The 43,737-nt window shown below is 63.3% G+C and carries 37 protein-coding genes and 2 pseudogenes (1 of these 39 only partly in view); 23 read left to right on the top strand and 16 right to left on the bottom strand.

The genetic code is table 11. The annotated features are described in order from the left end of the window. From AC1D1L_RS19725 to AC1D1L_RS19715, 3 genes and pseudogenes are all read right to left on the bottom strand, one after another. Positions 1–173 (bottom strand): annotated as a pseudogene (locus tag AC1D1L_RS19725) (IS5/IS1182 family transposase); the annotation flags it as partial. A 133-nt stretch (positions 174–306) separates the two neighbouring features. Beyond that, positions 307–1,200, bottom strand: coding sequence for an NmrA family NAD(P)-binding protein (locus AC1D1L_RS19720; protein WP_477343113.1), 894 nt, complete (start codon positions 1,198–1,200; stop codon positions 307–309). 69 nt (positions 1,201–1,269) lie between these two features. Further along, entirely contained in the window at positions 1,270–1,695 is a 426-nt protein-coding gene (locus tag AC1D1L_RS19715; protein WP_023725055.1) for a MarR family winged helix-turn-helix transcriptional regulator, read from the bottom strand. Between the two features lie 200 nt (positions 1,696–1,895). On the opposite strand from AC1D1L_RS19715, the gene AC1D1L_RS19710 reads away from it, so the two are divergent. Then, positions 1,896–2,300 (top strand): hypothetical protein, encoded by a 405-nt coding sequence (locus AC1D1L_RS19710; RefSeq protein ID WP_023725054.1) that lies wholly within the window; start codon positions 1,896–1,898, stop codon positions 2,298–2,300. A gap of 78 nt (positions 2,301–2,378) precedes the next feature. Here AC1D1L_RS19710 and AC1D1L_RS19705 read toward each other — a convergent pair whose 3' ends face one another. Continuing rightward, positions 2,379–3,347, bottom strand: coding sequence for an alpha/beta fold hydrolase (locus tag AC1D1L_RS19705; RefSeq protein ID WP_477343111.1), 969 nt, complete (start codon positions 3,345–3,347; stop codon positions 2,379–2,381). An 89-nt stretch (positions 3,348–3,436) separates the two neighbouring features. Next, positions 3,437–4,123 (bottom strand): annotated as a pseudogene (locus AC1D1L_RS19700) (glutathione S-transferase family protein). Between the two features lie 109 nt (positions 4,124–4,232). Here AC1D1L_RS19700 and AC1D1L_RS19695 point away from each other — a divergent pair. Continuing rightward, positions 4,233–4,805, top strand: coding sequence for a TetR/AcrR family transcriptional regulator (locus AC1D1L_RS19695; RefSeq protein ID WP_477343110.1), 573 nt, complete (start codon positions 4,233–4,235; stop codon positions 4,803–4,805). Between the two features lie 356 nt (positions 4,806–5,161). On the opposite strand, the gene AC1D1L_RS19690 is transcribed toward AC1D1L_RS19695, so the two are convergent. After that, positions 5,162–5,806 (bottom strand): GntR family transcriptional regulator, encoded by a 645-nt coding sequence (locus tag AC1D1L_RS19690; protein ID WP_477343128.1) that lies wholly within the window; start codon positions 5,804–5,806, stop codon positions 5,162–5,164. Positions 5,807–6,128: 322 nt separating this feature from the next. On the opposite strand from AC1D1L_RS19690, the gene AC1D1L_RS19685 reads away from it, so the two are divergent. The 16 genes from AC1D1L_RS19685 to AC1D1L_RS19610 all read left to right on the top strand — a co-directional run bounded on the left by AC1D1L_RS19685 (position 6,129) and on the right by AC1D1L_RS19610 (position 25,344). Beyond that, positions 6,129–7,256 carry a BMP family ABC transporter substrate-binding protein gene (locus AC1D1L_RS19685; RefSeq protein ID WP_477343109.1) on the top strand — a complete coding sequence of 376 codons (1,128 nt, stop codon included), beginning with the start codon at positions 6,129–6,131 and terminating at the stop codon, positions 7,254–7,256. A gap of 23 nt (positions 7,257–7,279) precedes the next feature. Continuing rightward, complete coding sequence (locus AC1D1L_RS19680; RefSeq protein ID WP_477343108.1) at positions 7,280–8,404, top strand: ABC transporter permease; 1,125 nt, start codon at positions 7,280–7,282, stop codon at positions 8,402–8,404. Beyond that, a complete protein-coding gene (locus AC1D1L_RS19675; protein ID WP_477343107.1) occupies positions 8,404–9,330 on the top strand; it encodes an ABC transporter permease in 927 nt (308 codons plus the stop codon). The genes AC1D1L_RS19680 and AC1D1L_RS19675 overlap by 1 nt, the downstream gene beginning before the upstream one ends. A gap of 14 nt (positions 9,331–9,344) precedes the next feature. Beyond that, positions 9,345–10,046, top strand: coding sequence for a biuret amidohydrolase (gene biuH, locus AC1D1L_RS19670; protein WP_477343106.1), 702 nt, complete (start codon positions 9,345–9,347; stop codon positions 10,044–10,046). A 10-nt stretch (positions 10,047–10,056) separates the two neighbouring features. Next, positions 10,057–11,586 carry an ABC transporter ATP-binding protein gene (locus tag AC1D1L_RS19665; RefSeq protein ID WP_477343105.1) on the top strand — a complete coding sequence of 510 codons (1,530 nt, stop codon included), beginning with the start codon at positions 10,057–10,059 and terminating at the stop codon, positions 11,584–11,586. After that, on the top strand, positions 11,586–12,254 hold the full coding sequence (locus tag AC1D1L_RS19660) for a cysteine hydrolase family protein (protein ID WP_477343103.1): 669 nt from the start codon (positions 11,586–11,588) through the stop codon (positions 12,252–12,254). Before AC1D1L_RS19665 ends, AC1D1L_RS19660 begins: the two co-directional genes overlap by 1 nt. Further along, the gene (locus AC1D1L_RS19655; protein WP_477343101.1) at positions 12,247–12,597 is read left to right on the top strand and encodes a cupin domain-containing protein; all 351 of its coding nucleotides are present in this window, start codon (positions 12,247–12,249) and stop codon (positions 12,595–12,597) included. Before AC1D1L_RS19660 ends, AC1D1L_RS19655 begins: the two co-directional genes overlap by 8 nt. Next, entirely contained in the window at positions 12,594–14,396 is a 1,803-nt protein-coding gene (gene atzF, locus AC1D1L_RS19650; RefSeq protein WP_477343100.1) for an allophanate hydrolase, read from the top strand. The genes AC1D1L_RS19655 and atzF overlap by 4 nt, the downstream gene beginning before the upstream one ends. 230 nt (positions 14,397–14,626) lie before the next feature. Next, complete coding sequence (locus AC1D1L_RS19645; RefSeq protein ID WP_477231737.1) at positions 14,627–15,229, top strand: ANTAR domain-containing response regulator; 603 nt, start codon at positions 14,627–14,629, stop codon at positions 15,227–15,229. A 2-nt stretch (positions 15,230–15,231) separates the two neighbouring features. Next, positions 15,232–16,470, top strand: coding sequence for a CmpA/NrtA family ABC transporter substrate-binding protein (locus tag AC1D1L_RS19640; RefSeq protein ID WP_477343127.1), 1,239 nt, complete (start codon positions 15,232–15,234; stop codon positions 16,468–16,470). Between the two features lie 334 nt (positions 16,471–16,804). Beyond that, entirely contained in the window at positions 16,805–18,133 is a 1,329-nt protein-coding gene (locus AC1D1L_RS19635; protein ID WP_435053220.1) for a CmpA/NrtA family ABC transporter substrate-binding protein, read from the top strand. A 37-nt stretch (positions 18,134–18,170) separates the two neighbouring features. Continuing rightward, on the top strand, positions 18,171–19,061 hold the full coding sequence (gene ntrB, locus AC1D1L_RS19630; protein WP_352583552.1) for a nitrate ABC transporter permease: 891 nt from the start codon (positions 18,171–18,173) through the stop codon (positions 19,059–19,061). 10 nt (positions 19,062–19,071) lie between these two features. Further along, the gene (locus tag AC1D1L_RS19625) at positions 19,072–19,869 is read left to right on the top strand and encodes an ABC transporter ATP-binding protein (RefSeq protein WP_477343099.1); all 798 of its coding nucleotides are present in this window, start codon (positions 19,072–19,074) and stop codon (positions 19,867–19,869) included. 4 nt (positions 19,870–19,873) lie between these two features. Then, positions 19,874–22,324, top strand: a complete 2,451-nt coding sequence (gene nirB, locus AC1D1L_RS19620) for a nitrite reductase large subunit NirB (RefSeq protein ID WP_352561457.1) — start codon at positions 19,874–19,876, stop codon at positions 22,322–22,324. Positions 22,325–22,329: 5 nt separating this feature from the next. Continuing rightward, the gene (gene nirD, locus AC1D1L_RS19615; RefSeq protein WP_112562149.1) at positions 22,330–22,659 is read left to right on the top strand and encodes a nitrite reductase small subunit NirD; all 330 of its coding nucleotides are present in this window, start codon (positions 22,330–22,332) and stop codon (positions 22,657–22,659) included. Positions 22,660–22,662: 3 nt separating this feature from the next. Next, positions 22,663–25,344, top strand: coding sequence for a nitrate reductase (locus AC1D1L_RS19610; protein ID WP_477343098.1), 2,682 nt, complete (start codon positions 22,663–22,665; stop codon positions 25,342–25,344). Positions 25,345–25,660: 316 nt separating this feature from the next. On the opposite strand, the gene AC1D1L_RS19605 is transcribed toward AC1D1L_RS19610, so the two are convergent. After that, complete coding sequence (locus tag AC1D1L_RS19605; RefSeq protein WP_352583558.1) at positions 25,661–26,530, bottom strand: LysR family transcriptional regulator; 870 nt, start codon at positions 26,528–26,530, stop codon at positions 25,661–25,663. Between the two features lie 232 nt (positions 26,531–26,762). Here AC1D1L_RS19605 and AC1D1L_RS19600 point away from each other — a divergent pair, with 232 nt between their 5' ends. Further along, positions 26,763–27,008: a DUF1127 domain-containing protein gene (locus AC1D1L_RS19600; RefSeq protein WP_477343097.1), complete on the top strand. Its 246-nt coding sequence runs from the start codon at positions 26,763–26,765 to the stop codon at positions 27,006–27,008. 29 nt (positions 27,009–27,037) lie between these two features. On the opposite strand, the gene AC1D1L_RS19595 is transcribed toward AC1D1L_RS19600, so the two are convergent. From AC1D1L_RS19595 to ftsZ, 3 genes are all read right to left on the bottom strand, one after another. Further along, positions 27,038–30,241, bottom strand: a complete 3,204-nt coding sequence (locus AC1D1L_RS19595) for an efflux RND transporter permease subunit (RefSeq protein WP_477343096.1) — start codon at positions 30,239–30,241, stop codon at positions 27,038–27,040. After that, the gene (locus tag AC1D1L_RS19590; RefSeq protein ID WP_352584315.1) at positions 30,238–31,344 is read right to left on the bottom strand and encodes an efflux RND transporter periplasmic adaptor subunit; all 1,107 of its coding nucleotides are present in this window, start codon (positions 31,342–31,344) and stop codon (positions 30,238–30,240) included. The genes AC1D1L_RS19595 and AC1D1L_RS19590 overlap by 4 nt, the downstream gene beginning before the upstream one ends. A 280-nt stretch (positions 31,345–31,624) precedes the next feature. Then, positions 31,625–32,605 carry a cell division protein FtsZ gene (gene ftsZ / locus AC1D1L_RS19585; RefSeq protein ID WP_112562102.1) on the bottom strand — a complete coding sequence of 327 codons (981 nt, stop codon included), beginning with the start codon at positions 32,603–32,605 and terminating at the stop codon, positions 31,625–31,627. A gap of 435 nt (positions 32,606–33,040) precedes the next feature. Between ftsZ and AC1D1L_RS19580 the strand changes: the two genes are divergently transcribed. Then, positions 33,041–34,138: a DUF930 domain-containing protein gene (locus tag AC1D1L_RS19580; protein ID WP_477343095.1), complete on the top strand. Its 1,098-nt coding sequence runs from the start codon at positions 33,041–33,043 to the stop codon at positions 34,136–34,138. A 153-nt stretch (positions 34,139–34,291) separates the two neighbouring features. On the opposite strand, the gene AC1D1L_RS19575 is transcribed toward AC1D1L_RS19580, so the two are convergent. The 6 genes from AC1D1L_RS19575 to AC1D1L_RS19550 all read right to left on the bottom strand — a co-directional run bounded on the left by AC1D1L_RS19575 (position 34,292) and on the right by AC1D1L_RS19550 (position 40,824). Next, positions 34,292–35,038, bottom strand: a complete 747-nt coding sequence (locus AC1D1L_RS19575) for a ribonuclease activity regulator RraA (RefSeq protein WP_477343094.1) — start codon at positions 35,036–35,038, stop codon at positions 34,292–34,294. Between the two features lie 22 nt (positions 35,039–35,060). Further along, positions 35,061–36,224, bottom strand: a complete 1,164-nt coding sequence (locus AC1D1L_RS19570) for a mandelate racemase/muconate lactonizing enzyme family protein (RefSeq protein WP_477343093.1) — start codon at positions 36,222–36,224, stop codon at positions 35,061–35,063. Between the two features lie 31 nt (positions 36,225–36,255). Continuing rightward, positions 36,256–37,353 carry an ABC transporter ATP-binding protein gene (locus tag AC1D1L_RS19565; protein ID WP_477343091.1) on the bottom strand — a complete coding sequence of 366 codons (1,098 nt, stop codon included), beginning with the start codon at positions 37,351–37,353 and terminating at the stop codon, positions 36,256–36,258. A 10-nt stretch (positions 37,354–37,363) separates the two neighbouring features. Beyond that, positions 37,364–38,254 carry a carbohydrate ABC transporter permease gene (locus AC1D1L_RS19560; protein ID WP_477343090.1) on the bottom strand — a complete coding sequence of 297 codons (891 nt, stop codon included), beginning with the start codon at positions 38,252–38,254 and terminating at the stop codon, positions 37,364–37,366. After that, on the bottom strand, positions 38,251–39,210 hold the full coding sequence (locus AC1D1L_RS19555) for a carbohydrate ABC transporter permease (RefSeq protein WP_192259568.1): 960 nt from the start codon (positions 39,208–39,210) through the stop codon (positions 38,251–38,253). The genes AC1D1L_RS19560 and AC1D1L_RS19555 overlap by 4 nt, the downstream gene beginning before the upstream one ends. A gap of 135 nt (positions 39,211–39,345) precedes the next feature. Next, positions 39,346–40,824 carry an ABC transporter substrate-binding protein gene (locus tag AC1D1L_RS19550; protein WP_477343089.1) on the bottom strand — a complete coding sequence of 493 codons (1,479 nt, stop codon included), beginning with the start codon at positions 40,822–40,824 and terminating at the stop codon, positions 39,346–39,348. Positions 40,825–41,033: 209 nt separating this feature from the next. Between AC1D1L_RS19550 and AC1D1L_RS19545 the strand changes: the two genes are divergently transcribed. From AC1D1L_RS19545 to AC1D1L_RS19535, 3 genes are all read left to right on the top strand, one after another. Then, positions 41,034–41,744 (top strand): GntR family transcriptional regulator, encoded by a 711-nt coding sequence (locus tag AC1D1L_RS19545; RefSeq protein WP_112562095.1) that lies wholly within the window; start codon positions 41,034–41,036, stop codon positions 41,742–41,744. Positions 41,745–41,798: 54 nt separating this feature from the next. Next, positions 41,799–42,965: a mandelate racemase/muconate lactonizing enzyme family protein gene (locus AC1D1L_RS19540; protein WP_477231720.1), complete on the top strand. Its 1,167-nt coding sequence runs from the start codon at positions 41,799–41,801 to the stop codon at positions 42,963–42,965. A 65-nt stretch (positions 42,966–43,030) separates the two neighbouring features. Next, positions 43,031–43,737 carry the 5' portion of a mandelate racemase/muconate lactonizing enzyme family protein gene (locus tag AC1D1L_RS19535; protein WP_477343088.1) on the top strand. It continues 652 nt past the right edge of the window, so the window shows 707 of its 1,359 coding nt (coding positions 1–707); it begins with the start codon at positions 43,031–43,033; its stop codon lies beyond the right edge, outside the window.

The following is a 43,737-nucleotide window of genomic DNA, read 5'->3' as shown; positions in this document are numbered from 1 at the left end:
ATCGACGGGCGGCCGAGCCCCGGCCGATAGAGCCCAGCAAAATCTCGGTCCATCGCAACGAGAGCCGCGTTCACGATCTCCTGTATCACTCGCAACGGATGGTCGCGGCGAACCCGCGCCTCAAGGTCGACATACGAAAACAGCGAACCTGTCCGTTCGTCTGAGCCGCGCATCCAAAAATCCCCAAATCATCTCGGGATCAGTGAATCACGACCCAAACACCCGCGCCAGCACTTCTTCAACAGCCTGTTAGAGGTGCTTCCGACCCAGTGATTCCGATGTTCCGTCGGGCGACGCCGGAGTGGCTTACGCCGCCGCGTCGAGCGTATTGAAGGCGGCCCGGTGCGACGTGACGAAGTCCTGAACGGTCATCGGCGGCACGCCCGTCACTTCGGCGATGATCTTGTCAGCGCCCGAGAAGATGCCGTTCTCGTAATCGAGGGCGATGGCACAAAAATGCTGGATCAAAAATTCCGGCAGGCCGAATTTTTCCAGGCGATCGCGATAGGCGGGGATGGTCAGCGGCTGATAGCTGATCTTGCGGCCGAGCACCTCGCTGATGGCTGCGGCGATGCCCGGCTGGTCAAGCTCGGTCGGCCCATGAAGCGTGTAGGTCTTGCCGACATGGGCGGCCGGATCGGCCAGCAGCACTGCGATCAGGCGGGCCTGGTCCTCGGCAGCGATGGGAGCATGACGGCCAGCGCCATAGGGCAAGTCGATAATGCTCTGTTCGACGATCGTCTTGCGCGCAAACGGATAGAGCAGCCATTGCGAGAAGAAGGTCGGCCGCAGATGGATGGTGGGAACGCCCGACCAGTCGAAGATCCGCTCGGCGATCCAGTGATCGCGCGCCGCATGACTCTCGGAGTCCTCGCGCGCGGAGATCTGCGACATGTTGATCACGGCCTTGAGGCCGGCGCGCCTGGCCGCATCGGCGAAATATGCCGTCGTCTGGATGATGCCCGGACGGACGGGGTAGCAGAAATAGGCGGCGGTGGTGCCGGCGGCGGCCCGGATGACGTCCTCATGCTCGAAGAGGTCGCCGACCACGACCTCGGCGCCTGCGCTGCGAAGTGCGTCGGCCCGCTGGTCCTCCTTGTGGACCATGGCGCGGACAGTGTGGCCCTTCTCGATCAGCCGCTGGACGGTGTAGCGGCCGGTCTCACCGGTCGCGCCGGTAACGAGGAACTTGTCAGTCATTTCTATCTCCTTGTGTTTGGTCGCGTCAGTATGTGTGTAATTACACACTTATGGGTAAAAAAAGGGGAGTTACCCGCCGAGGTTCAGTTCCAGGATTTCATCGCGCATGCGTACGGCACGGTCTTGTCCGACCTCCCGCTCAAACGCGGCCTGGGCGTCTTCCCAGAGAGGAATGGCCTTCGCCACCTTTGCAACGCCCGAGGGGGAGAGCGTGACATCGAAGGCCCGGCCGCTATCGGCTCTTCCGGCGACAACCCATCCGGCCGCCTGCAGCGGCTTCAGCGCGCGGACAAGAGTGGTGCGCTCCATGCTCAGCATTTCGGCGAGACGGGTGATCTTGAGGCTTTGGTAGGCTTCCAGCAGAGATAAAATCGAGAATTGCGAGACCGACAGTCCGGCAGGCACCAGATGACTGTCGTAAAGACGGCTCAGATGCCGCGCGTTCTGGCGGGCGGCAAGGGCGTAACAGAGATGAGGACCAGTAGGTGTCGGCATGGGGCATATCTAAATGTGCAATTGCACAGTGTCAAGTCCGAACCTCGGCGCTCTACCTGCAATTGCCAGAGTCGGCACAACCCGGCTCCTCGGCTCATTGCTTGAAGTGCAATTACACACTAAGTTCGGGGAACGTCGCAGTTGAGTCTGGATCGCGCTCACGCGGCCATCCCAGAAATCACGCCATCCGGAGAAACGACATGTCGAGCAGCAACGGAGAAAAGCATCCATTCCTCGATGATCTTGCCGATAACGCCGAACTGAGAGGGACGGTCCTGCGCCGTCCGGTTTCGGGTCGAGACAAGATCAAGCACCTGGTCGAGGCCGTCGGCACGCTCTACGCCTCGCAGACGCCCATCTTCTATGGGGCGATCGATCAGCGCCATTTCCTGCAATACAAGGCAACACTTCGCACCGGCCTCGATCTGGAAGCGGTAGGCGTCATCGAGCGTGACGGGACCGGGCTCGTCCGGCGCGTGATGATGACATTTGCGCCTCTGGACGCTGCGCTGTCACTGTCGGCAGGACTGGGCGGCATCATCGGGGAGAAGTTTGGTGACGATCTCTTTTACAACGCGCCGGTGAACGAGGTCGCCGGGTCCTGATTGCCAGATCAGCATACGATCACACGCAAAGGCGCCGGGGGGCCGGGCTACCGCCACCCCCCGGCCTTTCGCTCGCCATTAGCCGCGAAGGAACGCCAGCAGGTCGGCGTTCAAGCGGTCCTTGTCGACATGCAGCAGCCCATGGGAGCCGCCTTCGTAGACAGTGAGCTTGGCATGTGGAACGAGCCCGGCGGTCAGTTTCGCGGAGATTTCCAGCGGGACGATCTGGTCGTCACTGCCGTGGACCACCAGCGCGGGAACGGTGATCTTCTTGAGGTCCTCGCGGAAATCGGTTTCCGAGAAGGCGCCAAGCGCATGATAGGCGGCGAGAAACCCGGTTGCCTGTCCCTGACGCCAGTAACTCTCCCGCAGGCCTTCCGACACATGCGCGCCCGGACGGTTGAAGCTGTAGTACGGCATGGTGACGTCGAGATTCCACTGCGACCGGTTTGCCTGCACGGCGGCGCGGAACGCATCGAACAGCTCCTTGGGAGCACCGTTCGGATTGGTCGCGGTCTTGAGCAGGAAGGGTGTCACCGAGGAAACGAAGCCGACCTTGGCGACGCGGCTCTGGCCATGGCGCGAGATATAGCGTGCGACCTCGCCACCGCCCATCGAATGACCGACAAAGGTCGCCTCGCGCAGATCGAGCGCCTCGACCAGTTGCGCCAGATCATCGGCGAAGGTGTCGTAGTCGTAACCGCCGGACGGCTGGCTCGATCGGCCAAAACCCCGACGGTCATGGGCGATGACGCGGTAGCCATTCTGCAACAGGAAGAACATCTGGTCCTCCCAGGCGTCCGACGAGAGCGGATAGCCATGGCTGAACACCACGGCCGGACCGGTGCCCCAGTCCTTGAAGTAGAGGCTGGTGCCGTCTTTCGCGACGAGGCGATCGCCTGTGGCCTTGCCGGCGCGGGCAGGCGCGGGGGTCTTTGCATCGGCGGGGGATGCGCCGGCACCAACTGCTGCAAGCCCGACGCTGGCGATGGCGACCCCTTTCAGCAGGTTGCGCCGGGAAGCGCGGTCGGTTGAGATCGTGGACATGAGGGAACTCCGTGAGGTTATGCCGCCTGGCGGCACGAGTGGCGAATGTGGTTGGACGTGTCGGCGCGATGTTCAGGTCGCGTGCGAGATTAGAAGCCGAGCCTGCGCAGATCCTCGGCGACGAACATATGGCCGCTACGGTTCTTGACGCTCGGCAGCTCGGAGACCTTCGCGCGCCAGGAGTTGAGCGCGGAATGATCGTTAGGGATGGCAATGCCGGCGGCGTCGGCGAACATCAGCCCGGCAAAGACTGTAATGTCGGCCATCGAGAACACATCGCCGGCGACGAACGACTGGTCCTGCAATACTCTGTCGAAATACTTCATCCCCGCGAGCGCCTTGTCGCGCTGACGATTGCCCCACTCCTGACGGCCGGCCCATTCCGGGCTCTTGAAGGCCTGCAGCTCGTCGCCCAGGCCCGGCGTCGCATGATGGAAGTAGTTGCCGACCGCATCGAGCAGCTCGGTCTCGGCCCGCTTCTGCATCATGTGGATGACGGCCTTTTCCTTCGGCGTCTTGCCGGTGAGCCGCGGATCGCCATCGAGGTTGTCGAGGTATTCGGTGATGGCGGTGGCCTCCGCGATCTAGGTGCCGTCCTCGAGCTGGAGAACCGGCAGCACGCCCGAGGGGTTCTTTTCGAGGAAGGCCGGTTGTTTGTGCTCGGCGCCGATGAGATCGACGGAGACGAACTCGACCTGCGGTTCGAGACCCTTCTCGGCGAGCACGATGCGGATACGGGCTGGATTGGGAAAGCCCGGGCGATCGAAGATTTTCATGGGAGGTTTCCTTCTGTCTGTCTATCGATAGATAGATTGCAGTCGTCGTTTATCCCTTCCCTTTTGTCGCGTCAACAACTATCTATCGAGTGATAGGTATGGATCGACGATGGCTAAAACCAAAACGGATATGCGCGAGGCGGTCATGACCGCCGCAAGAGCGACGGTGCAGTCGCATGGCTACAATGCGCTCAGCTTTCGCGAACTCGCGAAAGAGGTGGGGATCAAAAGCGCCAGCGTGCACTACCACTTCCCGACCAAGGGCGTCCTCGGCGCGGCGTTGGCGCGTCGCTACACCGAGGAGGGGGCAGCATATCTCGCTGAGCTCCTGGCGACGTCCGAGGACGTGACCTGGTGCATGGACAAATATACCGAGATATTTCGCTCGGCTCTGGCCAACGACAATCGCATGTGCCTGTGCGGGATCATGAGTGCGGAACTTGACAACCTTCCCACGGAGGTTCGGACCGAGGTCGACAAATTCGCCGCTATGAACGTCGGTTGGCTAGCCAAGGTGCTCTCGCGGGCCAAGCCTTCCGCCACCGACCAAGACCTGCAGGAGCACGCGATGGCGATCTTCGCAGCCATCGAGGGGGCCCAGTTGGTCGCGCGTGGCTGCCGGGACATCGGCATTTATGACCGGACGATCCGAGCCTACCGAGCGACAGGTCTTGTCCCGTAACGGTCGATGCGCCAACTGCACGGCCAAACGCACCTGCGACGCCTCCCAAGATAGAGCTCCGCATGGTCGATGTCGTTGTGGCCGAGAACGTCCATCATCTGCCTAGGGTTGGCGAACCAGCCGCTAGCATATTGATCTTGTGTAGAAAACGAGGACCCTCCGCGGCTAAATAATCGTTATCCGCCAATAGGTACGAAGCGGTTCGCCAAGGTCGACAAGAAACTGGTTCAGCCATTCGCCGATAAGGGGTCACCTTATACCGGATGGCAGCTTTGGGTCGCATCACGGTCGTTGGAGTGAAACTTTGCGCTGCCTGGAAGCGACATCGTGCGGGCACTCGGGCTGTCCGGAAATTTTCAGGCCACGTCCCGCCGAATTGGCTTGCGATCGTCAGTCGCGAACACCGCGCTCGCTTCGCTGACGATCGAGACATGGTCCCTGGCGGCCATGCCCGCAGCAACGCTGTCTCCGCGCATGATTGCGGTGACAATTAGGTCGTGTTCCTGCCAGGATTTGGCCAGCCGTCCGGGTAGCATGAACTGCGCGCGGCGGAAGGGTGCCAACCGGCTGCGGGTCATCACGGTGAGATCGTGGATATGCGTATTGTGGGCGCCACGATAAAGCCGGCTATGGAACTCGGTGTTGAAATACTCGTAGTCCTCCTCGGCACCCAGCTGAACCATCCGCGCTGAAGCCTGGTGCTCGATCTCGAGCCCGCGGCGCTCGCTGCTGGTCATGCGCTCGGCCGAGAAGCGCGCGCAGATCGCCTCCAGTTCGGCCATGCTCTCGAACATCGAGGCGAGATGCTCCTGCGTCACGACGGCGACGATAGCGCCCCTGTTGGGTCGCCTCTCGACCAGGCCCATGGCGCTGAGCTGGCCGAGCGCCTCCCTGACCGGGGTGCGCGATACGTCGAAGCGGGCGGCGAGCGAGGCCTCGTCCAGCTTTTCGCCGGGGCGCAGGTAGCCGGTGACGATCCGGTCGCCGATCGCCCGCACCATCTGATCCACGGTCGTGCCCGACCTGATCAAGCTGCGCTTCCCCGACAAGTTTCCTCCGTCGCGTCTTCTCGTGGAGTCGGCCGACTCGTTGGTCCTTCGACTCGATATGCCCTCTATGCCTCTATTTTAATCTGCCTGTCAAACTGGCTATTTTCAAGGCAAAAAGTGCATGCAATTGCCTCTGCTGTGAGCACGAGCTTTCGATACGATAACTGATTTTATTAGATAAATTTCAATTCTAAAACTGGCACGGTGATTGCATGCACTTTGTTGACGGCATGTTAACCGACCCGGAAAAGGGTCCCAAAGGGGAGCATTCACTATGACCGACAGATTCATGCTTAACCGCCGCCAACTGCTCAAGACCTCCGCCGCGGGAGCCGCACTCGGCCTGGCCTCGGCATCCTTTCCGATCAGCCGTGCCTTCGCCGCCGCCGCCACCGTCGGCTTCGTCTATGTCGGCCCGAAGGACGACTACGGCTACAACCAGGCGCATGCCGAGGGGGCGGCGTCGCTGAAGGGCATCGAAGGCATCTCCGTCGTCGAGGAGGAAAACGTTCCCGAGACGGTCGACGTCCAGAAGACGATGGAATCGATGATCAATCTCGATGGTGCCTCGCTGATCTTCCCGACCTCCTTCGGCTATTTCGACCCGCACATGCTGGCCATGTGCGCGAAATTCCCCGACGTGCAGTTCCGCCATTGCGGCGGCATGTGGAGCAAGGACAAGCATCCGATGAATGCCGGTTCCTATTTCGGCTATATCGGCATGGGCCAGTATCTCAACGGCGTCGTCGCCGGCCACACCTCGAAGAGCAAGAAGCTCGGCTTCGTCGCCGCCAAGCCGATCCCGCAGGTGCTGCTCAACATCAATTCCTTCCTGCTCGGCGCGCGCTCGGTCGACCCGACCATCACCTGCCAGGTCATCTTCACCGGCGAGTGGTCGCTGGCGGTCAAGGAGGCGGAAGCCACCAACGCCCTGGTCGACCAGGGCGCCGACGTCATCACCTGCCATGTCGACAGCCCGAAAGTGGTGGTCGAGACGGCCGCCGGCCGCGGCGCCTTCGTCTGCGGCTATCACGCCAACCAGAGCCCGCTGGCGCCGGAAAAATACCTCACCGGTGCCGAGTGGAACTGGGCCAAGGTCTACAAGATGTTCGTCGACGACCTCATCGCCGGCACGCCACTTCCCAATTTCACCCGCGGCGGACTGGCCGACGGCTTCGTCAAGATGAGCCCGCTCGGTCCCGCCGTCGGCGAGGCGGCCCGCAAGCAATTCGACGCCACCCTGGCCGAAATGATGAAAGGCGGCTTCTCCGTCATCAAGGGTCCGCTGAAGAGCAACAAGGGCGCCGTCGTGGCGACGGAAGGCCAGGCCTTCGCCGAGACCGCCATCGAGCTCGAAAGCATGGACTATCTCGTCGAGGGCGTCGTCGGCTCGACCGCCTGAAGCTGAGCGCGGAGACGGGGCCCATGACGGATACGACCAGCAGTGCGGAGGCGCCGGCACTGTTCGGCGCCAGGGGATATCCGGCGGCGCTCGAATGGATCGCCAGGCGGGCGGAAGCCTTCGTTATTCCGCTCGCGGCGCTGGTCGTCGGCATGGTCCTGTTCAGCCTGTTTATTGCGCTGGTCGGCAAGTCGCCGGTCCAGCTCTATGAAACCATGTGGCGCGGCGGCTTCGGCTCGTGGTTCTCCATCCAGAACTCGCTGTCGCGCGGAGCGCCCCTGCTGCTCGCGGCGCTCTGCGTGGCGCTGCCGGCGCGGCTCGGCCTCGTGGTCATCGGCGGCGAGGGCGCCATCGTTCTCGGCGGCGTCGCCGCCGCTGCCATCGGCGTGGCGCTGGGCGGCGCGCCATCCTCAATCGTCATTCTTGCCATGGGCGTGGCGGGCATGGCCGCCGGCGGCATCTGGATAGGTGCCGTCGGCGCGCTCCGCCATTACCGGGCCGTAAACGAAACCATCTCCAGCCTGCTGATGGCCTACATCGCCATCGCCCTGATGAACCAGCTGGTGGAAGGGCCGCTGCGCGACCCGGCCTCGCTCAACAAGCCCTCGACTCAGCCGCTCGCCGACATCTACCGCATCGGCAACATTCCGGGCATGGAGGTGCATTGGGGGCTTGCCGTCGGCGTCGTCGCCTGCGTGCTCTCCTGGGTGCTGATCGAAAAGACCCGCTGGGGGTTCGCCGCCCGTATCGCCGGCGGCAATGTCAGGGCAGCGCAGGTGCAGGGGCTGGCCGTCGGACCGCTCATCGTCGGCTTTACCGCGCTTGCCGGCGGCTTTGCCGGCCTTGCCGGCATGCTGGAAGTCGCGGCCGTGCAAGGCAGCGCCAACGGCTCGCTCGCCGCCGGCTATGGTTACACCGGCATACTCGTCGCCTTCCTCGCTCGCCACAACCCGCTGGCCATCATCCCGGTCGCCATCCTGCTTGGCGGCATCGACGCGTCCGGCGGGCTGATCCAGCGCCGCATGGACCTGCCCGACGCCACCGTGCTGGTGCTGCAAGGCATGCTGTTCATCGTCATCCTGTTCAGCGAGACCTTGTACGGCCGCTTCAAGGCCTTCAATCCCGACCTGTGGCAGAGGGCCGCCTGATGGACGCAACCGAGATCGGTCTCTGGGGCGTGCCGCTCGCCATCCTCGGCGGTGCCATCCGCGTGTCGACGCCCTTCATCTTCGTCTCGCTGGGCGAGGCCATCACCGAGCGCTCCGGTCGCATCAACCTTGGCCTCGAAGGCACGCTCGTCTTCGGCGCCATGACTGCCTATGCGGTCGCGGTGATGACCGACTCGCCATGGCTCGGCCTGCTGGCCGCCGCGGCCGCCGGCCTTTGCTTCGGCCTGTTCCATGGCTGGATCTGCAAATTCCCGAAAGTCAATGACATCGCAATCGGCATCGCGCTGATGCTGTTCGGCTCGGGGCTCGCCTTCTTCTTCGGCAAGCCGTTCATCAAGCCGAAGGCGTCCAACCTTCCGGCCATTCCGTTCGGCGCATGGTCCGACATTCCGCAGGTGCAGGCGGCGCTCGACGTCAACGTCCTGTTCCTGATCGGGGCGGCACTTTCGCTCGTCCTGTGGTGGGCCTTCCGCAACACTCGCGCCGGCCTCATCGTGCGCGTCGTCGGCGACAGTTCCGACGCCGCGCGCGCCATGGGCCTCAACCCGAACACGGTGCGCCTCGTCGCCACCGGTGTCGGCGGCGCGCTGGCCGGTATCGGCGGCGCCTATCTGTCGCTCTACTATCCCGGCAGCTGGACGGAGCGCATCTCGTCTGGCCAGGGGCTGATGGCGGTGGCACTGGTCATTTTCGCGCGCTGGAATCCGCTCGGCTGCTTTGCCGCTGCCCTTCTGTTCGGCGGCGCGGGCGCACTAGGCCCGGCGCTGCAGTCGGTCGGCGTCACGCAAGGCTACTACCTGTTCTACGCCGCGCCTTACATCCTCACTCTGATCATCATGATCGCCACCTCGTCGCCGAGCCGTTCGCTTGCCGGCGCGCCGGGCGAATTGTCGATCACCAAATAACTGGAGTTTTTGCCATGAACGCCAGAGCCGAGATCACCCAGCGCTACATCGACGCCGACCCCTATCCATGGCCCTACAATGGCGAACTTCGCCCCGACAACACGGCGCTGATCATCATCGACATGCAGACCGATTTCTGCGGGCCGGGCGGCTATGTCGACCATATGGGCTACGACCTGTCGCTGGTGCGGGCGCCGATCGAGCCGATCAAGTCGGTGCTGTCGGCGATGCGGGCGAAGGGCTACACCATCATCCACACGCGCGAGGGTCACCGGCCCGACCTCGCCGACCTGCCGGCCAACAAGCGCTGGCGCTCGCGCCGCATCAATGCCGGCATCGGCGATCCCGGTCCTTGCGGGCGCATCCTGGTGCGCGGCGAGCCGGGTTGGGACATCATTCCCGACCTTTACCCGATCGAGGGCGAGCCGATCATCGACAAGCCGGGCAAGGGCTCGTTCTGCGCCACCGACCTGGAACTGATCCTGAACCAGCGCGGCATCGAAAACATCGTGCTCACCGGCATCACCACCGATGTCTGCGTCCACACCACCATGCGCGAGGCCAACGACCGCGGCTTCGAATGCGTCATGCTGGAGGATTGTTGCGGGGCGACCGACTACGGCAATCATCTCGCCGCCATCAAGATGATCAAGATGCAGGGCGGCGTCTTCGGCGCGGTGTCGAACGCGGTGTCCTTTGTCGCCCAACTGCCGTGAGGAAGCCAGGATGAGCGCGATCACCGGCAAGGCCGTCGGCGTCGAGACCATCGGCATGACCATGCGTTTCGGCGCCTTCACGGCGCTGGGCGATGTCTCGATCAAGGTGCCGGCCGGCTCTTTCCACGCCCTGCTCGGCGAAAACGGCGCCGGCAAGTCGACGCTGGTCAAATGCATGATGGGTTTCTATCACCCGACCGCCGGCGGCATTCTGGTCGACGGCCGCGAGGTGGCGATCGCCAGCCCCAGGGACGCATCGGCGCTCGGCCTCGGCATGGTCTACCAGCATTTTACCCTTGTCCCGTCGCTGACCGGCGCCGAAAACCTGGTCATTTCGCGTGAGAAGGTTCCCGGCGTGATCGACTGGCGCAAGGAGCGCGGCGACCTTGCCGTGTTCATGGATCGCATGCCGTTCAAGCTGCCGCTCGACGTCAAGGTGGCCGAACTGGCGGCCGGCGAGAAGCAGAAGCTGGAGATCATCAAGCAGCTCTATCTTGGCCGGTCCTTCCTGGTGCTGGACGAGCCGACCTCCGTGCTCACCCCCGGCGAGGCGCAGGAAGTGCTGGGCCTTGTGCGCGACATGACAAAAGCCGGCGACCTCACCGTGCTGATGATCTCGCACAAATTCCACGAGGTGACGGCGTTCGCCGACGACGTCAGTGTGCTGCGCAAGGGTCGGCTGACCGGCACCGGCCGCGTCGTCGATCTAGACCGCAAAGCCATGGCGGCGATGATGATCGGCGACCAGCCGATCGCCGCGCTCGACAGCCGCGCCGAGCCCATGCCGGACGCCGAGATCGTGCTCAAGGTCACGGCGCTGAAGGCGCCTGACCGCACCGGGCTGAAGTCGATCCGGATCGAGGATCTCGGCGTGCGCTCCGGCGAGATCGTCGGCATCGCCGGCATTTCCGGCAACGGCCAGAAGGAATTCCTCGAAGTGCTGGCCGGGCAGCGCCCCCGCGATGCCGGCGAAGTCATGGTGCGCGGTACCGCCTACGCGGCGACGCGCGCCGAGGCGCGTGCGCTCAACGTCCGGCTCATCCCGGAAGAGCCGCTGAAAAACGCCTGCGCGCCGAAGATGACGGTGGCCGAGAACATTTCCTTCCGCACCTTCGACATCGACAGCAACGGCAAGCCAGTGAGCTGGATCAGCGCCGGCGCCATCAAGGCATTCAGCGCCAGGCTGGTCGAGCAGTTCAAGGTCAAGACCGCCTCGCTTGCCTCGCCAATCGCTTCGCTGTCGGGAGGCAATGTGCAGCGTGCCGTGCTCGCGAGGGAACTGACCGGCGAAGTCGACCTTCTGATCGTCTCCAACCCGTGCTTCGGCCTCGACTTCTCGGCGGTGGCCGAAATCCGCGCCCGCATCATGAAGGCGCGCAATGCGGGGGCCGCCGTGCTTCTGATGTCGGAAGACCTCGACGAACTGCTCGAACTGTCCGACCGCATCTTCGTCATGTCGGACGGCGCGCTGGTCTATGAGACGCCGATTGCGCAGGCCAGCGTGCAGACCATCGGCGAACACATGGCGGGACATCACTGATGGCGGAAATCGATGCGCTGCCGTTTTCCTTCACCTTCAAGCCGCAGACCATGGCGCTGGTGGTCATCGACATGCAGCGAGACTTCGCCGAGCCCGGCGGCTTCGGCGCCAGTCTCGGCAACGACGTCGGCCGCGTGACCGCGATCGTGCCGACAGTGAAGCGGCTGATCGAAGGCTTTCGCGCCGCCGGCCTGCCGGTGATCCACACCATGGAGTGCCACAGGCCCGACCTTTCGGACCTGCCGCCGGCCAAGCGCGACCGCGGCAATCCGTCGATCCGCATCGGCGATATGGGCCCGATGGGACGTCTACTGGTCGCGGGCGAACCCGGCACCGCGATCCTCGACGAGCTTGCGCCCTTGCCCGGCGAGATCGTCATCGAGAAGCCCGGCAAGGGCGCCTTCTATGCGACCAGCCTTGGCAACGACCTCAAGTGGATCGGCGCCCGCCAACTCGTCTTTGCCGGCGTGACGACCGAAGTTTGCGTACAGACGACGATGCGCGAGGCCAACGATCGCGGCTATGAGTGTCTGCTCGCCGAGGACGCGACGGAAAGTTATTTTCCCGAGTTCAAGGCGGCAGCAATCGCCATGATCAGGGCGCAGGGCGCCATCGTTGGCTGGACGGCAACGACCGACCAGGTGCTCGAGGGAATTGCCAATGCCTAATCTTGCCTTTGCCGGCCTGCTCGACGGCGGCTGGCGCGATCTGGCGCTCGAGCATTTCCGCGACGGCATAAGGGTGCACTGGCTGCTCAAGGGCGGACCGGTCGAACCCTCGGTCGCCATCCTCAGCTACCAGCCTGGCGCCGGCGTGCCGCGCCACCGCCATGTCGGGCTGGAGACCATCGTCGTGCTGGAAGGCATCCAGAGCGACGAGAACGGTGACTATCCTGCCGGCAGCGTGATCCTCAATCCGGTCGGGACCGAGCATTCGGTGTGGACGAAGGGCGGCTGCGTCGTGCTGATCCAGTGGGACCTGCCGGTGATCATTCTGGGGGAAACGAGATGAGTGATGTCCACTTCGACATAGCGAGCCTGCACGCGGCCTATCGGGACGGCGTCAGCGTTGGCGATGTGATCGCGACGATTTATGCCCGCATCGAGACGGCTGACGATCCGGGCATCTTCATCCATCTCGCCGCCCGGGCGGATCTGCTTGCGGCGGCCGAAGCGCTCGGCCCGTTCGACCCGCTGGGAAAACCGCTCTGGGGCATTCCCTTCGCCGTCAAGGACAACATCGACGTCGCCGGCATGCCGACGACGGCGGCCTGCGCCGAATACACCTACTGGCCCGACAGTGACGCCACCGTAGTGGCGCGGCTCAGGGCCGTCGGCGCGCTCGTCGTCGGCAAGACCAATCTCGACCAGTTCGCCACCGGCCTCGTCGGCGTCCGCACGCCCTGGCCGATCCCGCGCAACGCCATCGACGCGGAGCTCGTGCCGGGCGGCTCCTCCTCGGGGTCGGCGGTGGCGACGGCGCGCGGCATCGTCTCCTTCGCACTCGGCACCGACACGGCCGGCTCCGGCCGCATCCCGGCCGGCCTCAACAACATCGTCGGGCTGAAGCCGACCGTCGGTGCGCTGTCGACGGCCGGCGTCGTGCCGGCCTGCCGCACGCTCGACTGCGTCTCGGTGTTCGCGCTGACCGTCGACGACGCCTATCTGGTGTTCTCGATCGCAGCCGCGCGCGATGCGGCCGATGCCTATTCGCGCGACATCGCCGTCCAGCCGCTCGCCGCCCGCCCGCCGGTGCTGAACGTCGGCATCCCGGCAAAAGCCGACCTGAAATTCTTCGGCGATGCGGCGATGCAGGATGGCTTCGAGGCCTCGCTTGCCATGCTGTCGCGGCTCGGCTGCCGGCTGGTCGAAATCCCGTTCGGCGATTTCTACGCCACCGCCAACCTCCTCTATGAGGGCGCCTGGGTGGCCGAACGTTATGCGGCGATCCGCGATTTCATGGAAGCCAACGAAGCCGCCATGCATCCGGCGACGCGCAAGATCATCGGCGGCGCCAGAAGTCTGTCGGCGGCGGACGCCTTTCGCGGCCTCTATGCCTTGCAGGCCTACAAGGCGAAGCTCGCCCCGGTCATCGCCTCGGTCGACCTATTCTGCGTGCCGACCGCGCCGACGCATTACACCACTGCCGGCGTGCTCGCCGATCCGGTCGAGACCAACAGCCGGCTCGGCACCTACACCAATTTCGTCAACCTGCTCGATATGTGCGGCATTGCCGTACCGACCTGCACGCGCGATGACGGCCTGCCGATGAGTGTGACGCTGCTTGCGGCCGCCGGACTGGACGGCCTTGTGGCGTCCGTCGCGCGCGATCTCCATGCCGCGAGCGGCCTCACCCTCGGCGCGACTGGCTGGCGGCAGCCGGGCGCGCAGCCTGTCGGCGCATCGGCCGAAGACGGTACGATCGAATTGGTGGTGGTCGGCGCTCACCTCTCGGGAATGCCGCTCAATGGCCAGCTCAGGGAGGCTGGTGCCCGGTTCTGCCGGGCGATGAGGACGGCCTCTTCATACAAGCTTTATGAGCTCGCGGGCCAAGCCACGCCCAAGCCGGGACTGGTCCGTGTCGGCAACGACGGCACTGCGATCGAGGTGGAGGTCTGGCGGCTGCCTGCCGACGCTTTCGGCCACTTTGTGGCCGCCATCCCGCCGCCGCTGGGCATTGGCAGTATAGAGCTTGATGACGGCAGCACCGCCAAAGGCTTTCTGGTGGAATCCGTGGGCTTGCTAGGCGCTTCCGACATCTCGTCATTCGGCGGCTGGCGCCGCTTTTTGTCAGATCGCGTTCCCGTTTGAACTTCGTCAACACACTTTGCGAAGGCAAGAAGGGGGGACCCGACCGAGGTAGGTTGAACTTCTGATTATCTTGGTTGCGAAGCCGGAAAGTATCTGGCCCGCAATCAGTGCCCTTCCTCAGATAAATGGGATCGATCGTATAGCGGCAAGCTCGACGCACCAGGGAATCGGCCTGTGACCGGTCGACGATCCCGCATTGCACAATTCTTTCGCTTGGTCACAATGCAGGCATGGTCCGCTCTCCACTCGCCGTCCTGGTGATCGACGAAAACCGCATACGTGCCTCGATCATCGAGGCGGGCTTGCGCGAGGCCGGGCATGAGCGGGTCACTATCATTCATGACGTGATCGGCATCGCACGCCGCATTGCCGAGATCGAGCCGGACGTCATCGTCATCGACCTCGAAAATCCGAATCGCGACATGCTGGAAAGCATGTTCCAGCTGTCGCGCGCGGTGAAGCGGCCGATCGCCATGTTCGTCGACCGCTCGGACCAGGCCTCGATCGAGGCAGCAGTCGATGCCGGCGTCTCGGCCTATGTCGTCGATGGTCTCAGGCAGGAGCGCGTCAAGCCGATCCTCGATATGGCTGTCAGCCGCTTCAACGCCTTCTCGCGCATGGCGCGCGAATTGGAAGAGGTTCGCGGTGAGCTCGAGAACCGCAAGGTGATCGATCGCGCCAAGGGCATATTGATGAAGTCGCGCGGCCTGACGGAAGAGGCCGCCTACACGCTGCTGCGCAAGACGGCGATGAACCAGAACCGCAAGATTAGCGACATCGCCCAGAGTCTGGTGACCGCTGCCGGACTGCTCGGGCCGTCGGAGGACGAATGAGCATGGACGCCGAGCACCAGATCACCGCCGGCTTTATGCCGCTGTTCGACAGTGCCGTGCTGGTTGCGGCCGGCGAGCTTGGCTTCGCTACACGCGAAGGCATCGATCTCACGCTGCACCGCGAGACCTCCTGGGCCAACATCCGCGACCGCATCGCCATCGGCCACTTCCATCTCGCGCATATGCTGGGACCGATGCCGCTCGCCTGCAATCTTGGGCTGACGCCGCTCGCCTCGGAAACCATCGTGCCGTTCTCGCTCGGCCTCGGCGGCAATTGCGTCACCATCTCCAACACTGTGTGGGCCGGGATGGCGGCGCTTGGCGCCAAGGCCGACCTCGACCCAGCGCGCGCCGGTGCCGCACTTAGCGCGCTCATCCGCGAGCGCGCTGCTGCCGGCCACGACCCGCTGCGCTTTGCCGTGGTGCACCCACACTCAGGGCACAATTACGAACTGCGCTACTGGCTCGCCGCCTGTGGCATCGAACCAGGGCGCGAGATCGAGATCGTCATCGTGCCACCGCCCTTCATGGCCGATGCGCTGGCCGCCGGCCGGATCGACGGCTACTGCGTCGGCGAGCCCTGGAACAGCGCTGCGGTTGCCGCCGGCACCGGCCATATCGTCACCGTCAAGGCGTTGTTGTGGCGCAACAGTCCGGAGAAGGTGATCGGCGCGCGCAAGGCCTGGGCAGAGCAGTCCCCCGAGGCGCTGGCGGCGCTGTTGCGCGCACTGCATCACTCGGCGCGCTGGTGCCAGGATCCGGCGAACTACGCCGAATTGGCTGATGTGATGGCTCAAGCTGGCTTCCTCGGCCTGCCACCAGCTGTCCAGATGCCGATCCTGACCGGCCATCTCCAACTGGGCGGCGGCGCCGAACTGGATGTCGACGACTTCTTCCTCCCGTTCGACAAGGCGGCGAACTTTCCGTGGAAGAGCCATGCGCTGTGGTTCTACACGCAGATGGTGCGCTGGGGCGACGTCGCGCACACGCCGGAAAATCTCGCCATCGCCAGGGATTGCTACCGGCCCGACCTCTACCGCGCGGCGCTGAAGCCGCTCGGTGTGGCGCTGCCCGGCGCCAACGCCAAGGTCGAGGGCGCGCTGAAGGCGGCAACCCCTGTCGGTTCGGCGGGTGCCAGCCTTGTGCTCGGCCCGGACGGCTTCTTCGATGGCCAGATATTCGATCCCGACGAGATCGACGCCTATATAGCCAGTCAGAAATCAGGCCTGCTCCGAGCCTGATCGTTTTTGCGCCATTCTTGTGCATTGCACAAAAATTGTGCGTGCAATTGCTCTAATGAACAATCTTTGACCTCCCAGCCTATGCGCCGGCGTAATGGGATTGCTTCGGATTGCTGATTTCATTGATGTTTTTCCTCCAATACAAAACTGGCACGGTTCCTGCTTTGAAATAGTCAGGCCCTTCGCGGGTCACGGAACAGGCGTCCAATGGCGGGCGCCACAGGCAAAGCTGCCGCTCAGGTCAAGATGCGATCCCGGATGTACGGACGCGCGAGGCCTGGACGGTGGCTTTTTTGTTTTGGGCCAACGCCCTCGCGTTCAACCGGAGACGACGATGAAGAAGACGATGAAGCAATGGATCGGGACAGGCACGTCGCTCAAGGATGTGACGCGTCGCGATTTTCTTGTCAGCAGTGCCATGACCGCCGGTCTGTTCATAGCGGCTCGCAAGCTCTTCCCCTCGGGCGCCTATGCCGCCACGACTGCTCCGGAAGTCACCGGCGCCAAGCTCGGCTTCATCGCGCTGACCGATGCGGCACCGCTAATGATCGCCAAGGAGAAGGGGCTGTTCGCTAAACACGGAATGCCCGATGTCGAGGTGCTGAAGCAGGCCTCCTGGGGCGCGACGCGTGACAATCTGATGCTCGGCGGCGAAGCCAACGGCATCGACGGAGCCCACATCCTGACGCCGCTGCCTTACCTGATGCACACCGGCAAGGTGACGCAGAACAACCAGCCGATGCCCATGGCGATCGTGGCGCGGCTCAATTACGACTGCCAGGGCATTTCGGTGGCGCAGGAATATGCCGCCACGGGCGTCGGCCTCGATGCCTCCAAGCTGAAGGACGCCTTTGCCGCCAAGAAGGCAGCCGGCAAGGAGATCAAGGCCGCCATGACTTTCCCGGGCGGCACCCATGACCTCTGGCTGCGCTATTGGCTCGCCGCCGGCGGCATCGATCCCGACAAGGATGTTTCGACCATCGTGGTGCCGCCGCCGCAGATGGTCGCCAACATGAAGGTCGGCAACATGGACGTCTTCTGCGTCGGCGAGCCGTGGAACGAGCAACTCGTCCATCAGGGTGTCGGCTTTACCGCTGCCACGACAGGCGAGTTGTGGAAGGGCCATCCCGAAAAGGCGCTCGGCCTGCGCGCCGAATTCATCGACAAATACCCGAACGCCACCAAGGCGATCCTGATGGCCGTCATGGAAGCGCAGCAATGGTGCGAGGCCATGGAGAACAAGGACGAGATGGCCGCCATCATCGGCAAGCGGCAATGGATGAACGTCCCTGTCGCCGACATCATCGGCCGCCTCAAGGGCGACATCAATTACGGCAATGGCCGCGTCGCCTCCGGCACCGATCTCTACATGAAATTCTGGAACGGCGGCGTCTCCTATCCCTTCAAGAGCCACGACAGCTGGTTCCTCGCAGAAAACATCCGTTGGGGAAAATTCGCGCCGACCACCGACATCAAGGCACTCGTCGATCAGGTCAACCGCGAGGACCTGTGGCGCGAGGCGGCCAAGGATCTCGGCGTTGCCGCGGCCGACATCCCGGCGTCTTCATCGCGCGGCGTCGAGACCTTCTTCGACGGCAAGGTCTTCGATCCCGCCAACCCGTCCGCCTATCTCGACAGCCTGAAGATCAAGGCATCCGCCTAATCGTCGGCGCCAGTGGCCCAAGGAGTTTTTCCCAGACATGTCGATTCAGACTATCGAGGACACAACGGTGAAGGCGTTCCCCGCGAAGCCGGCGGAGGTCATCGCCTTCACCGCCAAGGCGCGGCGCCGCTTTGATCCGATCGTGATCGCCGGCAAACTGGCCAGTGCGCTGGTGCCGCCAGCGATCGTCATCGCCCTGATGCTGGTCGTCTGGCAGATCGCCTGCTCGTCGCCCACCGCCAGCCTGCCGCCGCCGAGCCAGGTCTGGAACGAGGCCTATGACCTGATCGCTCATCCGTTCTTCAACAACGGTCCGCAAGATATCGGGCTGGCGTGGCGGGTGCTGATTTCGCTGCAGCGCGTCGCCATCGGCTTTGGCCTGGCGGCGGTCGTAGGCGTCGCGCTTGGAGCATTGGTCGGCCAGTCGATCTGGGCGATGCGCGGTCTCGATCCGGTGTTCCAGATCCTGCGCACCGTGCCGCCGCTGGCCTGGTTGCCGCTGTCGCTGGCAGCGTTCCGCGATTCCAGCCCGTCGGCGATCTTCGTCATCTTCATCACCTCGATCTGGCCGATCATCATCAACACCGCCGTCGGCGTGCGCAACATCCCCGAGGACTACCGCAACGTCTCGCGCATCCTGCGGCTCAACCAGTTCGAATTCTTCGTCAAGATCATGGTGCCGGCCGCGGCTCCCTACATCTTCACCGGCTTGAGGATCGGCATCGGCTTGTCCTGGCTCGCCATCGTCGCCGCCGAAATGCTGACCGGCGGCGTCGGCATCGGCTTCTTCATCTGGGATGCCTGGAACTCGTCGCGGCTGCCCGACATCATCGTCGCGCTCGCCTATATCGGCGTCACCGGCTTCTGCCTCGACCGTCTGGTCGCGGCGGTCGGTGCCTTCGTCACCCGCGGCACAACGGCAAAGTGAGGAGAGCTTGATGAAAGCCTATCTGAAACTCGATCATATCGACAAATGCTTTGCCCGCGGCAATCAGGTCAGCGAGGTGCTGAAGGACATCAGGCTGACCATCGACAAGGGCGAGTTCGTCTCGATCATCGGTCATTCCGGCTGCGGCAAGTCGACCTTGCTCAACCTGATCGCCGGGCTGACCAAGGTTTCCGCCGGCGCCGTGCTGCTCGAAGACAAGGAAGTCGACAGCCCCGGACCCGAACGCGCGGTGGTGTTCCAAAACCATTCGCTGCTGCCGTGGCTCACCGTCTACGAAAACATCAACCTGGCGGTATCGAAAGTCCTCGGTCGGACCAAGAGCAAAGCCGAGAGGCATGACTGGATCATGCGCAATCTCGATCTCGTCCAGATGGCGCATGCCAAGGACAAGCGGCCAGCCGAAATATCGGGCGGCATGAAGCAGCGCGTCGGCATCGCCAGGGCTCTGGCCATGGAACCGAAGATCCTGCTGCTCGACGAGCCGTTCGGTGCGCTCGACGCGCTGACGCGCGCCCATCTGCAGGATGCGGTGATGGACATCCATTCCAGGCTCGGCTCGACGACGATCATGATCACCCACGATGTCGACGAGGCAGTGCTGTTGTCCGATCGTATCGTCATGATGACCAACGGCCCGGCGGCGACCATCGGCGAGGTGCTTGCGGTGCCGCTGGCGCGTCCGCGCCGGCGCATCGAACTCTCTTCGGACCGCACCTTCCTGCGCTGCCGCGAGGCGGTGCTGAAGTTCCTCTACGAACGCCACCGCTTTGTCGAAGCCGCGGAGTAACGCCATGAGCGAAAAACTCGTCATCATCGGCAATGGCATGGCCCCAGGGCGCATGCTTGAGCATCTGCTTGAGCAAGCTCCCGGTCGCTACACCGTCACCATCTTCAACGCCGAGCCGCGCGTGAACTACGACCGCATCATGCTGTCGCCGGTTCTGTCGGGCGAAAAGGCCTATGAGGAAATAATCATCCACGGCGACGGCTGGTACATCGCCAACAACATCACCCTCTACAAGGGTCACAAGATCATCGCGATCGACCGGACGGCGAAGACCGTCACGTCCGATCATGGCGTCACCGAGCCTTACGACAAGCTCGTCATCGCCACCGGCTCGGTGCCGTTCATCATTCCGGTGCCCGGCCATGATCTGCCGGGCGTGCTGACCTATCGCGACCTCGACGACGTGCAGGCGATGATGCTTGCCGCGCAGTCGCGCGCCAAGGCCGTGGTCATCGGCGGCGGCTTGCTCGGGCTAGAGGCTGCGGCCGGTCTCAACGCCCAAGGCATGGACGTCACCGTGCTGCATGTCATGCCGACGCTGATGGAGCGCCAACTCGATCCGGCCGCCGGCTATCTCCTGCAGCGCGCCGTCGAACAGCGCGGCATCAAGGTCATCACCAAGGCCAACACAAAGGCGATCACAGGCAACGGCAAGGTCGCGCAGGTCGAACTTGCCGACGGCACCGTCATTCCGGCAACGCTGGTGGTGATGGCCGTCGGTATCAGGCCGAATTCGGCGTTGGCCAAAGAGGCTGGCATCGCCGTCAACCGCGGCATCGTCGTTGATGCCGGCATGCGCAGCAACGATCCCGATATCTACGCACTCGGCGAATGCGCCGAGGTCAACGGACAGGTCTACGGCCTGGTGGCGCCGCTCTACGAAATGGCACGCGTTGCGGCACGCCAGCTTGCCGGCGACGAGGCAGCCGCTTTCGTCCATATGGACACCCCGACCAAGCTCAAGGTCACCGGCATCGACCTGTTCTCGCTCGGCGACTTCGCCGAGGGCGAGGACCGCCAGGAGATCGTGCTGCGCGATGCCGCGGCCGGCGTCTACAAGCGCCTGGTGCTGAAGGACGATCGCATCATCGGCACCGTGCTCTATGGCGAGACGGCGGATGGGGCCTGGTTCAACGATCTCAAGAAGAAGCAGACCGACATATCGGAGATGCGCGACACACTGATCTTCGGCCAGTCGTACCAGGGGGGTGCCCCGCTGGACCCTATGGCGGCCGTTGCAGCCTTGCCGGATGATGCGGAAATCTGCGGCTGCAACGGCGTTTGCAAGGGCAAGATCACAGGCGCGATCACGGCCAAGGCCTTGACCTCGCTCGACGACGTGCGCGCCCACACCAAGGCGTCGGCCTCTTGCGGCTCTTGCACCGGGCTGGTCGAGAAGCTGATGGTGCTGACCATCGGCGACAAGTACAACCCGGCAGCAGTACAGCCTATGTGCGGCTGCACCACGCTCGGCCATGACGAGGTGCGCCGGCTGATCATCGCCAAGAGCCTGAAGACCATTCCGGCCGTCATGCAGGAGCTGGAATGGACAACTTCTTGCGGCTGCGCCAAATGCCGGCCGGCGCTCAACTACTATCTCGTCTGCGACTGGCCGGACGACTATGCCGACGACTATCAGTCGCGTTTCATCAACGAGCGCGTTCACGCCAACATCCAGAAGGACGGCACCTATTCGGTGGTGCCGCGCATGTGGGGCGGCGTGACAAACGCCGCGGAACTCCGCGCCATCGCCGATGTCGTCGACAAGTTCGAGATCCCCATGGTCAAGGTCACCGGCGGCCAGCGCATCGATATGCTCGGTATCCGCAAGGAAGACCTGCCGGCGGTGTGGGCCGATCTCGGCCAGGCCGGCTTTGTCTCCGGCCATGCCTACGCCAAGGGGTTGCGCACGGTGAAGACCTGCGTCGGTTCGGACTGGTGCCGTTTCGGCACGCAGGATTCGACGGGCCTCGGCATCCGCATCGAAAAGTTCATGTGGGGCTCGTGGACCCCTGCCAAGGTCAAGATGGCGGTGTCGGGCTGCCCGAGGAACTGCGCCGAGGCAACCTGCAAGGATGTTGGCGTGATCTGCGTCGATAGTGGCTACGAGATCCATTTTGCCGGAGCGGCCGGCCTCGACATCAAGGGCACCGAGGTGCTCGGCCTTGTGAAGACAGAAGACGAGGCGCTCGAACATATCGTGGCGCTGACGCAGATGTATCGCGAGCAGGGCCGCTATCTCGAACGCATCTACAAATGGGCCAAGCGCATCGGCATCCCGGAGATCAAGCGCCAGATCATGGACAACGGCGACAAGCGCAAGGCCTACTACGACCGCTTCGTCTTCAGCCAGAAATTCGCCCAGGTCGACCCGTGGTCGGAGCGCGTCTCCGGCAAGGACAAGCACGAGTTCAGGCCGATGGCTTCGGTCGGGTTTGCGCAGGCGGCGGAGTGAGCATGATGAATTGGATCGCCATTGGCTCGCTCTCGGACATCCCACGCCGTGGGGCGCGCTGCGTCGCCACGCCGGAAGGCAAGGTCGCGGTCTTCCGCACCCAGGACGATCAGGTCTATGCAATCGACGACCACTGCCCGCACAGAGGCGGACCGCTGAGCCAAGGCATTGTCCATGGCACCGCGGTCACCTGTCCCTTGCACAATTGGGTGATCTCGCTGGAGACGGGCAAGGCACTCGGCGCCGATGAGGGTGTGGTGCGCACCATTCCGGTGCGCATCGATGGCGAACATCTGTTCATTGCGCTGGAAGCGCTGGCCAGCCGCGCGGCCTGAATCATGGAAATCGACGCAGCGCGCGAGGTGAGGACCACCTGCCCCTATTGTGGGGTGGGTTGCGGCGTGCTGGCGAAGGTCGCCGCGGACGGGCAAGTGTCGGTCCGCGGCGATCCCGACCATCCTGCCAATTTCGGCCGGCTTTGCTCCAAGGGCTCGGCCCTGGCCGAAACCATCGACCTCGACGGCAGGCTGCTCCACCCCGAAATCGACGGGCGCCGCGCCGGCTGGGACGAAGCGCTCGACCGCGTCGCCACGACCTTTGCGCGGACCATCGCTGAGCACGGTCCGGACTCGGTCGCCTTTTATGTTTCCGGACAGCTGCTGACCGAAGATTACTATGTCGCCAACAAGCTGATGAAAGGTTTTATCGGCTCGGCCAACATCGACACTAATTCCCGCCTCTGCATGGCCTCATCGGTGGCCGGCCACCGACGCGCCTTCGGCTCCGACACCGTGCCGGGCACCTATGAGGATCTCGAGCTCGCCGACTTGATCGTGCTGGTCGGCTCCAACCTCGCCTGGTGCCATCCCGTTCTCTACCAGCGCATCGCAGCAGTGCGGGAAAAGCGGCCCGACATGAAGGTCGTGCTGGTCGACCCGCGGCGTACCATGACTGCTGACATCGCCGACATGCATCTGGCGATCGCGCCGGATGGCGACGTTGCTTTGTTCACGGGGCTGCTCGCTTATCTCGGCCAGCACAACGCGGTCGACCGCGGTTACATCTCTGCGCACACCGCGGGTTTCGGCCAAGCGCTTTTCGCCGCCTCGAAACTCGACCTTGCCGGTGTCGCAGCCGCAACCGACCTCAGCGAGGATGAGCTCACCCGGTTCTACAGTCTGTTCGCGGCCACCGCGAAGACCGTCACTGTCTACAGCCAGGGCGTGAATCAGTCTTCGTCGGGCACCGACAAGGTCAATGCCATCATCAACTGCCATCTCGCCACTGGCCGGATCGGCAAACCCGGGGCAGGGCCGTTTTCGGTGACCGGTCAGCCAAACGCCATGGGTGGCCGCGAGGTCGGCGGCATGGCCAATATGTTGGCCGCCCATATGGAGATCGAAAACCCTGAGCATCGCGACCGCCTGCAGCGCTTCTGGAATGCGCCGACCGTTGCGCAAAAGTCCGGCCTGAAAGCTGTGGAGATGTTTCAGGCGCTCGCCGACGGACGCATCAAGGCGCTGTGGATCATGGCCACCAACCCGGTCGATTCCATGCCGGATGCCGACGCCGTTGAAGCAGCAATCAAGGCCTGCCCCTTCGTCGTGGTGTCGGACGTGTTGGCCAAGACCGACACCGTCCGCCATGCCCATGTCCGGTTGCCCGCCGCCGCATGGGGCGAGAAGGACGGCACCGTCACCAATTCAGAGCGCCGAATCTCGCGCCAGCGCTCCTTTCTGCCAGCACCCGGCGAGGCGCGACCCGACTGGTGGATCGTCGCCGAGGTTGGCAAGCGGATGGGTTTTGGCGAAGCATTTTCCTATTCGTTGCCGGCGAAAATCTTCGCCGAACACGCCGCGCTGTCGGGCTTCGAGAATGACGGCGCGCGCGATTTCGATATCGGTGCCTATTCAGGTGTCGATGAAGAAGACTATCACGCGCTGGCGCCTTTCCAGTGGCCAGCGTCGAGCTCCCAGAAGACCGCAGCTGGTTCCTCCATCACCCGTTTCTTCGCCGACGGCAATTTCTACACAGCCGACCGCAAGGCGCGGTTCGTCGCCATTCGGGCCGCCACGGAAAGCCGCACCAATCAGGACTATCCGCTCATCCTCAACACCGGCCGGGTCCGCGACCACTGGCACACCATGACGCGGACCGGCAAAAGCCCCCGTCTGTCCCAGCACATCGCGGAGCCCTTCGTCGAGATTCACCCTGCGGATGCGCAGCGCTACGGCATCGGCGACGCCGACATCGTGCGTATCTCCAGCCCGCGCGGCGAGGTGCTCGTGCGCGCAATGATCACGTCCCGCCAGCGCCGTGGCAGTCTGTTTGCACCGATGCATTGGACCGACCAGTTCGCCGCCAAGGGCCGGCTCGACGCGTTGACCGCGTCGCTCACCGACCCCGTTTCCGGTCAGCCCGCCTTGAAACACGTCGCGGTTCGGCTTGAGAAATTCGCCGCAAAAGCTTTTGGCTTCGCCGTGACGCGGCGACGTCCCGAGGCGATCGACGCCGACTACTGGGCAGCAGCCCGCTGCAGGGGTGGCTGGCGCATCGAACTCGCTTTCGCCGAGGCGGAGATCGACTGGACAGGCTTTGCCCAGTCCCTGTTCGGCGCGCCGCCGGAAACCGAAATGCTCGCCTATCACGACCGCGACGCGGGCCAGCACCGTATCGCCGCCTTCGATGACAAGCACCTCGCCGGGGCCTTGTTCGTTGCGTCCGGCCCGGTCGCGGTATCACGCGGCTGGGCAGCGCAACAGCTCGAGGAGGTGCACGCCAGCCAGCGCGAACGCTTCCGCATCGTCGCCGGCCGCGCTGGAGCCGAACGGCCAGATGCCGGTGCGATCGTCTGTTCCTGTTTCGGCGTCGGGGTCAACCAGATCGTGGCGGCAGTGACGGCCGGCTGCGCGACCGTCGATGCCATCGGCAGCGCCCTGAAGGCCGGCACCAATTGCGGCTCCTGCCGGGCGGAGATCAGGGCGATCATCCAGGTCAATCGGTTTCAGGCCGCGGAGTAGATGCGGCCGGCTCTTGGATGTGGCGCTCGTTCCAGATCGCCTATCCGAGCCGACACGGGAGAGACGCCACCGCTCGCGGCGCCTATCTATGGACAGCTCGCAACGGAGCAGCGACATTGGCGGCTCACAGCAGGCGCATGGCAGCGGTTTCGGATTTCGAGCAGGAACTTTTCTGTCGGAGCCGGCGGTCAGACGCTAACGTTCCACCGCGGGCTTTGCCGTAACTGTGTCGACAACCGCCTCTTTGTCCCCGGCTTCAGTGGCGGCCAGGAACGAGCGCCAGCATGCGCTCGGCTGGCGGGCGATCGACTGAGGCTTACCGGATAGGCGTCTCGCCGCGAAACAGCGGCTGATGCGCCCGCATCAAGGCCGCGATCCGGTCGGCGACTTTTCGTACCGGCGGGGAGTGACGTTCCTCGTGATGGGTGACGATCCATTGGTCGGTTTCGAGTTCTGGAATGGGCTGAGCAACGCGAACCAGCCGCGGGTCGCTGTCACCGACGAAGCATGGGAAGATCGAAAGGCCGGCACCGGCGGCCACCAGTTCACGCACCGAATGGGCGTTGTTGCCCCGCACCGCGATGCGGTCGCCGTGATGAGCTTGCAGCCAGCGCGCCGAGGCAATGTTTGCGCCTTCGCCAGTGACGCCGACGAACAACCCGGCGGCGATGCCGTTGATCAGGTGGCGTCCGGAATAAATGGCATGTGCAACCTTGCCGCTCTGACGGCCGGCCAGCCACTGTTCGGTCGGGCGCTCGCCGCGAATGCCGATGTCGGCGGCACGGCGGCCGATGTCGACCCGGTCGGTAGTGGTGATCAGTTCTACCCTTATGCCGTCATCGACCGTCCAGATTTCGCCGATATGGGCGGAAACGAAGGCCGAGGTCCATGGCCCGGCCGAGACGCGGACAATGCGGTCGGGCAGGCTGCCCTCGCGCCAGCGGGTCAGCGACTGCATTGCGGCCTCGACATCTTCGGCGCGCCGCAGCAGTTCGTCACCGACCTGCGTCAGCCGGTAGCCTGTCTGCTGACGCACGAACAGCGGTTCGCCGATCTGCTTTTCAAGCGCGGTGACGCGTCGGCCAAGGGTGGCCGCGCTTAGGCGCGTGGTTCCCGTCGCAGCGCTCAAGCCACCCAGCCGCGCAACGTTGAGAAACAACCTCAGATCGTCCCAGTCGATATCCATATTGCAGAAATGAAAAAATCGTTGCGACCGTGGCTGTAGCGCGAAGCGGGCACCACGCGCAAGTATGCGAGCCTTGGAAATGTTGGACAAATCCCGCCTTGCGGGGCGGCGACAAGCGCCTCGGCAGGCTAGGAAGCCGGCGCAATCCCTTCGATCGAGTACACTTTGAACCGATGCTTTGCGCTTTCGATTAATTCAGGCGCGGGCGTTCCGCCCGCCAAAGGAGACGATTATGTTCTATGAACTTCGACAGCGTTTCGCGCGCTGGCTTGCCTATCGCCAGACGCTTGCGAGCTTGAGGCGAGTCCCGGACCGCACACTGGCGGATGCCGGCATTTCTCGCGAAGACATCCGCGAGCGTGCCAGTTATGCCGCAGCCCGGCATCGTCTCGTCGAGCAGGGTCTCCACCGCACCTCGACGCCGAGATCACTCAGATCGTTGCCGTTGCCGCGTCGCGCCGATTTTCTGGAGCGATAAGCCGCGCCCGACGCGGCGAATTCGTAACCCTATTCGGCAGCCGTCTCCGATGGCGCCTCTGCCGGCGCCGAAGGCTCGGCCTCGGCACGCGGCTTGCGCCGTGAAAACAGCGACCTGAGCGTGACGTAGAACACCGGCGTCAGGAACAGGCCGACGAAGGTGACGCCGAGCATGCCGGAGAACACCGCGGTGCCGAGCGACTGGCGCATTTCTGCGCCTGGGCCCGTTGCGATCATCAGCGGCACGACGCCGAGGATGAACGCGAAGGCGGTCATCAGGATCGGTCGCAGCCTGAGCCGGCAGGCTTCGACGGCAGCCTCGGCGACCGACAGGCCGCGTTCCTGTGCCTGCCGCGCGAATTCAACGATCAGGATCGCGTTCTTGGCGGCAAGCCCGATCAGCACGATGAGGCCGATCTGCACGAGGATGTTGTTGTCCAGCCCTCGGAAAGACACGCCGAGCAATGCCGCGAGCACGCCGAGCGGCACCACCAGCACAATGGCGAAGGGCAGCACCCAGCTTTCATATTGCGCCGCCAGCGCCAGGAACACGAACAGCACCGACAGTCCGAAGATATAGACAGCGGCATTGCCGGTGTTGCGCTCCTGATAGGCGAGCTCGGTCCATTCATAGGAGGTACCGGCCGGCAGCGTCTGTGCCGTGATCGCTTCCATCTTGGCCAGCGCATCGCCGGTGGAAACGCCGGGCGCGGCGTTGCCCTGCAGCGGCACCGAGACATACATGTTGTAGCGCTGGACCAGCGCCGGGCCGGTGACGTCGCGGATCTCGATCAACGTGCCGAGCGGAACCAGCGCGCCGGTCGCCGAGCGCACCTTCAGTTTCAAAATGTCGGCGCGATCGAGGCGGAACGCCTGGTCGGCCTGCGCCCGCACCTGGTACACGCGCCCGAAAGCGTTGAAGTCATTGACGTAGGCGGTGCCCAGATTGATCGACAGCGTCTCGAAGATGTTGGGGATCGGCACGTTCAGGATGCGCGCCTTGTCGCGATCGATCGCCAGGAAGAATTGCGGGCTCGACGCGGAGAAGGTAGTGAACACGCCCGTCAGCCCCGGCGTCTTGTTGGCCTTGCCGGCGATTTCGTAGGCAAGCGCCAGGATCTGCCGCATGTCGGCGCTGTTGCGCTCCTGGATCTGCAGCTTGAAGCCGCCGGCATTGCCGACGCCGCGGATCGGCGGCGGCGGCAGTGCGATAATGAAGGCTTCCTTGATGCTTTGCAGGCTGCCGAACAGATTGCCGATGACCTGGGTCGCGGACTGGCCGGCTTTCAGTCGCTCGTCAAACGGCTTGAACCTGGCGAAGATCACGCCCGCGTTGCTGGCGTTGGTGAAGGTTGCGCCGGAGAAGCCGGCGAAGGCGACTGCGTAGTCGACGCCTGGGGTTTTCTGGATGATCTGCGACGCCTGCTGGATGACAGCATCGGTCCTCGACAGTGAGGCGCCGTCCGGCAACTGGACGACGACGATCGCATAGCCCTGGTCGAGCGACGGAATGAAACCGCGCGGCACCGTCTGCGCCATATAGACCGTGGCGGCGATGAGGGCCGCAAAAACGGCCAGCATGGCGCCGATCGCTATCCGCGAGCCGACCAGCACGCGGACGATGTTCGAATACCAATGGGCGAGCCTGTCGAAGCCGCGATTGAAGCCGTCGGCGAGCGCCTGTCCGAACCGCGCCAGGAAAAAGCGCGGCGGCGCCGCAGCAGTGTGGTGCGGCTTGAACAGCAGTGCGGCCAGCGCCGGCGAAAGCGTCAGCGAATTGAATGCCGAGATCGCCGTCGACACTGCGATGGTGATCGCAAACTGCAGGTAGAACTGCCCGGAAATGCCGGGGATGAAGGCTGTCGGTACGAACACGGCTATCAGCACCAGCGAGATGGCGATGACCGCCGTTCCGACTTCGTCCATGGTCAGGTGCGACGCCGGATTGGGCGCCAGCCCTGTGGCGATATTGCGCTCGACGTTTTCGACCACGACGATCGCATCGTCGACGACGATGCCGATCGCCAGAACGAGGCCGAACAGCGTCAGCATATTGAGCGAGAAGCCGGCGGCGTAAAGCACTGCCAGCGTACCGATCAGCGACACGGGGATCGCCACGATCGGCACGATCGCCATGCGCCACGATTGCAGGAAGACGATGATGACGATGATGACCAGCACCATCGCCTCGAGGATCGTCTTGTAGACCTCCTGGATCGACTCGGCGACGAACTCGGTCGGATTGTAGACGATGTCGTAGCTCAACCCCTTCGGGAAGTCGCGGGAGAGCTCCTTCATCTTGTCCTGGATCTCCGCGGCTGCGGCGAGCGCATTGGTGCCCGGCCGCTGGAAGATGGCGAGCGCCACCGCCGGTTTGCCGTTGAGATAGGAGTTGGTGACGTAATCCTTGGCGCCGAGCTCGATGCGCGCCACGTCCTGCAGCTGGATCAGGCGGCCGTCTTCGGTCGATTTGACGATCACGTATCGGAAGTCGCGCGCGTCGTTGAAGCGGCCTTGCGTAGTGACCGTGTACTGGAACGCCGTGCCCATGTTGGTCGGCGGCGCGCCGATCGAGCCGCCCGACACCTGGACGTTCTGGTCGCGCAGCGCCTGCACCACATCGCCCGAGGTCATCCCCAGGGCCGACAGTTTTTCCGGATCGAGCCAGATGCGCAGCGAATATTCGCGTTCGCCGAAGATGATAAGGTCGCCGACGCCGTCCAACCTGAGCAGTATGTCACGCACCCGCGAGCGGGCGTAGTTCGAGACGTAGAGCTGGTCGTAGGTATTGTCGGGCGACAGCATGTGCACGACCATCATCAGGTCGGGCGAGCTCTTGGTGGTGGTGATGCCGAGGCGGCGGACTTCTTCGGGCAGGCGCGGCTCGGCGACCGACACGCGGTTCTGCACCAGCACCTGCGCTTGGTCGAGATCGGTGCCCAGCTTGAAGGTGATGGTCAGCGCCATCGCCCCGTCGCCCGACGAATAGGACGACATGTAGAGCATGCCCTCGACGCCGTTGATCTCCTGCTCGATCGGCGTTGCCACGGTCGCTGCTACCGTCTCGGCGTCGGCGCCCGGATACTGCGCGCGAACGACGATGGTCGGCGGCGCGATCTCGGGATATTGCGCGACCGGCAGCTGGGTATAAGCAATCCCGCCAAGGATCAGCAGGACGATCGAAACGACCGATGCGAAGATCGGACGGTCGACGAAGAAATGGGCTAACCTCATTGCTGCAATCCGGCGGTCTCGACCTTGGGCGGCAACGTCACCATCTCGACCTTCACCTTGGTGCCGGGCCTGGCGTGCATCACCCCGTTGACGATGATCGTCTCGTTGCCGGTCAGGCCCTGGCGGATCACCCGGTAGCCGTCGAGAAGCGGGCCGGTGCGCACGGGCTTCGCCGATACCATGCCGGCCTCATCCACCAGGAACACGATGCGGCGATCCTGATCGGCGCCGATCGCCTCGTCGGGTACCAGCACGCCGCTATGCGGCAGCGACCCCGGCACGTTGATGCGCCCGAACATGCCTGGCTGGAGAACGCCGTCGGCGTTGGGAAACGTTGCACGCACCCGCATGGTGCCGGTCGCGTTGTCGATCCGGTTCTCGGCAAAATCGAGCTTGCCCTTGAATACCGCCTCCGCGCGGTCGGCGACGCGAACCACCACCTCGAGCCCGCCGGCGCCTTCCTGCATCGAGCCGCCTCGCTCCTTCGCGTCGCGGGCGTAGCTGAAATACAGGCGCTCATCGACGTCGAAATAGAAATCGATCGGATCGCGCGTAACGATGGTCGTCAGCAAGGTGGAATCCGGCTGTACGAGGTTGCCGACCGACACCAGCCGGCGGTCGATGCGGCCGGACAAGGGCGCCTTGATCTCGGTGAATTCCAGATTCAGGCTGGCCGACCTCAGCGCAGCCGTTGCGCCCTGCATCTGCGCCTGTGCCGAAAGGTATTCCCGCCGGCGGTCGTCGACCGTCGCGGTTGAGATATTGCCGGTCTTGGCGAGTTCGTCGGCGCGATCCAGCTGCATCTTGGAGAATTCGAGCAGGGACTTGGCGACGTCCACTTGCGATTTGGCGGCATCATAAGCCGCCTGGTACGGACGCTGGTCGATGGTGAAGAGCAGGTCGCCCTTGTTGACCAGTGCGCCATCCTGGAAGCTGACCTTGTCCAGATAGCCGCTGACGCGCGAACGGATGGCGACCTGGTCAACGGCTTCGAAGCGCCCGACGAACTCGTCGTCTTCGACGATGTCACGGACCACCGGCTTGGCCGCCGTCACCACGGGTAGCTGCTGGTCCTGCGCAAACGCAGTGCTGCTGAAAGCCATGCCGAGCAGGAATGTCGCCGACAGGACGGCGCGGGCAAGCCAGCCGGCCGATCGACGAGGTCGCCCGCCCGCGTCGCGATGCAACTGCCCATTCTCGGGGTTGTCCATTTGCGTCCCCACTCGCTGGACCCGGAGGGTCGATTGATCCGCTTCTACGCTCAGGCTTCGCGTCGATATCAGAGCCCTGCAGTATTGTGCATGGCAACATGATCATTTTCCATGTGGGCTGAAATGTCCACCCTGTGGTTGCCCCGCCATCTGGCTAGTGCCAGTCGCGATTTTACTGTGGCATCTCAAGTCCCGGCCGCAATCCTGTAGCGACGACTGAGACCCTGAATTTTCCGGCAAGTGCCCGGTCGAATATGGCGCCGACGATGATGTCGGCGTCGGCGTCGACCTCCTCGCGGATGCGGGTGGCGGCCTCGTCGACTTCGAAGAGCGTCATGTCCATGCCGCCCGAGATCGAGACCAGGACGCCCTTGGCGCCGATCATCGAGGCTTCGTCGAGAAGCGGGTTCGCGATAGCCGCTTCGGCGGCCTTCTTGGCGCGGTCCTCACCCGTGGCTTCCCCGGTACCCATCATCGCGCGGCCCATGTCGCGCATCACCGACTTCACATCTGCGAAGTCGAGATTGATCAGCCCCTCCTTGACGATGAGGTCGGTGATGCAGCCCACGCCGGAATAAAGGACGCGATCGGCCATGGCGAAGGCGTCCGCGAAAGTCGTCTTCGCGTCGGCGATCCTGAACAGGTTCTGGTTCGGAATAACGATCACGGTATCGGCGCATTCGCGAAGCCGCTCGATGCCCTCTTCGGCGGCTTGCATGCGGCGTTTTCCTTCGAAGGTGAATGGCTTGGTGACGACCGCCACGGTCAGGATGCCAGCTGTCCGAGCAGCGTTCGCTATGACGGGCGCGGCACCGGTTCCAGTTCCGCCTCCCATGCCGGCGGTCACGAAGCACATATGGGTTCCCGCAAGGTGGTCCCTGATCTCGTCGATCGATTCCTCGGCGGCGGCACGGCCGACCGCGGGCAGCGATCCGGCGCCCAGGCCTTCCGTGACATGGGCTCCCAACTGGATCAGCCGCGATGCCTTCGACATGGTGAGAGCCTGGGCGTCGGTGTTGGCGACGATGAATTCCGCCCCCTGCAGATTTTCCGCAATCATGTTGTTGACCGCGTTGCCTCCACCACCGCCGACGCCGACAACGGTTATCTTCGGCCGCATTTCAGAGATGACGGGCCTTGCCGCGGTGCTCATCGTCTTGTCTCCTTGGAATTGATCGACAAAAGATTCATCCCGAAACGCGCCGTTTGAACACGCCAGGTGCAAGAATCAGCTTTTACAGCCTTGGCGCAGGGAATCAGAGGGTGAACTTTGCGGCAAGACAAGATGTGGGCTCGTACCATATACGCCTGCAACTCTTGAACGTGTCTCAGCACAATCTTTTGGTATTGGCGAGCCATCGTAGCAATGCTGGTCGTGGTGTCTTTTGACGGCAACCAGCCGGTGCGCGCACTTGCCACGCGGCGCCATGATGAGATTCTGAAGCGCCTGGGCGCTCAAGGGGCCGTCAGAATCGGACGATGCGGAACGGCCGCAGCCCCAGCACGAGCGCGCTGGGGCTGCGGCTAAAATGCGCCAATGCGGCGGCAACGCTTGATGCGGCCGCAGTTTCGCTCCACATCGTGAGGCATGAAGGACGAGACATTTGAGCGGCGTCGGACTTTGCTGTGGGCCTTGCCCGCATCGCTGATCCTGCACGCGCTCATCGCCGCGTTCCTGATTTACGGCCTGCCTACGTCTCCGGAACAGCCGCAGGAGGAGCAACCGGTCAACGTCGCACTCGTACCTCCGCCCGATCCGCCAAAGCCGAAACCTGCTCCCACACCGCCTGCACCGAAACCCGAGGCGGAAAAGCCTCCCGAACAGAAGGTTGAAAAGCCGGCGCCTGAAAAGCTGCCGCCAATCGAGGTACTGAAGCCCGTTTTCCAGTTCGGTGATAAGGATACCGGCCCCCGGAAGTCCCTGGATGGAGGCAGCGCTAATGCCCCATCGCCCGCCAAGGATAACGAGCCAAAGCCGGCTGCCGCTCCAAAGGATGCAGAGAGCAAACCCGCTCCGGCGCCAGACGCCGGAGGGCCGGCAGAGTCAGCTAAGGTTGACGAGAAGCCGGAAGCAGACAAACAGGAGGCGGGGGCTCCAGACGCGGACAGGCAGGCATCCGTGGCAGCAATGCCTTTGACCAACCCCGGTGACGACGGTGAGATCGAGCTTCCAGCGTCGGCTCAGGCGCCTCAAACCAGACCCGAAAATGTGCCGAAACCCCGCCCTTCCAAGGCTGCGAAGTCAGGACGCGGAAGCACCGGAGAGCCAAGCTCCACGGAGGTGGCCGCGGCCACATCACGGGCGTATTCGGGCCTTCCGGGCGTCCGCAAGCTCTTTTCACAAGGCGCTACCGGTGATGTGTTCGCAACGAACTCGATGGCCGACGTGCCTCGCGACCAGCGGGCGGCCAAACTTTGCGCCAGCGTTCTGGAGCAGGAGCTGAAGGACGCGTCCAATTTTCCCCAATTGATCCCAGTTATCCCGCTGAAAGTCGGCAATACTCTTGACGCCCCCGACACTGCTTTTCGCACGGCAACGACATGGTACCATCTGAGCTTCCGGTGCGGAATCGACACCAATGCGACGCGAGTCACGTCCTTCGCCTTCCGTGTCGGAGCTGCTGCCACGCCCGAAGAAAGCGCCTTCCTTGAACGGGAAGCTCGTCTGCGACGCGGTCCCGGCTGAGACGGACCAGTAAGAGCGCATTTGCGCTTGGCGGGGCCCGCCGGCGAAGCCGGTCCCTTGCTTGCGAGGCAATAGTTGCCTCTTGAACGGCTCGGGTGCCGAATGCCGTCACAACGGAGTGGATGTAGTCGACCTACGCCGCGTGGTCCCACGTCAATCCGCCGGGCGATTGGCTTTGCGCCACTCCTCATATTCGCCGCGGGCATCGTCATGCAGCGGATAGTAGCGCTGCAGCGGCGCACCCTGCATCAGCTTCATGCGGGAGAACTCCTCCCACTCGTGATGCTTCTGTGATTCTTCGATCACTTTTGCGGCCATTGCGAGCGGAAGCACCACCACCCCGTCGTCGTCGGCCACGATGATATCGCCGGGGATCACCGTGACACCGCCACAGGCGATCGGCCCGTTGACGGCATTGGGGTAGATGCTGGTCTGCACATGATAATTTGGTGTCCAGCCGCGCAGCCAAAGGGGGAGGTCGAGCTTCTCGACATTGGGCCGGTCGCGCATGCACCCGTCGATGACGATGCCCGCGCCGCCTCTGCCCTTGAAATAAGTCGACATCATATCGCCGAAGACGCCGGAGCTCATGTCGCCGCGCGCGTCGACCACCACCACATCGCCTTCCTGAGCGTGATAGAGCACGTGCCGGTGCAATTGCGTTTCCGGGTCGGCGTATTCTCCCTCGCTGAAGAGGTCGGGCCGCTGCGGCAGGAATTGCAGCGTCAGCGCCGGCCCGACGATCGACTTCCCGTGGTTCTGCGCCACCGGACCGACCATGTGCGGATTGCGGAAGCCCATGTGGCCAAGCGTGCCGGCAACCGTCGCGGCGCCAATCTCCCTTAGCGCGTCGATCAGGTCTTTTGGCGGCCGCTGCGTGATATCGGGAGTATGCGTCATTATGGACTCCGGTTGGATTGAACTACCAGTTCGTGACTGAACCATCGCGGCGCTTAAGGTGAGGCGCTTCCCAGAAGCGGAAGCTCTGCGCCTGGATCGCCTCTTCATTGATCTCGACGCCCAGTCCCGGCAAATCGCTGACCGGGTAATCAGGGCCGTCCAGCCGTGGTTGGACGGGAAAGAACTCGGAATTGTCGAAGCCCAGCTTCCTTTCCGGCGCCCTGGTCTCGAGCCACGCGAAATTCGGCACCGCCGCGGCGAGATGGATGGTTGCGGCGGTGCAGACCGGGCCAAGGGGATTGTGCGGCATCAGGTCGACATAGTGCGCCTCGCTCCAGCCAGCGACCTTCATCGCCTCGGTGAGCCCGCCGACATTGCAAACATCGAGCCGGTTGAATTGGTGGATGCCGCGCTCGATGTAGGGCAGGAACTGCCATTTGCTGGCAAATTCCTCGCCGATGGCGAACGGGATGTCGGTCATCGTGCGCAGGGATTCGTAGGCCTCCGGTGTCTCGTCGCGTATCGGCTCCTCAAGAAAATCGAGCACGCCACGGCCGAGCTTGTTGCAGAAGCTCGCCGCCTCGGCCACCGACAGCCGATGATGATAGTCGATACCAAGGACCACCTCGTCGCCCAGCGCCTCGCGTGCCTTGTTTAGCATCCTCGCGGTAGCGCCAATCGACTCGCGCGGCTCGAAGATGTCCTTGCTGCTTTGCCCGATGGGGAAGAAGCGGATCGCCTGCCACCCCTGCGCGCACAGTTCCCGGGCTCGTTCGATGGCAATATCGCCCTCGGCCTCGTCTCCGGTCGAGGCGAAGGTGGGGATGCGGTCGCGCTGTTTGCCGCCGAGCAACTGGTAGACCGGCGCCCCCAGCGCCTTGCCCTTGATGTCGTGAAGGGCAATGTCGATGGCGGAAATCGCCGCCTGCAGAACGCGTCCGCCTTCGAAGTACTGGCTGCGATAGACCTCCTGCCAGATCCGACCAATCTGCATCGGGTCGCGGCCGATGAGGAATTCGCGATAGTGCTCGATCGCTCCGGCCACCGCCTTCTCGCGACCGCTCAATCCGCTCTCGCCCCAGCCGAAGATGCCCTGGTCGGTCTCGACTTTGACCAGCATCTGGTTGCGGGTTCCCACCCACACCGGATAAGGCTTGATCGCCGTGATCTTAAGTTTTGTGGTCATTCACACGCATTCCCCCACGCATTCCCCTGTCTCAATCGGCATGGAGGGCCATCTCCGTTTCGCCGTCGAACAGATGGATGCGTTCCTGATCGAACTCGAGCCAGATGTGCTCGTCGGGTGTGACGGCGATGTTGGGGCCCACACTGATGTTGACGATCGCGCCGGAGAGGAACGCTTGCACGAAGGTGACGTCTCCGGTTGGCTCCACCGTATAGGCCTTGGCCGGAATGGCACCGGGGGCGGCGCTCTTGTGCAGCTTGATCGTCGAATGTCGCGCGCCGAGCACGATCTTCCTGGTGGTTGCTCCCAGAACCTTGCGCGCGTTGAGTTGCGACAGCGGCAGGCTCCAGCCTTCCGCGCTGGTCAGAACGGTGCCGCCGTTTGCGGTCGATGCCTCCAGCGGGATAAGGCTCATCGCCGGGCTGCCGACGAAGCTCGCGACGAACATGTTGGCGGGATGGGCGAAAACTTGCGCCGGCGAATCGTATTGCTGCAGGAAGCCGCCGTTCATCACAGCCATCCTGTCGGCCATCGTCACGGCCTCGAGCTGGTCGTGCGTCACATAGACGATCGTCGCCTTGAGGTCCTGGTGGAACCGCTTGATTTCGGACCGCATCTGCACGCGCAGCTTTGCGTCCAGATTGGAGAGCGGTTCGTCCATCAGGAATACCGCCGGATCTCGAACGAGGGCGCGACCCAGGGCCACGCGCTGCTGTTGCCCGCCCGAGAGTTCGCGTGGCTTGCGCTCAAGCAACTGCGTCATATCGAGCACCTTCGCCGCTTCCCTGACCTTCTTGTCGATCTCATCCCTGGGCAGCTTGCGCATTTGCAGCGGGAAGGCGAGGTTCATATAGACCGACTTTTGCGGATAGAGCGCGTAGTTCTGGAACACCATTGCGATGTCCCGGTCCTTGGGATCGAGATCGTTGACCACCCGGTCGCCGATGAAGATATCGCCCGACGTTATCGGGATCAGCCCGGCGATGAGATTGAGCGTCGTCGTCTTGCCGCAGCCTGAGGGGCCGACGAGCGCAACGAATTCGCCGTCATTGACCGTCAGCGAAACGTCGTTGACAGCTTTGAAGCCGCCATAGGTCTTGACGAGATCTTTGAGGACCACGTGGGCCATCGGCAACTCCCTAATGCTTGACCGCGCCTTCTGTCAGGGCGCGTACGAAGTATCGCTGCAGGACGAGGAACAGCACCACAACGGGCACGCTCATCATGAAGCTCGCCGCCATCAGGCCTGGAAAGTCCGTCGTGTTTTCCGAAAAGAAGCGCTGGATGCCGACCGGCAGGGTCAACTGCTCGTTCTTCGAAAGGAAGGTGTAGGCATAGATGTACTCGTTCCATGCGCCGATGAAGGAATAGATTGCGGTGGCGATGATACCCGGCGTCGATAGAGGCATCACGATCAGGATGAAGGCCTGGAACCGCGTCGCCCCGTCGATGCGCGCCGCCTGCTCGAGCTGCACCGGAATGTTGTCGTAAAAACCCTTGAGCAGCCAGATCGCCAGCGGCAGGCCGAAGGTGAGATAGGTGAGAATGAGCGAGCCATGCGTGTTCACCAATCCGATCGCGCGCATCAGGATGAAGAGCGGCACGAGAAAGATCACCGCCGGGAACATGTTGCGAAGCAGCACGGCGAAGAACAGGAAGTTCCGGCCGGGGAAACGGAAGCGCGAAAACGCGTAGGCGGCGGGGACCGCCACGATCACCGAAAGGATCGTCGTGACCGTCGACACGAAAAGGCTGTTCCAGAAGAAGCGAAGGAAATCCTGGCCGACGCTGTTTTGCGGATCGAGCAGCTTCTGGTAGCTGGCGAGGGTAGGTTCTTCCGGCCACCATTGCGGCGGGAACTGCATCGCCGCGAACCCGGACTTGATCGATGTGATCAGCATCCAGATCATCGGCAACGCGGTGTAGAGCAGCATGAACACGAGAAAGATGCGCCCGGCCCACCGCCATCCGTCGACGCGCACACGCCGCCGGGTCCGGCCTCGAGGGGCTGTGGCGGCAATCGTGCTCATGCGCCCCCCTCCTTGCGCTCGTTGCCGGCCAGCGCACGGACGTAGAAATAGCCCAGCACCATCAGCATCAAGAACAGAAGCACCGAATAGGCCGATGCGACGCCCCAGCGCTGCCGGCCGAAGGCGAGCTCATAAATGTGGGTGATCCAGATATGCGACGCGTTGGACGGCCCACCGCCGGTCATGATCCAGGGGATGATGAAGGAATTGAAATTGGCCACCGCCAGCAGCAGGATCGTCACCGTCGAGACGTTGCGCAAATGCGGGAAGGTGACGTGCCAGAAACGTTGCCATGCGTTGGCCCCGTCGACTTCCGCGGCGCGCAGCAACTGTTCGGGGACCGTCTGCAAGCCGGCCATCATCATGATCATGGCAAACGGAAACTCGCGCCAGATATTGACGACGATCAATGAGGGCAGCACCGTGCTGACATTGTCGATGAAGTTCGGCGGCTGGTCGGCCAATCCGAGGCCGACCAGCACCGCGCCGATGATTCCGAAGTCCGAATGGTAGATCCACTTCCAGATATAGGAGGCGGCAACCGCGCTGATGACCCAGGGAATGATCAGGATGGCGCGCAACACACCACGGCCGACAAAGTCGCGGTGGAGCGCCAGCGCGGCGCCAAACCCCAGGACAAAGGAAAAGAAAGTGGATCCGATTGTCCAGATCAGGGTGTTCCAGGTGACTTTCCAGAACACCGGACTGGTGAGAATGGCCGTGTAGTTGTCGAAGCCGATGAAGGTCTTGTCGCGGAGCTGCAGGCCTGGCGGCGTCTTAAAAAACGACAGCTCGATCGTGTAGTAGATTGGATAGGCGATGACGACGAGCATCACGGCGATGGCGGGAAGCACGTACGCATAGTCGGCGCGATGCTGCCAGACATTCCGCAGCACGCCGGACCGGCCGGGCTGCAATCTTCGGCCAGTCTCGGCCTTGCCGGTTACGATCGTCACTGTGGCGAGCCCTTGTTCCTCGGGACGACCGGCTGCACTTGCTATCGGCACAGCCGGTCAGATCGCATGTCAGGTTGAAGCACTTCCGGGAAAAGTGTGAAACGGCTTTCCGTCCGGAATTGCGTCAAAGCCGCTCTAGAGTCCGCCCATCAGATCCTTTACCTTCTGGGCCGCGTCGTCCGCCGCCTGGTCGACCGTCATCGCTCCGGTCAGGGCATTCTGCAGCATGTCCGGGACAATGATGTTCATGATCTCGGGGGCCTGAGGCAGCGCCGGGAACGGGATGCCGTATGGCAGCATCGAGGTCGTGACATCGAGGAACTTGATGCTGTCCAGGCGTTCCTTCATCCATTTGGTCTTGAAGCCGTTAAGGTTGCCCGGGTTCGAGCCCGCATAGGCCATCTTCAGCGACCATTCCGGGCTCGTCCACATGCAGATGATGGCTTTTGCAGCCGGCTCGTCGACCTTGCCGCCCTCGACATATTCGGGCTTCAGGATGTGAATGTTCGAGCCGCCGAACACCACGGCGCGCTTGCCGTCCGGGCCTGTCGGAATGAGGCCGTAGCGCATGTTGTCGATGACGGTCTGCGCCTTGTCCTTGTCGGCACCCGTCGCCTTCTTCTGCAGGTCGAGCATCACGTTGTAATCGGACGGGTGCGAGATCATCATGCCGAGCTGGCCGGCGACGAACAGGGGCTGGTTGTCCGCCTGCTGGTTGGTGAGCGCCGAAACCGGAACCGACTTGTCGCGGACATACATGTCATAGGAAGCCTGCAGCGCCGCCTTGCTCTGCGGGCTGTTGAGCTCGACCTCCTTATAGGTCGGGTTGGCGGTGGCTTCGTCGAAGACGCCGCCGCCATAGGCCCACAGCTGGGGCATGAAGCGGTACGGCGTGTTGCCGGCGTTCTTGCGGGCCACGAGGCCGTAACCGGCAATGCCGAGCTTGTCGTGGATCTGCTTGGAATATTTGACGACGTCGTCCCATGTAGCAGGAGCCTTGTCCGGATCGAGACCCGCACGCTTGAAGATGTCGGCGTTCCAGATGAACGCCATCGTCTCGTTGTTGGTTGGAATGCCGTAGGTCACCCCGTCCCAGGTCACTGCCTTCATGGCGCCGGGCCAGAAATCCTCTGTCGAATAACCCACATCCTCGGGCTTGAGCGGCTGCAGATAGCCCTTTGAGGCGAACTCGGTACCACCCAGGATTTGCAGGCGGACCGCCATCGGCGCCGCATTGCCGAGGAGCGCCGTGCGGAACTTGTCGAGAAGATCGTTGTAGGTGAGGGCTTGTTCTTCCAGCTGGATGTTCGGGTAGGTCTTGCGGAAGGTTTCGAAGAAATCCTTGTAGTACTGGCGCAGGAGGTCGGGGTCGCCCTCGAACACGCCCTGATACCAGAAAGTCAGTCGCCCCTTGTAGTCGAGAGGGGTGACCTTGCCGCAATCGGCGGCCGTGTCGAAATCCTGCGTGCCCGCAATGGAGCGCACATATTCGGGCGACCACTTGCTCAAGTCGACCGGCGCCGCAGCCAGCGCCGATGCGGACATCAACGATACCACCAAAGCAGTGGAGACAGCGCCGCGCAGGACGGCACCGCCGAGTGAAATCCTCGTCATAGGGTATCCTCCAGGTTTCTCTCCCACGCCGCTCTGCGTCGAGGCGAGCGGTCCTGCTCGTCGGTGGCCGAACATACCGTTCGATGTATCCCTTCGAGCACTTCATACGTTTTCAGATCGTTGATTGTCTGTCAACGCGCCAAATCGTACATTGTTTATGGAAACCGTGCGTGATATCGATTAAAGCGTGTATTGATTTGGGGGCAGTCTTGGCCGAAGCAAGCGATTTCAAAGCAGAGCCACCCGAAGGGATCGACCCTATCGGGGCCTCCAGCGAGGGCGCATCGCTTTATCAACTGATCAGGGAAGACATCATCGAGGGGCGGCTCGCTGCCAACGAACGGCTTGTGGTCACCGATCTCGCCCGGCGTCACGGTACCTCGACCAACCCCGTGCGCGAGGCTCTGCAGCTGCTGCGGGGCGAGGGCTTTGTCACCTTTGTTGCCAACCGTGGGGCGCGCGTCCGGCCTATAGACCAGGATTTTGTCCGGGATATCTACGAGATCGGAGTCCTGATCGAGCCAGCACTGACGCGATGGTTTGTGAATATGGCTACCGTGGAGGACATTGCCGAACTCGAACGTATCCAAGGCCTGATTGAAGAGAACAATTTTGCCGACACGTTCAGGCACAGCGAACTGGATACCGCCTTTCACACCGTGATGTACCAAAGGCACTACAACCGCCATGCCGCCGAGCTTTGGTGGAAGCATCGCGAAGTGCTGCGGGCTGTGAGCCGGCGTTTCAATTTCACGCTCGCCCGGCGTGCCGCGATCCTTCGCGAGCACCGCGAGCTCATCGCGCATGTAAAAGCGGGAAATGCCGACGAGGCAGCCGAATTGATTGCGCGCCATGTTGAAGGCTCCGGCCGGCATGTCCTCGAACACATGCGCGCGCGCAGCGCCGCTCGGGCAGGATAGAACATCCGGTCCGGAACGCAGCTATCCCGATCCATTTCGCATAAGGCAGTTGAGATGAAAATCACGAGCGTTCGGCCGTGGCTGATCAAGTCCGGTGCTTCTTATTGGGGAGAGTTCCTGTTCGTCGAAGTGACGACCGACGAGGGGGTGAGCGGCTGGGGAGAGATCACCACCACCACAAGGCTCGCCAACCGCGCGCTCTGCACGATCCTGCGGCAGATCGGTGCCGCCGTGACAGGCGAGGACCCGGCGCGTATCGAGTATCTGTGGCACAAGATATTCCGCAGCTTCACCTATATGGGCAGCCGCGGCGCCGCCGTCGAATGCGTGAGCGCCATCGACATAGCTCTCTGGGACATCCGCGGCAAAGTCCTTGGCAAGCCGATCTACGAGCTGCTGGGCGGACCGGTACGCGATGAGGTCGCGCTCTATACCCATCCTGACCAACGCAAGTTTACCAGCAAGGAGGCTGTGGTTCGCGAAATTCGGGACATCGTCGAGTCCGGACACACGGGGCTGAAGTTCGATCCTTTCCCGCATCAGGGCCGCACTGCCGATGGGCAATCGCGCGAGCAGCGGGACGGCTACCTCGATGGCAGCATGACCCGCAAGGACGAGCGCGAGGCCGCCGAACTGACGGCTCTGATCCGCGAAACGGCGGGGCCCGATGTCGACATTCTCATCGACGCGCATGGTCGCTTCGACGTTCCCACCGCCATTCGCCTCTGCCGGAGCCTCGAGGAAGCCGGCCAGATCGACTGGTTCGAGGAACCCTGTCCGCCCGAGAGCCTCAACGCCCTCAAACAGGTGCGCGAGAAAGTCAGCGCCCCTATCTCGTGGGGCGAGCGCGGCCACACGAAGTGGGATTTCGTGCCGGTGCTCGAGAACAAGCTCGCCGATTACATCATGCCGGACGTGACCTGGACCGGCGGCATCACCGAACTCAAGAAGATTTCCGCTCTGTGCGAAGCCTACTATATCCCGGTGTCGCCGCATGACGCTGCCGGGCCGATCAATGTGGTCGCGGGAGCCCAGGTGATGATGACCGTTCCCAACTTCTACAAGCTCGAGACGTCGGAGTGGAACCTTGGCAAATACGATCACCTCATCGACAGACCCCTCGACGTGTCAAACGGCAACCTCAAGCTGACGTCGAAACCCGGTCTGGGTGTTGAGATGAACCGCGAGTACCTGCAGGCCCACGAGATTGAGCTGGGCTAGCAATGCTCTCGCCCGGCGCAGCGTGCGGGCCCGCCAAGCGTAGCCAACCAGAACGAGGATAGATCATGCCAAAGACGGACGCAGCCGGCGAGGCGCTCAATCGTGTAAACACGAACTCCAGGCCGAGCGAGCTGCGCATCACCGACCTGCGCGTCGCCGAGATCGTCGGCGCGCCGTTCACCTCGGCGCTTGTCAAGATCTACACCAACCAGGGCATTGTCGGCCTGGGCGAAGTGCGCGACGGCGCCAGCGCGACCTATGCGCTGATGCTCAAGAGCCGGTTGCTGGGCGAGAACCCCTGTGACGTCGACAGGCTGTTCCGGCGCATCAAGCAATTTGGCGGCCATGGGCGGCAAGGTGGCGGTGTCTCGGCAATCGAAATCGCGCTCTGGGACCTCGCCGGCAAGGCCTATGGCGTGCCGATCTACCAGATGCTCGGCGGACGGTTCCGCGACAAGGTGCGGGTTTATTGCGACACCGACGCGGACAAGCCCAGCGGCACCGAGACCGGCAAGCGGCTCAAGGCGCGGATGAATCTCGGTTTCACATTCCTCAAGATGGATCTCGGGCTGGCGCAGATTTCCCACATCCCAGGCGCGGTGGTCGCGCCGGCCGGCGTGCTCGACGGTTTCCGCAGCCATGCCGCCCGTGGTCCGGCGCGCACGCTGGACGAGCGGCGGGCGCGCAACGCCGCCTATGATGCGCAGAACGTACCGCATCCCTTCACCGGTCTCCACTTCACCGAGAAGGGCATCGACCTGCTCGATCAATA

The sequence above is a fragment of the Mesorhizobium sp. P2_D6 genome (assembly GCF_056404315.1).
The sequence above is the reverse complement of the archived record's forward strand: the minus strand, read 5'-3'. Positions and strand labels throughout refer to the sequence as shown.

What these genes read in the sequence shown, in the direction of transcription:
- AC1D1L_RS19720 (WP_477343113.1), bottom strand. Translation starts at nt 1,200, where the DNA reads ATGACTGACAAGTTCCTCGTTACCGGCGCGACCGGTGAGACCGGCCGC.
- AC1D1L_RS19715 (WP_023725055.1), bottom strand. Translation starts at nt 1,695, where the DNA reads ATGCCGACACCTACTGGTCCTCATCTCTGTTACGCCCTTGCCGCCCGC.
- AC1D1L_RS19710 (WP_023725054.1), top strand. Translation starts at nt 1,896, where the DNA reads ATGTCGAGCAGCAACGGAGAAAAGCATCCATTCCTCGATGATCTTGCC.
- AC1D1L_RS19705 (WP_477343111.1), bottom strand. Translation starts at nt 3,347, where the DNA reads ATGTCCACGATCTCAACCGACCGCGCTTCCCGGCGCAACCTGCTGAAA.
- AC1D1L_RS19695 (WP_477343110.1), top strand. Translation starts at nt 4,233, where the DNA reads ATGGCTAAAACCAAAACGGATATGCGCGAGGCGGTCATGACCGCCGCA.
- AC1D1L_RS19690 (WP_477343128.1), bottom strand. Translation starts at nt 5,806, where the DNA reads ATGGTGCGGGCGATCGGCGACCGGATCGTCACCGGCTACCTGCGCCCC.
- AC1D1L_RS19685 (WP_477343109.1), top strand. Translation starts at nt 6,129, where the DNA reads ATGACCGACAGATTCATGCTTAACCGCCGCCAACTGCTCAAGACCTCC.
- AC1D1L_RS19680 (WP_477343108.1), top strand. Translation starts at nt 7,280, where the DNA reads ATGACGGATACGACCAGCAGTGCGGAGGCGCCGGCACTGTTCGGCGCC.
- AC1D1L_RS19675 (WP_477343107.1), top strand. Translation starts at nt 8,404, where the DNA reads ATGGACGCAACCGAGATCGGTCTCTGGGGCGTGCCGCTCGCCATCCTC.
- biuH (WP_477343106.1), top strand. Translation starts at nt 9,345, where the DNA reads ATGAACGCCAGAGCCGAGATCACCCAGCGCTACATCGACGCCGACCCC.
- AC1D1L_RS19665 (WP_477343105.1), top strand. Translation starts at nt 10,057, where the DNA reads ATGAGCGCGATCACCGGCAAGGCCGTCGGCGTCGAGACCATCGGCATG.
- AC1D1L_RS19660 (WP_477343103.1), top strand. Translation starts at nt 11,586, where the DNA reads ATGGCGGAAATCGATGCGCTGCCGTTTTCCTTCACCTTCAAGCCGCAG.
- AC1D1L_RS19655 (WP_477343101.1), top strand. Translation starts at nt 12,247, where the DNA reads ATGCCTAATCTTGCCTTTGCCGGCCTGCTCGACGGCGGCTGGCGCGAT.
- atzF (WP_477343100.1), top strand. Translation starts at nt 12,594, where the DNA reads ATGAGTGATGTCCACTTCGACATAGCGAGCCTGCACGCGGCCTATCGG.
- AC1D1L_RS19645 (WP_477231737.1), top strand. Translation starts at nt 14,627, where the DNA reads ATGGTCCGCTCTCCACTCGCCGTCCTGGTGATCGACGAAAACCGCATA.
- AC1D1L_RS19640 (WP_477343127.1), top strand. Translation starts at nt 15,232, where the DNA reads ATGGACGCCGAGCACCAGATCACCGCCGGCTTTATGCCGCTGTTCGAC.
- AC1D1L_RS19635 (WP_435053220.1), top strand. Translation starts at nt 16,805, where the DNA reads ATGAAGAAGACGATGAAGCAATGGATCGGGACAGGCACGTCGCTCAAG.
- ntrB (WP_352583552.1), top strand. Translation starts at nt 18,171, where the DNA reads ATGTCGATTCAGACTATCGAGGACACAACGGTGAAGGCGTTCCCCGCG.
- AC1D1L_RS19625 (WP_477343099.1), top strand. Translation starts at nt 19,072, where the DNA reads ATGAAAGCCTATCTGAAACTCGATCATATCGACAAATGCTTTGCCCGC.
- nirB (WP_352561457.1), top strand. Translation starts at nt 19,874, where the DNA reads ATGAGCGAAAAACTCGTCATCATCGGCAATGGCATGGCCCCAGGGCGC.
- nirD (WP_112562149.1), top strand. Translation starts at nt 22,330, where the DNA reads ATGAATTGGATCGCCATTGGCTCGCTCTCGGACATCCCACGCCGTGGG.
- AC1D1L_RS19610 (WP_477343098.1), top strand. Translation starts at nt 22,663, where the DNA reads ATGGAAATCGACGCAGCGCGCGAGGTGAGGACCACCTGCCCCTATTGT.
- AC1D1L_RS19605 (WP_352583558.1), bottom strand. Translation starts at nt 26,530, where the DNA reads ATGGATATCGACTGGGACGATCTGAGGTTGTTTCTCAACGTTGCGCGG.
- AC1D1L_RS19600 (WP_477343097.1), top strand. Translation starts at nt 26,763, where the DNA reads ATGTTCTATGAACTTCGACAGCGTTTCGCGCGCTGGCTTGCCTATCGC.
- AC1D1L_RS19595 (WP_477343096.1), bottom strand. Translation starts at nt 30,241, where the DNA reads ATGAGGTTAGCCCATTTCTTCGTCGACCGTCCGATCTTCGCATCGGTC.
- AC1D1L_RS19590 (WP_352584315.1), bottom strand. Translation starts at nt 31,344, where the DNA reads ATGGCTTTCAGCAGCACTGCGTTTGCGCAGGACCAGCAGCTACCCGTG.
- ftsZ (WP_112562102.1), bottom strand. Translation starts at nt 32,605, where the DNA reads ATGAGCACCGCGGCAAGGCCCGTCATCTCTGAAATGCGGCCGAAGATA.
- AC1D1L_RS19580 (WP_477343095.1), top strand. Translation starts at nt 33,041, where the DNA reads ATGAAGGACGAGACATTTGAGCGGCGTCGGACTTTGCTGTGGGCCTTG.
- AC1D1L_RS19575 (WP_477343094.1), bottom strand. Translation starts at nt 35,038, where the DNA reads ATGACGCATACTCCCGATATCACGCAGCGGCCGCCAAAAGACCTGATC.
- AC1D1L_RS19570 (WP_477343093.1), bottom strand. Translation starts at nt 36,224, where the DNA reads ATGACCACAAAACTTAAGATCACGGCGATCAAGCCTTATCCGGTGTGG.
- AC1D1L_RS19565 (WP_477343091.1), bottom strand. Translation starts at nt 37,353, where the DNA reads ATGGCCCACGTGGTCCTCAAAGATCTCGTCAAGACCTATGGCGGCTTC.
- AC1D1L_RS19560 (WP_477343090.1), bottom strand. Translation starts at nt 38,254, where the DNA reads ATGAGCACGATTGCCGCCACAGCCCCTCGAGGCCGGACCCGGCGGCGT.
- AC1D1L_RS19550 (WP_477343089.1), bottom strand. Translation starts at nt 40,824, where the DNA reads ATGACGAGGATTTCACTCGGCGGTGCCGTCCTGCGCGGCGCTGTCTCC.
- AC1D1L_RS19540 (WP_477231720.1), top strand. Translation starts at nt 41,799, where the DNA reads ATGAAAATCACGAGCGTTCGGCCGTGGCTGATCAAGTCCGGTGCTTCT.